At 71.0% G+C, this 53,736-nt stretch carries 42 protein-coding genes, 1 tRNA gene, 1 other RNA gene and 3 pseudogenes (1 of these 47 cut by a window edge); 37 read left to right on the plus strand and 10 right to left on the minus strand.

All coding sequences use genetic code 11. From position 1 onward, the window contains the following. On the minus strand, positions 1–1,277 hold the start of the coding sequence (locus ABZ624_RS30445) for an FtsK/SpoIIIE domain-containing protein (RefSeq protein ID WP_360096073.1). The gene continues 2,854 nt to the left of window position 1, outside the view; the window shows 1,277 of its 4,131 coding nt (coding positions 1–1,277); the start codon lies at positions 1,275–1,277; the stop codon falls past the left edge of the window. Between the two features lie 323 nt (positions 1,278–1,600). Between ABZ624_RS30445 and ABZ624_RS30450 the strand changes: the two genes are divergently transcribed. The 4 genes from ABZ624_RS30450 to ABZ624_RS30465 all read left to right on the plus strand — a co-directional run bounded on the left by ABZ624_RS30450 (position 1,601) and on the right by ABZ624_RS30465 (position 7,335). Continuing rightward, positions 1,601–3,304 carry a protein kinase gene (locus ABZ624_RS30450; protein WP_360095959.1) on the plus strand — a complete coding sequence of 568 codons (1,704 nt, stop codon included), beginning with the start codon at positions 1,601–1,603 and terminating at the stop codon, positions 3,302–3,304. Between the two features lie 111 nt (positions 3,305–3,415). Beyond that, a complete protein-coding gene (locus ABZ624_RS30455) occupies positions 3,416–4,639 on the plus strand; it encodes a serine/threonine-protein kinase (RefSeq protein ID WP_360095961.1) in 1,224 nt (407 codons plus the stop codon). Positions 4,640–4,954: 315 nt separating this feature from the next. Continuing rightward, positions 4,955–6,061: a peptide chain release factor 2 gene (prfB, locus tag ABZ624_RS30460; RefSeq protein ID WP_360095963.1), complete on the plus strand. Its 1,107-nt coding sequence runs from the start codon at positions 4,955–4,957 to the stop codon at positions 6,059–6,061. Positions 6,062–6,366: 305 nt separating this feature from the next. Then, a complete protein-coding gene (locus ABZ624_RS30465) occupies positions 6,367–7,335 on the plus strand; it encodes a hypothetical protein (protein ID WP_360095966.1) in 969 nt (322 codons plus the stop codon). Positions 7,336–7,464: 129 nt separating this feature from the next. Here the strand turns inward: ABZ624_RS30465 and ABZ624_RS30470 are convergent, their stop codons facing one another. Continuing rightward, positions 7,465–7,656 carry a hypothetical protein gene (locus ABZ624_RS30470; protein ID WP_360095969.1) on the minus strand — a complete coding sequence of 64 codons (192 nt, stop codon included), beginning with the start codon at positions 7,654–7,656 and terminating at the stop codon, positions 7,465–7,467. 237 nt (positions 7,657–7,893) lie between these two features. Between ABZ624_RS30470 and ftsE the strand changes: the two genes are divergently transcribed. From ftsE to ssrA, 5 genes are all read left to right on the plus strand, one after another. Next, on the plus strand, positions 7,894–8,583 hold the full coding sequence (gene ftsE / locus ABZ624_RS30475; protein WP_030348507.1) for a cell division ATP-binding protein FtsE: 690 nt from the start codon (positions 7,894–7,896) through the stop codon (positions 8,581–8,583). Positions 8,584–8,616: 33 nt separating this feature from the next. Further along, positions 8,617–9,537, plus strand: a complete 921-nt coding sequence (ftsX, locus tag ABZ624_RS30480) for a permease-like cell division protein FtsX (RefSeq protein WP_360095972.1) — start codon at positions 8,617–8,619, stop codon at positions 9,535–9,537. A 67-nt stretch (positions 9,538–9,604) separates the two neighbouring features. Further along, a complete protein-coding gene (locus tag ABZ624_RS30485) occupies positions 9,605–10,789 on the plus strand; it encodes a S41 family peptidase (protein WP_360095975.1) in 1,185 nt (394 codons plus the stop codon). 69 nt (positions 10,790–10,858) lie between these two features. Further along, a complete protein-coding gene (gene smpB, locus ABZ624_RS30490) occupies positions 10,859–11,401 on the plus strand; it encodes an SsrA-binding protein SmpB (protein WP_351249980.1) in 543 nt (180 codons plus the stop codon). Positions 11,402–11,514: 113 nt separating this feature from the next. Next, positions 11,515–11,883, plus strand: a transfer-messenger RNA (tmRNA) gene (gene ssrA / locus ABZ624_RS30495). Between the two features lie 63 nt (positions 11,884–11,946). Here the strand turns inward: ssrA and ABZ624_RS30500 are convergent. Then, positions 11,947–13,167: an MFS transporter gene (locus ABZ624_RS30500; protein WP_360095977.1), complete on the minus strand. Its 1,221-nt coding sequence runs from the start codon at positions 13,165–13,167 to the stop codon at positions 11,947–11,949. 84 nt (positions 13,168–13,251) lie between these two features. On the opposite strand from ABZ624_RS30500, the gene ABZ624_RS30505 reads away from it, so the two are divergent. From ABZ624_RS30505 to ABZ624_RS30515, 3 genes are all read left to right on the plus strand, one after another. After that, positions 13,252–14,211, plus strand: a complete 960-nt coding sequence (locus ABZ624_RS30505; RefSeq protein ID WP_360095980.1) for a LysR family transcriptional regulator — start codon at positions 13,252–13,254, stop codon at positions 14,209–14,211. Between the two features lie 154 nt (positions 14,212–14,365). Beyond that, a complete protein-coding gene (locus tag ABZ624_RS30510; RefSeq protein ID WP_360095983.1) occupies positions 14,366–15,757 on the plus strand; it encodes a nitrate/nitrite transporter in 1,392 nt (463 codons plus the stop codon). Positions 15,758–15,843: 86 nt separating this feature from the next. Beyond that, positions 15,844–17,004 (plus strand): uroporphyrinogen-III synthase, encoded by a 1,161-nt coding sequence (locus tag ABZ624_RS30515; protein ID WP_360095986.1) that lies wholly within the window; start codon positions 15,844–15,846, stop codon positions 17,002–17,004. Positions 17,005–17,019: 15 nt separating this feature from the next. Here ABZ624_RS30515 and ABZ624_RS30520 read toward each other — a convergent pair whose 3' ends face one another. Then, positions 17,020–17,550 (minus strand): GNAT family N-acetyltransferase, encoded by a 531-nt coding sequence (locus tag ABZ624_RS30520; RefSeq protein ID WP_360095989.1) that lies wholly within the window; start codon positions 17,548–17,550, stop codon positions 17,020–17,022. 124 nt (positions 17,551–17,674) lie between these two features. Here ABZ624_RS30520 and ABZ624_RS30525 point away from each other — a divergent pair, with 124 nt between their 5' ends. The 6 genes from ABZ624_RS30525 (at position 17,675) to ABZ624_RS30550 (ending at position 24,753) form a co-directional block, all read left to right on the plus strand. Beyond that, positions 17,675–18,277, plus strand: a complete 603-nt coding sequence (locus ABZ624_RS30525) for an ABATE domain-containing protein (RefSeq protein WP_360095992.1) — start codon at positions 17,675–17,677, stop codon at positions 18,275–18,277. Between the two features lie 218 nt (positions 18,278–18,495). Next, entirely contained in the window at positions 18,496–19,080 is a 585-nt protein-coding gene (locus ABZ624_RS30530) for a sigma-70 family RNA polymerase sigma factor (protein ID WP_030167252.1), read from the plus strand. A gap of 50 nt (positions 19,081–19,130) precedes the next feature. Continuing rightward, a complete protein-coding gene (locus ABZ624_RS30535; RefSeq protein WP_360095995.1) occupies positions 19,131–19,910 on the plus strand; it encodes a zf-HC2 domain-containing protein in 780 nt (259 codons plus the stop codon). 60 nt (positions 19,911–19,970) lie between these two features. After that, positions 19,971–22,334 (plus strand): UvrD-helicase domain-containing protein, encoded by a 2,364-nt coding sequence (locus ABZ624_RS30540; protein ID WP_360095998.1) that lies wholly within the window; start codon positions 19,971–19,973, stop codon positions 22,332–22,334. A gap of 389 nt (positions 22,335–22,723) precedes the next feature. Next, positions 22,724–24,139 (plus strand): NAD-dependent malic enzyme, encoded by a 1,416-nt coding sequence (locus tag ABZ624_RS30545; RefSeq protein ID WP_360096001.1) that lies wholly within the window; start codon positions 22,724–22,726, stop codon positions 24,137–24,139. Between the two features lie 332 nt (positions 24,140–24,471). Beyond that, entirely contained in the window at positions 24,472–24,753 is a 282-nt protein-coding gene (locus ABZ624_RS30550) for an HU family DNA-binding protein (RefSeq protein ID WP_023550134.1), read from the plus strand. A gap of 122 nt (positions 24,754–24,875) precedes the next feature. Here the strand turns inward: ABZ624_RS30550 and murA are convergent, their stop codons facing one another. Further along, positions 24,876–26,216 carry a UDP-N-acetylglucosamine 1-carboxyvinyltransferase gene (gene murA / locus ABZ624_RS30555; protein WP_360096004.1) on the minus strand — a complete coding sequence of 447 codons (1,341 nt, stop codon included), beginning with the start codon at positions 26,214–26,216 and terminating at the stop codon, positions 24,876–24,878. A 274-nt stretch (positions 26,217–26,490) separates the two neighbouring features. On the opposite strand from murA, the gene ABZ624_RS30560 reads away from it, so the two are divergent. The 8 genes from ABZ624_RS30560 (at position 26,491) to ABZ624_RS30595 (ending at position 36,316) form a co-directional block, all read left to right on the plus strand. Further along, a complete protein-coding gene (locus ABZ624_RS30560) occupies positions 26,491–27,063 on the plus strand; it encodes a YqgE/AlgH family protein (protein WP_360096007.1) in 573 nt (190 codons plus the stop codon). 29 nt (positions 27,064–27,092) lie between these two features. Then, positions 27,093–27,389, plus strand: a complete 297-nt coding sequence (locus ABZ624_RS30565) for a DUF3039 domain-containing protein (protein ID WP_360096010.1) — start codon at positions 27,093–27,095, stop codon at positions 27,387–27,389. A gap of 215 nt (positions 27,390–27,604) precedes the next feature. Further along, a complete protein-coding gene (locus tag ABZ624_RS30570; protein WP_360096013.1) occupies positions 27,605–29,275 on the plus strand; it encodes a beta-N-acetylhexosaminidase in 1,671 nt (556 codons plus the stop codon). A 257-nt stretch (positions 29,276–29,532) separates the two neighbouring features. Continuing rightward, positions 29,533–30,426 carry an FAD binding domain-containing protein gene (locus tag ABZ624_RS30575; RefSeq protein WP_360096016.1) on the plus strand — a complete coding sequence of 298 codons (894 nt, stop codon included), beginning with the start codon at positions 29,533–29,535 and terminating at the stop codon, positions 30,424–30,426. Continuing rightward, positions 30,423–32,585, plus strand: coding sequence for a 2Fe-2S iron-sulfur cluster-binding protein (locus ABZ624_RS30580; protein WP_360096019.1), 2,163 nt, complete (start codon positions 30,423–30,425; stop codon positions 32,583–32,585). The genes ABZ624_RS30575 and ABZ624_RS30580 overlap by 4 nt, the downstream gene beginning before the upstream one ends. Then, positions 32,582–34,891, plus strand: coding sequence for a molybdopterin cofactor-binding domain-containing protein (locus ABZ624_RS30585; RefSeq protein WP_360096022.1), 2,310 nt, complete (start codon positions 32,582–32,584; stop codon positions 34,889–34,891). Before ABZ624_RS30580 ends, ABZ624_RS30585 begins: the two co-directional genes overlap by 4 nt. Beyond that, positions 34,888–35,019 carry a hypothetical protein gene (locus ABZ624_RS30590; RefSeq protein ID WP_360096025.1) on the plus strand — a complete coding sequence of 44 codons (132 nt, stop codon included), beginning with the start codon at positions 34,888–34,890 and terminating at the stop codon, positions 35,017–35,019. Before ABZ624_RS30585 ends, ABZ624_RS30590 begins: the two co-directional genes overlap by 4 nt. A 136-nt stretch (positions 35,020–35,155) precedes the next feature. Beyond that, positions 35,156–36,316: an SUKH-4 family immunity protein gene (locus ABZ624_RS30595; protein ID WP_360096028.1), complete on the plus strand. Its 1,161-nt coding sequence runs from the start codon at positions 35,156–35,158 to the stop codon at positions 36,314–36,316. 380 nt (positions 36,317–36,696) lie between these two features. On the opposite strand, the pseudogene ABZ624_RS30600 reads toward ABZ624_RS30595, so the two are convergent. Beyond that, positions 36,697–36,867 (minus strand): annotated as a pseudogene (locus tag ABZ624_RS30600) (IS5/IS1182 family transposase); the annotation flags it as partial. A gap of 921 nt (positions 36,868–37,788) precedes the next feature. On the opposite strand from ABZ624_RS30600, the gene ABZ624_RS30605 reads away from it, so the two are divergent. Together ABZ624_RS30605 and ABZ624_RS30610 are read left to right on the plus strand one after the other, a co-directional pair. Next, on the plus strand, positions 37,789–38,538 hold the full coding sequence (locus ABZ624_RS30605; protein ID WP_360096031.1) for a transposase family protein: 750 nt from the start codon (positions 37,789–37,791) through the stop codon (positions 38,536–38,538). Between the two features lie 7 nt (positions 38,539–38,545). Beyond that, positions 38,546–39,578, plus strand: a pseudogene (locus ABZ624_RS30610) (site-specific integrase); the annotation flags it as partial. Positions 39,579–39,676: 98 nt separating this feature from the next. On the opposite strand, the gene ABZ624_RS30615 reads toward ABZ624_RS30610, so the two are convergent. Next, positions 39,677–40,825, minus strand: coding sequence for a hypothetical protein (locus ABZ624_RS30615; RefSeq protein ID WP_360096034.1), 1,149 nt, complete (start codon positions 40,823–40,825; stop codon positions 39,677–39,679). A 288-nt stretch (positions 40,826–41,113) separates the two neighbouring features. Beyond that, positions 41,114–41,185, minus strand: a tRNA-Cys gene (locus ABZ624_RS30620). 294 nt (positions 41,186–41,479) lie between these two features. Between ABZ624_RS30620 and ABZ624_RS30625 the strand changes: the two are divergent. From ABZ624_RS30625 to dapE, 5 genes and pseudogenes are all read left to right on the plus strand, one after another. Further along, a pseudogene (locus ABZ624_RS30625) lies at positions 41,480–41,569 on the plus strand (death-on-curing protein); the annotation flags it as partial. A gap of 180 nt (positions 41,570–41,749) precedes the next feature. Further along, complete coding sequence (locus ABZ624_RS30630; protein ID WP_360096037.1) at positions 41,750–43,549, plus strand: DEAD/DEAH box helicase; 1,800 nt, start codon at positions 41,750–41,752, stop codon at positions 43,547–43,549. Between the two features lie 345 nt (positions 43,550–43,894). Then, positions 43,895–44,536 (plus strand): helix-turn-helix domain-containing protein, encoded by a 642-nt coding sequence (locus tag ABZ624_RS30635; protein WP_360096040.1) that lies wholly within the window; start codon positions 43,895–43,897, stop codon positions 44,534–44,536. A 378-nt stretch (positions 44,537–44,914) separates the two neighbouring features. Beyond that, a complete protein-coding gene (locus ABZ624_RS30640; protein ID WP_360096076.1) occupies positions 44,915–46,357 on the plus strand; it encodes an amino acid permease in 1,443 nt (480 codons plus the stop codon). Further along, complete coding sequence (dapE, locus tag ABZ624_RS30645) at positions 46,354–47,409, plus strand: succinyl-diaminopimelate desuccinylase (protein WP_360096043.1); 1,056 nt, start codon at positions 46,354–46,356, stop codon at positions 47,407–47,409. The genes ABZ624_RS30640 and dapE overlap by 4 nt, the downstream gene beginning before the upstream one ends. Here dapE and ABZ624_RS30650 read toward each other — a convergent pair. Beyond that, a complete protein-coding gene (locus tag ABZ624_RS30650; protein WP_360096046.1) occupies positions 47,390–48,952 on the minus strand; it encodes a helix-turn-helix domain-containing protein in 1,563 nt (520 codons plus the stop codon). The two genes, dapE and ABZ624_RS30650, sit on opposite strands and share 20 nt — an antisense overlap. A gap of 100 nt (positions 48,953–49,052) precedes the next feature. On the opposite strand from ABZ624_RS30650, the gene ABZ624_RS30655 reads away from it, so the two are divergent. From ABZ624_RS30655 to ABZ624_RS30665, 3 genes are read left to right on the plus strand one after another with little or no spacing between them, the layout of a single operon-like run. Then, positions 49,053–49,808, plus strand: a complete 756-nt coding sequence (locus ABZ624_RS30655; protein ID WP_360096049.1) for a chorismate synthase — start codon at positions 49,053–49,055, stop codon at positions 49,806–49,808. Then, positions 49,805–50,914, plus strand: coding sequence for an o-succinylbenzoate synthase (gene menC / locus ABZ624_RS30660; RefSeq protein ID WP_360096052.1), 1,110 nt, complete (start codon positions 49,805–49,807; stop codon positions 50,912–50,914). Before ABZ624_RS30655 ends, menC begins: the two co-directional genes overlap by 4 nt. Before the next feature lie 33 nt (positions 50,915–50,947). Continuing rightward, positions 50,948–51,736: a S16 family serine protease gene (locus ABZ624_RS30665; protein ID WP_360096055.1), complete on the plus strand. Its 789-nt coding sequence runs from the start codon at positions 50,948–50,950 to the stop codon at positions 51,734–51,736. Between the two features lie 133 nt (positions 51,737–51,869). Here the strand turns inward: ABZ624_RS30665 and ABZ624_RS30670 are convergent, their stop codons facing one another. After that, entirely contained in the window at positions 51,870–52,355 is a 486-nt protein-coding gene (locus ABZ624_RS30670; RefSeq protein ID WP_360096079.1) for an Lrp/AsnC family transcriptional regulator, read from the minus strand. Between the two features lie 122 nt (positions 52,356–52,477). Here ABZ624_RS30670 and hppD point away from each other — a divergent pair, with 122 nt between their 5' ends. Next, positions 52,478–53,632, plus strand: coding sequence for a 4-hydroxyphenylpyruvate dioxygenase (gene hppD / locus ABZ624_RS30675; RefSeq protein ID WP_360096058.1), 1,155 nt, complete (start codon positions 52,478–52,480; stop codon positions 53,630–53,632). Positions 53,633–53,736 lie beyond the last annotated feature (104 nt).

Here is a 53,736-nt window from a genome sequence, read left to right on the forward strand (position 1 = left end):
CGCCGCGCACCCTGGGGCATGCCGGTGCCCCTGACGGGGGTGCCGCCACGGCCCTGTGCCCGCGGATCCTCGACGGGTTCCGGCTCACGGCCGGCGGGTCCGTGTCCCGCCGCACCGGCATACGGTTCTCCGGCCACGGGGCTCGATCCACCGACCCCGAAGCGCCCGGCGTGCGTGTCCCCGCCGTTCCCCTTCTCGATCCCCGGCGCCCCGCCCTGCCCCGGCACCACCCCCGACTCCCGCCACCGATGCCCAGGCCCCTCGCCCCCGGAGGCCCCCCACCCGACAGAGCCATAACCGTGCTGTGCGGACCCGACCGGACCCCCGGACGCCCCACCGACACCTGCGAACGCTCCACCGGCCCCACCGGCGCCTACGGATGCCCCACCGGCGCCTGTGCGCGGACCACCGGCATCGGCGGACGCCCCACCGGCGCCTGTGCGCGGAACACCGGCCCTCCCGGCACCTGCCGACGGCCCCCTGGTCCCGCCCGCAGCCGCCGGCGGCGCTTCCGCCCCGCCAGGGCCATCCGTACCCGACGACGAAAGCCGCACGTGAGGTGCGGGTGGGAAGCCGGACTCAGACCCCGCCCCCGACGCGCCCGCACCCGGCAACGCATCCCGAACGACCCGGACGCATCCCTCCCCGTCCGGCACGACGCGGACACCGCCTCCCCCGGACGGAGCAACCCGCAGCGCCGACTCCCCGATCCGCAGCAGGCCCCCGGCAGGGAACCGCACCGGACGCGAGTCCACTCGCACCCCGTCCAGCGCCGTACCGTTCGTGGAGCCGAGGTCGGCGACCGAGACGCGTCCGTCCGCGCCGACGGTGACCGCGCAGTGCAGCCGGGACACGTCGGGGTCGTCCAGCGGTACGTCCGCGTCGGCCGAGCGGCCCACGGTGATCCGGCCGCCGTGCAGCAGATGGACCCCGCCCGCGTCGGGGCCCGCAACGACATGCAGCTGGGTCGGCGCGTCGGCCGGCTCGGGATGCGGCTCGGCGACCGCCGGGGCGCCCAGGGACAGCACGGCGCCGTCGACCAGGGGAGGCTCGCCGAGGGTGCAGCGGCGCGGGTCGAGCCGTTCCGTACCGGCGTACAGCACGACCGTGGCGTTGGAGGCGTCGCGGCCCTCCCCGGTGACCGCCCCGGCCAGCGCCGAGGCGACCGCGGCCAGGTCCGTGCCCGTGGGCGCCGTGACCAGCACGTCGCGGCTCGCGGCGCGGCCCCGCTGCGGGGCCGCGCCCAGCGGGTCTACGACGGTCAGCCGGATCTGCATCCCCACCCCAACACGAGCACGTCGGCCAGTACTGGAAGGCATCCTCGCACCTGCCACTGACAGCCCGCCCGGCACCCGGTAACAAGTGATCTTGATTGGTCGGCTCTGCCCTCAAAAGTGCCTGACCAAGAGGGCGCAGGCGATCACTTGAGATCGGTCACGTCCGTTTCCGGCAACCAGTGGACCGGGACATGCGTCTTTCCGTCGAGCACCTGGCGCCCCCGAGGGCGGCACTACAGTGGGTCGGACAACCGGAATGACCACCGGAATGACAACCGGAATGCAGGCAAGCAAGCATCAGCAAGCAGCAGGGAGCGCGTGACGTGCGGCCAGTCGGCAGCAAGTACCTGCTTGAGGAGCCGCTCGGACGCGGCGCCACAGGCACCGTCTGGCGTGCCCGCCAGCGCGAGACCGCGGGCGCCGAGGCAGCCGTACCCGGGCAGCCCGGCGAGACGGTCGCGATCAAGGTCCTCAAGGAGGAGCTGGCGAGCGATCCGGACATCGTGATGCGCTTCCTGCGCGAGCGCTCCGTCCTGCTCCGCCTCACCCACCCGAACATCGTCCGGGTCCGCGACCTGGTCGTCGAGGGCGATCTGCTGGCGCTGGTCATGGACCTCGTCGACGGCCCCGACCTGCACCGCTACCTGCGCGAGAACGGCGCCCTCACCCCGGTCGCCGCCGCGCTGATGACCGCGCAGATCGCCGACGCGCTCGCCGCGAGCCACGCCGACGGCGTCGTCCACCGCGACCTGAAGCCCGCCAACGTCCTGCTCGAGCAGCACGAGGGCCGGATGCACCCGATGCTGACCGACTTCGGCATCGCCCGCCTCGCCGACTCCCCGGGCCTGACCCGCACCCAGGAATTCGTCGGCACGCCCGCGTACGTGGCGCCGGAGTCCGCCGAGGGCCGCCCGCAGACCTCCGCCGTGGACATCTACGGCGCCGGCATCCTGCTGTACGAGCTGGTCACCGGACGCCCGCCGTTCTCCGGCGGCACCGCCCTGGAGGTCCTGCACCAGCACCTGAGCGCCGAGCCGCGCCGCCCCTCCACCGTGCCGGACCCGCTGTGGGCGGTCATAGAGCGCTGCCTGCGCAAGAACCCGGACGAACGGCCGAGCGCCGAGAACCTCGCGCGCGGCCTCAGGGTCGTCGCCGAGGGCATCGGGGTGCACGCGAACGCCGCGCAGATCGCCGCGGCCGAGGGCGTCGGCGCGCTGCTCGCGCCGGACCCGGCCCCGACCGCCGTCCCGGGCGTGCCCGGCGCCGCCGACCCCACCCAGGTGCTGCCGAACACCGGCCCCCAGGGCGCGTACGACCCGAACGGGGCGACCAGCGTGCTGCCGCACACCGGTGGCCCGGCCGGCGCCGCCGATCCGACCGCCGTCCTGCCGAACACGGCCGCGGCGGATCCGACGGCGGTGCTGCCGAACACAGGACCGCAGGGGCAGCAGCCCGAGCAGCCGCACCCCTGGCAGAGCCAGCTGCGCGCCGCCCGCGACCGCAACGAGCAGACGCAGATCCAGTACCTGTCCCCGGAGGACGACCCGCTGCGCCACCGGCCCCAGCGGCAGGTCGCCCGGCCCCAGCAGCAGCCCCGCCAGGCGCCGCAGGCCCGCCCGCAGCAGCCGCAGCAGCGCGGCCGGCAGCAGCGGTACCAGCAGGGGCAGGGATACGGCTATGCGCCCCAGCAGCCGCAGCAGGCCCCGCAGCCTCAGCAGTACGCCCCGCCGCAGCAGCCGCAGCGGTACGCGCCCCCCGCTCCGGAGCCGCAGCGGCCCGCGCGCGAGCCCCGCGCGCCGCGGCAGCGCAGCGCCAACCCGATGAAGATCCCGGGGCTGGGCTGCCTGAAGGGCTGCCTGTTCACGATCGTCATCCTGGTCGTGGCGAGCTGGCTGATCTACGAGCTGACCCCGCTGCACACCTGGATCGGCCAGGGCAGGAGCTACTGGCACGAGGTGAGCCACTGGGCCGGCCGGGTGAGCCGCTGGGTCAAGGACCTGGGCGGCTCGTCCGGAAGCGGCAACTGATCACAGGCCTGTGGATTTGTCGACATCTGACGGGTGATTTCCGTCTCCGCGGTGAAGGTTGGCTCATCGGACGCGTAGTTTTAGCGACAACACGCGTCTGTAGGAGCAGTCTTGGCACGGAAGATCGGCAGCCGGTACACCGCGAACCAGATCCTGGGGCGGGGCAGCGCCGGCACGGTGTGGCTGGGCGAGGGGCCGGAGGGCCCCGTCGCCGTCAAGCTGCTGCGTGAGGACCTCGCCTCCGACCAGGAGCTCGTCGGACGCTTCGTCCACGAGCGCACCGCGCTGCTCGGTCTGGAGCACCCGCACATCGTCACCGTGCGCGACCTGGTGGTCGACGGCAACGACCTGGCCCTGGTCATGGACCTCGTGCGCGGCACCGACCTGCGCACCCGCCTGGAGCGCGAGCGACGGCTGGCCCCCGAGGCGGCCGTGGCGATCGTCGCCGACGTCGCCGACGCGCTGGCGGCGGCCCACGCGGCCGGGATCGTGCACCGGGACGTGAAGCCCGAGAACGTCCTGCTGGACATGCAGGGCCCGCTCGGCCCGGGCGGCGCCCACCCGGCGCTGCTCACCGACTTCGGCGTCGCCAAGCTGATCGACTCACCGAAGCGGACCCGCGCCACGAAGATCATCGGTACGCCGGACTACCTGGCCCCGGAGATCGTCGAGGGCCTGCCGCCGCGCGCGGCCGTGGACATCTACGCCCTCGCGACCGTCCTGTACGAGCTGCTGGCCGGGTTCACCCCCTTCGGCGGCGGTCACCCCGGCGCGGTGCTACGGCGCCATGTCACCGAGACCGTCGTCCCGCTGCCCGGCATCCCCGAAGAGCTGTGGCAGCTGATCGTGCAGTGCCTGGCCAAGGCGCCCGCGTCCCGGCTGCGTGCCTCGGAGCTGGCGGCGCGGCTGCGCGAGCAGCTGCCGACGCTGGCGGGGATGCCCCCGCTGGACGTGGACGAGCCGGATCTCTCCGAGGAGGCCGCCGAGGAGCCCCAGCCGTCGGCTCCGCCTGGTGAGCCGGTACGGCGGCGGGGGGCCGTGTCCCTCGTCCCCGGAGCCAGACCGGACTCCAACCGGGACACGCATACGTCGATGAGGGTGCCGGCACCGGACGAGCTGGCGGGGGGCGCGCACGGGACCGCTCGCGCCCCGCGGGCCACTGGTGCGCCTCGGCCCGGCTCGGCGCGGCACCGGGCGGCGGTGCGGCGGCGCAGGGTGACGCTGGGAGTGGCCGGAGTGGTCCTGGCGGCCCTCGTGGGCGTCGGCGCGTGGCTGGCGTCCGGCGACGGGGACGACCACCCGGCGCCGGCCACCCACAGCACGTCGGCCCCCTGACCCACCCAGGGCGCTCCGCCCCTGGACCCCCGTTTCCCCTTCACCCCCCGACTCGGTCGGCTGAGAAGTGCCCAGTCCCAGCCGCCTCCCGGTCGGCCGAGAAACGCCCCCGGCCGCCGGCCCCACCCCGCTCCGCCCCACCCCGGCCCGGTCCGGGCCAGGCGCTGCCCTCCCAGCCGGCCGAATAGGGCGGGCGGCTGGGAAAACGGGGGTCTGGGGACGGAGCCCCCGGCAAACGGCCGGGCGGGGCCGGGCACCCCGTCGGCTGGGACACACCCGACCCTCGGCGCCCGGCGGAGCCGTTACGCTGGATGCGTGGCAGTCGTCGATGTATCCGAAGAGCTGAAGTCCCTCTCCTCGACCATGGAGTCGATCGAGGCCGTCCTGGACCTCGACAGGCTGAGGGCAGACATCGCCGTGCTCGAGGAGCAGGCGGCCGCGCCGTCCCTCTGGGACAACCCGGACGAGGCGCAGAAGATCACCAGCAAGCTCTCCCACCTCCAGGCCGAGGTCAGGAAGGCGGAGGCGCTGCGCGGCCGGATCGACGATCTCGCCGTCCTCTTCGAGATGGCCGAGGAGGAGGACGACCCGGACACCCGCGCCGAGGCCGAGTCCGAGCTGGCCGCGGTGAAGAAGTCGCTGGACGAGATGGAGGTCCGTACCCTCCTGTCCGGCGAGTACGACGCCCGCGAGGCGCTCGTCAACATCCGCGCCGAGGCCGGTGGCGTCGACGCCGCCGACTTCGCCGAGAAGCTCCAGCGCATGTACCTGCGCTGGGCCGAGCAGCGCGGCTACAAGACCGAGCTCATCGAGACGTCGTACGCCGAAGAGGCCGGCATCAAGTCGACCACTTTCTCCGTCCAGGCGCCGTACGCCTACGGCACCCTCTCCGTCGAGCAGGGCACGCACCGCCTCGTGCGGATCTCGCCCTTCGACAACCAGGGCCGCCGGCAGACCTCCTTCGCGGGCGTCGAGGTGCTGCCCGTCGTCGAGCAGTCCGACCACGTCGAGATCGACGAGAGTGAACTCCGGATCGACGTGTACCGCTCCTCCGGGCCCGGCGGCCAGGGCGTGAACACCACCGACTCGGCGGTGCGCATCACCCACCTCCCCACCGGCATCGTCGTCTCCTGCCAGAACGAGCGCTCGCAGATCCAGAACAAGGCCACGGCGATGAACGTCCTCCAGGCCAAGCTGCTGGAGCGCCGCCGGCAGGAGGAGCAGGCCAAGATGGACGCCCTCAAGGGCGACGGCGGCAACTCCTGGGGCAACCAGATGCGCTCGTACGTGCTGCACCCGTACCAGATGGTCAAGGACCTGCGGACCGACCACGAAGTCGGCAACCCCGAGGCCGTGTTCAACGGTGAGATCGACGGCTTCCTGGAGGCCGGCATTCGCTGGCGCAAGCAGCAAGAGAAGTAACTTTGTCGACAAGACAACCAGCCTGAGAACTGCCGCCCACAAGGCGGCAGTTGTCTTTTGTCTGGGTTTTACATCACACTCACAGGCTTCAACCCGCCCCAAACGCCATCTCAACGGACATCAGGCCCGCAACGCCCTTGACGTTGCTTTGAAAAATCGCAAGGGTGAGGCGCGGCATGCGTACATCTGGGGCGCATGTGAACCGGGGGATAAAGACGCGTACTTCGTCGCCAGCTGCCTCCGTCGATCACGGCACGCCCCACGCGCCGCCTCATTGACGAACAGCTACTGGGGGTAGCAACCATATGACGAAGAAGACGCGGATCCGGGTCGCGCGGATAGCCGCGGGCGCCGTGATCGCGGCCGGTGCGTCCCTGACCGCAGCCGGCGCGGCATCCGCCCTGGACCTCGACGTCCAGGCGGGCCCCATCAGCCTGGGTGCGCACACGAACGCCGGGAGCGACGACGGCGGCACCGACGGCGGCACCACCGACGGCGGCTGCCCGATCGCCGTGTGCACCACGGACGGTGGCACGACCGACGGTGGCACCACTGACGGTGGCACGACCGACGGCGGTTCCACGGACGGTGGCACCACCGACGGTGGCACCACTGACGGTGGCACGACCAACGGCGGCACCACCGACGGCGGCACCGTCACCATCGGCGGCACCACCGACGGCGGTTCCACGGACGGTGGCACCACTGACGGCGGTTCCACGGACGGTGGCACGACCGACGGTGGCACCACCGACGGCGGCACCACCGATGGTGGCTCCACGACCAACGGCGGCACCACCAACGGCGGCACCACCACGGACGGCGGCTCCACCACCGGCGGCAGCAGCACGAACGGCGGCTCCACCACCGGCGGCTCCACCACGGACGGCGGCTCCACCACGGACGGCGGCTCCACCACCGGCGGCAGCAGCACGTCCGGAGGCTCCAGCAGCACCGGCGGTTCCAGCAGCACGGGCGGCTCCGGCAGCACGGGCGGCGGCCACGGTACCGGTGGCTCCTCCAGCACCGGTGGCAACCACGACACCCCGCAGGGCGGCAACAACAACGCCTCGCAGGAGGAGGGCTCCTCGGAGCTCACCGACACCGGCTCCGACACCCAGGCCCAGGGCAAGGGCAGCGGCAAGCAGCTCGCCGAAACCGGTGCCGGCCAGACCGCGTTCCTGGTCATCGGCGCCGCGACGATGATCGCCGGCGGCGTCGGCTTCCGCGTCCTGCCGCGTCTGGTGAACGGCCGCGGCGGCGCTGCGGCCTGACCGTAACCTCACGGTCACGCTGCGCACGCATCGCGCATGCTGAAGGGCCCGGAGCTTGGCGCTCCGGGCCCTGACGCGTTTCTCAGAGTTTTCTCACGCGTTTTTTCTCATGCGTCCTCACGCGCTCTCTCACGCGGTCTGGTGCGCCAGCAGCGCCACCGCGGCGATCAGCACCGCCAGCAGCGCGATCAGCGCCATCGGGTTTATCCCGCCCAGAAAGCTCTCTTGCTGCAGTCGCTCGCGGTTGGCACGGCACACCGGGCACCGGCCCTCGCTCACGGGCGCCGCGCAGTTCGCGCACACCAACCGGTCGTACGTCATGCGCTCGCCCTCCTTGCACCGGCCATCGCTCGTACAACGCTCACGGGAACCAGAACGTTCCCCCCTCCACTGTGCCAGGTTCACGGAGCGCGTGCGCGGGGCCTTGGGGAGCCGGGCAAGGACAGGGCCCGGTACAAAAACGTACAAGCCTTACCCAACCTCGTCCTGCGACTGCACTTGCACACCCGGTTCGCGTATGGTCACGCTCATCTACCCCCGGCGACCCGTGGTGCATCCGTGATCCGATTCGACAACGTCTCCAAGGTCTACCCCAAGCAGACCCGCCCCGCACTCAGGGATGTCTCCCTGGAGGTGGAGAAGGGCGAGTTCGTGTTCCTCGTGGGGTCCTCCGGCTCCGGAAAGTCCACCTTCCTGCGGCTCCTGCTCCGCGAGGAGCGGTGCAGCCACGGCCAGGTGCACGTCCTGGGCAAGGACCTCGCGCGCCTCTCCAACTGGAAGGTGCCGCAGATGCGCCGCCAGCTGGGGACGGTGTTCCAGGACTTCCGGCTCCTGCCGAACAAGACCGTCGCGGAGAACGTGGCCTTCGCCCAGGAGGTCATCGGCAAGTCCCGCGGCGAGATCCGCAAGTCCGTGCCGCAGGTGCTCGATCTCGTCGGCCTCGGCGGCAAGGAGGACCGGCGGCCGGGCGAGCTGTCCGGTGGTGAGCAGCAGCGCGTGGCCATCGCGCGGGCCTTCGTCAACCGGCCCAAGCTGCTGATCGCCGACGAGCCCACCGGCAACCTCGACCCGCAGACCTCCGTCGGCATCATGAAGCTGCTCGACCGCATCAACCGGACGGGCACCACGGTCATCATGGCGACACACGATCAGAACATCGTGGACCAGATGCGCAAGCGCGTCATCGAGCTGGAGAAGGGCCGCCTCGTCCGCGACCAGGCCCGCGGCGTCTACGGCTACCAGCACTAAGCAAGTTCACGACGAAAGGCTCGACCAGACGCCATGCGCGCCCAGTTCGTCCTGTCGGAGATCGGTGTCGGTCTCCGCCGCAACCTGACGATGACCTTCGCCGTCATCGTCTCCGTCGCCCTGTCCCTGTCTCTCTTCGGCGGCTCGCTGCTGATGAGCGACCAGGTGAGCACCATGAAGGGCTACTGGTACGACAAGGTCAACGTCTCGATCTTCCTGTGCAACAAGCACGACGCCGAATCGGACGTCAACTGCGCCAAGGGTGCGGTCACGGCGGACCAGAAGAAGCAGATCCTCGATGATCTGAACAAGATGTCGTCGGTCGTCGAGAAGGTCTCCTACGAGTCGCAGGACCAGGCGTACAAGCACTACAAGGAGCAGTTCGGCAACTCCCCGCTGGCCGGTTCGCTCACGCCGGACCAGATGCAGGAGTCGTACCGGATCAAGCTCAAGGACCCGCAGAAGTACCAGGTCATCGCGTCGGCCTTCAACGGGCGCGCCGGTGTGCAGTCCGTGCAGGACCAGAAGGGCATCCTGGACAACCTCTTCACGCTGCTGAACCTGATGAACCGGGGCGCGCTCGGTGTGATGGCGCTGATGCTGATCGTCGCGCTGCTGCTGATCGTCAACACCGTGCGTGTCTCGGCGTTCAGCCGCCGGCGTGAGACCGGGATCATGCGGCTGGTCGGCGCCTCGGGCTTCTACATCCAGGCGCCGTTCATCGCCGAGGCCGCGGTCGCGGGACTCATCGGCGGCGGGCTCGCCTGTGTGGCCCTGGTGGTCGGCCGGTACTTCACCATCGACCACGGCATGGCCCTGTCCCACAAGCTGCAGCTCATCAACTTCGTCGGCTGGGACGCGGTGTTGACCAAGCTGCCGCTGATCCTCGCCACGAGCGTGGTGATGCCGTCGCTGGCGGCGTTCTTCGCGTTGCGCAAGTACCTGAAGGTGTGACGCATGCCAAGAGGACCGTACGGACATCGGGCCGTACGGTCCTTCGCGTTGTCCTAGACTCACCGCCATGTCAGGCCGAGAGCTGTGCGGAGACCTGTTCAGTCCGCCCCGTCGCATCCGCCGCGGGGCCGCCCTGACATTGGTCTTCGCCGGCGTCCTGGTCGCCGGTGCCGCCACCGGCTCCTTCCCGGAGACCGGTACGCCCGCGCGCAGGGCCGCCTCCGGGCCCGTGCCCTCGGCCACCCGGCACGAGGACGTGCAGAAGGCCGCCGCCGAGGCGATGGCCGACGGCAAGTCCCCGATGGAGGCCGCCGAGCGGGCCGTCAGCCGCAGCGGGGACCGCTGGGGCGCCGTCTACTCCGAAGGCGAGTACCAGGAGTTCCAGGACGCCCTCGACGGCCGGTACACCGGCGTCGGACTGTGGGCGCGCAGCGACCGGGACGGCCGGATCGAGGTGACCAAGGTGCAGCCCGGCTCGCCCGCCGCCGAGGCGGGGGTCCGCACGGGCGACCGGCTGCGCAGCGTCGACGGCCGCAGGGTCGACGGACGGCCGGTCACCGAGGTGGTCTCGTTACTGCGCGGCGACGCCGACGACGCGGCCGCCGGTACGACCGTCACCCTGGGCCTCGAACGCGGCACGCGCGCGTGGACCGAGAAACTGCGCCGGGCCAGCCTGTCCACCCACTCCGTGACGGTGAGCAGACTGCCCGGCGGGGTCACCGTCATCAAGATCGCCGCGTTCACCAAGGGCACCGGGGACGCCGTCCACGCCGCGGTACGGCAGGTCCCGGCCGACGGCGGGATCGTCCTCGACCTGCGCGGCAACTCCGGCGGCCTGGTCACCGAGGCGGTGGAGACCTCCTCCGCCTTCCTCGACGGCGGCCTGGTCGCCACCTACGACGTCGACGGCGCCCCGCGCTCGCTGCACGCCGAGCCCGGCGGCGACACCGCCCGGCCGCTGGTCACCCTGGTCGACGGCGGCACGATGAGCGCGGCCGAGCTGCTCACCGGGGCCCTGCAGGACCGGGGCCGCGCGGTGGTGATCGGCTCGCGCACCTTCGGCAAGGGCTCCATCCAGATGCCGACGAAACTGCCCGACGGCTCGGTGGCCGAGCTGACCGTCGGCCACTACCGCACCCCCTCCGGTCACACCGTCGACGGCCAGGGCATCACCCCGGACCTGGAGGCGGCGCCGGCACAGTCCCTGCCGCGGGCGGAGACCGTGCTCACGGGCCTGGGCAACCCGTCGTAGCCTCGTGTTAATCGGCTGTACGCACGGCCCCTCCGTAGTGCGAAAATGGTCGGCACTATGAGCAAGGGAATGTACGTACCGAAGGAGTCCCAGCCCAAGCAGGGCGGCGGGGCCGCCAAGGCCAGGGACGGCGAGAAGGGCGGCAAGCGCAAGATCGTCGCCCAGAACAAGAAGGCCCGGCACGACTACGCGATCATCGACACCTACGAGGCCGGGCTCGTGCTCATGGGCACCGAGGTCAAGTCGCTGCGCGAGGGGCGGACCTCGCTGACCGACGGCTTCGTCCAGATCGACCGCGGTGAGGCGTGGCTGCACAACGCCCACATCCCCGAGTACCACCAGGGCAGCTGGACCAACCACTCCGCGCGGCGCAAGCGCAAGCTGCTCCTGCACCGCGAGGAGATCGACAAGCTGGAGTCGAAGTCCCAGGAGACGGGTCACACGATCGTGCCCCTCGCCATCTACTTCAAGGACGGCCGGGCGAAGGCCGAGATCGCCCTCGCACGGGGCAAGAAGGAGTACGACAAGCGGCAGACGCTGCGGGAGAAGCAGGACCGGCGGGAGTCGGACCGGGCCATCGCGGCGGCGAAGCGCAGGCAGCGCGGCCTCTAGCGGCCGACCGCCGGGGAATAGGCTGGCATCGTCGTGCGTTGGTCACGTACGATGGCGGTGCACTCGACAGAGGGTGCGTGGCCCCTCAATGCAGGGGATTGAAAAATCAACATGGGGATGATCGGTTTCGACAGCGGCTGTCGAAGCAGGGGAAGCGTGTCGAGGAAGCGGCAATGATCTCGTAAACCATATGTCGCAAAAAATAATCGCCAACACCAAGCGCGATTCCTTCGCCCTCGCTGCCTAAGTAGCGACTTGCGAAGTGTCAGCCCGGGGCTGTTCCCGACCCGGATCCTGGCATCAGCTAGGGAACTAAACCTTGATCCCGGTCACGGGGTGAAGAGGGAAATCAAACAGTGACTGAGCCCGTCGGAGACTTGTCCGCGTGATCTCCGGGGCCGAGAAAAGCGAAGCGGACTGCACACGGAGAAGCCCTGATTCCGCACCGTTGGACGCGGGTTCGATTCCCGCCATCTCCACGACACCCCTCCGGGGGTACCCCATGTGGGCAAGGCCCCGTCGCTTTCGAGCGGCGGGGCCTTCGCTTAGGGAACTGCGGTGCCGTCGGCTGCATCGCGCGGCACCCCGCCGGCGCGGGTGAGCGAAGCCAGGCCCAGGGCGAGAGAGGCGGCCACTGCCGGTACGGCGTACGCGGAAGCCGGCGTGCAGTGCTCCGCCGCCCAGCCGCCCGTCGCCGAGCCGCATGCGATCCCCGTGAGCAGGGCGGTCACCACCAGGCTCATGCCCTCGTTCAGGCGGTCGGACGGTGTCCGCTTCTGCACCAGCGTCATCGCCGTGACCATGGTCGGCGCCGTCGCCATCCCCGCCACCAGCAGCGCCCCCGCCAGCACCGCAAGGGACCCGGCGGTCGCGGCCGCCCAGGGAAGCGTCATCAGCACAGCCATGGCCCCCAGGCACCAGGAGAAGCGCACCCGCGCCGGCTTCAGCGCGCCGTACGCCAGACCCGCCGCGCACGAGCCCGCCGCCTGCAGGGCGAGGACCACGCCGGCCGCCGACCGGTGTCCCTGCGCGTCGGCGTAAGCGATCGTGACGACCTCCATCGAGCCGAACATCGCGCCGGTCGCGAGGAAGCAGGCCAGCAGGGCAGGAACGCCCGGGCTGCGCAGCGGTGAGGGTGCCTGCGTACGGGCCTGCGGCGGCGGCTCGGTGGCCCGCTGCGCGGTGAACAGGACCATGCCGGAGAGCAGCAGCACCGCGCCCGTGAGCGTGCCCGCCTCCGGGAAGAACGTGCCGGTGACGAAGGAGGCCAGCACCGGGCCGAGCATGAAGCACAGCTCGTCGGCGGCCTGTTCGAAGGAGTTGGCGGTGTGCAGCGCGCCGGGCTCGTCGCGCAGCAGGTGGGCCCAGCGGGCGCGGGAGAGGCCGCCGATGTTCGGCGTGGTCGCGGTGAGGGCGTAGGCGGCGAAGAGGGTCCAGTCCGGGGCGCCGTAGCGAACGCACAGCAGCAGCGCGAGGCTGCCGAGCACGGACGCGAGCGTGGCCGGTACGGCGATGCGGGCCTGCCCGTGCCGGTCGACGAGCCGGGCGACCCAGGGCCCGGCCAGCGCGGTCGCCGCGAGACCGGTGGCGGTGACGGCACCGGCGAGGGCGTACGAGCCCCGCGACCCGGCGATCATCACGACGGCGCTCACGCTGAACATGCCCATGGGCAGCCGGGCGAGGAGGTTGCCGATGGTGAAGGCGCGGGTGCCGGGGAGGCGGAAGAGGCGGCGGTAGCCGTGGGTGGTGGATATGACCGAGGGCATGTGAGCCACTCTGGCCCTGAGTGGATCAAGAGGTCCAACACCTTCTCCGTCCCGATTCACTCACCTGTGTTGTAAGTTCACGCCGTGGACCCCCGGCTTCTGCGTGCCTTCGTCGTCGTCGCGGAGGAGTTGCACTTCACCCGCGCCGCGGCCCGCCTGTACGTCGCCCAGCAGGCACTCAGCCGGGATGTGCGGCGGCTGGAGCGGGAGTTGGGGGCGGAGCTGTTCGTGCGGACGACCCGGCAGGTGACGCTGACCGCGGACGGCGCGCGGCTGCTGCCGCACGCCCGGCGGGTCCTCGCCGCCCAGGACGACCTGCTCGCCGCCTTCGCCCCCGGCCAGTCCCGCCCGCTGCTGGTGGACCTCAACTCGCCGGGCCTGGCCACCGGCCGCCGGGTGCTGCACCGGGCCCGTGAACTCGCCCCCGACTGCGAGCTGATGGCCCGCTACGAGAGCGGTCTGACCGGAGCTGCCGGCGAGCTGCTGGCCGGCCGGCTGGATGTCTCCTTCGGCCGTTTCGCCGGCCTGGACCCGGCGCTGCGGTCCGCGCTGGAGCAGCAGCCGGTGCGCTGCGAGCCGATGGCCGTCGTGCTGCCCGAGGACCATCCGCTGGCCGCGCTTGCCGAAGTGCCCCTGTCCGCGCTGGCCGGCGAGACGGTGTACGCCGGCGCCGGGAACCCCCGCACCCGGGAGTGGACCGACCTGGCGGGCCGGCTCTTCGAGGGGCGCGGCATCCGGCTCGCCCCACCCCTTCCGCCGGCTTTCGGGGACGAGGAGTTCGAGCGGATCATGGCCAAGACCCGCCACCCCGTGCTGGCGGTCGTGGACTTTCCGGTGATGCCCCGCACGGTGCGCCGGCCCCTCGTCGATCCCGTCCCGCTGTCGCCGGTCTCCCTGGTGTGGCGGAAGGGGCTGGTCCATCCCGGACTGGACGCGCTGCGCCGGGCGGCGGCCGAGCTGGCACGGGCGCAGGGGTGGCTGCGGCGGCCCGCCGGGGGATGGATACCGGCCGCCGATGCGGATGCCATGGGCACGGCGGGATGACCTCACGGGGCACAGGGGCGGTGAGTGAGAGCAAAGTTCCCTCGCGGTCACTCACAGCCACAGGCAGGAAACGCGCCCTCCCTACCTTCGGGCTGAGTCGGTCGATGGCAGGTCGACGGCAGACCGAGCAGCCGGAGCCCCCCGTGGAGGCGCGATGACAGCCCCAGCCCCAACACCAGCCCCCTCAGCCCCAACCCGTCGCAGTGGCCGCTGGATCGAGCGCTGGGATCCGGAGGACGAGGGGTTCTGGGAGGCGACCGGGGAACGGATCGCCAACCGGAACCTCTGGTTCTCCGTCCTCTCGGAGCACATCGGCTTCTCGGTCTGGACCCTGTGGTCGGTCCTCGTGCTCTTCATGGGCCCCGAGTACGGCCTGACCCCCGCCGACAAGTTCCTGCTGACCTCGATGGTCACGCTCGTCGGTGCCGTCGTCCGCGTCCCCTACACCTTCGCCGTGGCCGTCTTCGGCGGCCGCAACTGGACCGTCATCTCGGCGAGCCTGCTGCTCATCCCGACGGTCGCCGCGTTCGCGGTCATGAAGCCGGGCACGTCCTTCAGCACGTTCCTCCTGGTCGGCCTGCTGGCCGGCATAGGAGGCGGCAACTTCGCCTCCTCCATGACCAACATCAACGCCTTCTTCCCGCTGAGGAAGAAGGGCTGGGCGCTCGGCCTCAACGCGGGCGGCGGCAACATCGGCGTGCCGGTCATCCAGCTCGTCACCCTCGCCGTCATCGGCGCGAGCGGCGGCCCGCGCGTGCTGCTGGGCATCTACATCCCGCTGATCGTCGTGGCCGCCGTATGCGCCGCCTCCTTCATGGACAACCTGGCGACGGTCAGGAACGACACCGGCGCGGCCAAGGACGCCGCGAAGGACGCGCACACCTGGATCATGGCCTTCCTCTACATCGGCACCTTCGGCTCCTTCATCGGCTACAGCTTCGCCTTCGGGCAGGTCCTGACGATCCAGTTCGGCCGCACCCCGCTCCAGGCGGCCTACCTCACCTTCATCGGCCCACTGCTCGGCTCCCTGATCCGCCCCCTCGGCGGCCGGCTCGCCGACCGCTACGGCGGCGCCCGCATCACCCTGTGGAACTACGTCGGCATGGCCACCGCGACCGCCGTCCTGATCGTCGCGAGCACCCGGAAGTCACTGCCGCTGTTCGTGTCCGTCTTCGTCGTCCTGTTCGTGCTGAGCGGCCTCGGCAACGGCTCGACGTACAAGATGATCCCGGGCATCTTCCAGGCGAAGGCCCTGGCGAAGGGCCTGGAGGGGGAGGCCGCCGCGGCCCACGGCCGCCGCCTGTCCGGCGCCGCGATGGGCCTCATCGGCGCGGTCGGCGCGCTCGGCGGAGTCGGCATCAACCTCGCCTTCCGGCAGTCCTTCCTGTCCTACGGTTCCGGCACCGGCGCGTTCGTCGCCTTCCTCGCCTTCTACGGCGTCTGCTTCGCGGTGACGTGGGCCGTATACCTTCGCCGCTCGGCCGGGCAGTCTGTGACGGAGACGGCGGCGGACACAAAGCCGCAGCTCAGCTACGCGGAAGTGTGAAGTAACACCGGCGACATCAAGCCGAACCGAGCCTGTCACGCGCCGTTGACAGGCTCGTTCGGTGCGCCGGCCAGCTAGGAGAGCCCATGTACGACGAAGAGCAGCAATCCGGAGCTCCTGAGCACGGTCCGCTCGCGGGATTCACGGTGGGCGTCACCGCCGCGCGCCGGGCCGACGAGCTGGGGGCCCTGCTCCAGCGGCGCGGTGCCGCCGTCCTGCACGCCCCCGCCCTGCGCATCGTGCAGCTCGCCGACGACGGTGAACTCCTCGCCGCCACGAAGGAGATCATCGATCAGGTGCCGGACGTGGTCGTGGCCACCACGGCGATCGGTTTCCGGGGCTGGATCGAGGCCGCCGACGGCTGGGGCCTCGGTGAGCAGTTGCTCGGGCGGCTGCGCGGCGTGGAGCTGCTGGCCCGGGGCCCCAAGGTCAAGGGAGCGATCCGGGCGGCCGGCCTGACGGAGGAGTGGTCCCCCTGCTCGGAATCCCTGGCCGAGGTCCTGGACCGCCTCCTGGCGGAGGGTGTCGACGGCCGCCGTATAGCCGTACAGCTGCACGGGGAGCCGCTCCCGGGCTTCGTCGAGTCCCTGCGGGCCGGGGGAGCGGAGGTGGTCCCGGTCCCGGTGTACCGCTGGATGCCGCCGGAGGACATCACGCCGCTGGACCGTCTCCTGGACGCGGCCGTCTCCCGGTCCCTGGACGCACTGACCTTCACGAGCGCCCCCGCGGCGGCGTCCCTGCTGGAACGGGCGGAGGTCCGAGGCCTCCTGCCGGACCTGCTGTCGGCGCTCGCCCACGACGTCGTGCCGGCCTGTGTGGGCCCGGTGACCGCCCTCCCCCTCCAGACGCACGGCGTGGACACGATCCAGCCGGAACGCTTCCGCCTGGGCCCCCTCGTCCAGCTCCTCTGCCAGGAACTCCCGGGCCGTGCCCGCGCCCTGCCGGTCGCCGGCCACCGGGTGGAGATCCGCGGGCACGCGGTCCTGGTCGACGGCGCGCTCAAACCGGTCCCCCCGGCAGGCATGTCGCTGTTGCGGGCCCTGTCCCGTCGCCCGGGCTGGGTCGTCCCCCGGGCGGACCTCCTGCGCGCACTGCCGGGCGCGGGCCGCGACGAGCACGCCGTGGAGACGGCGATGGCCCGCCTCCGCACGGCCCTCGGCGCCCCGAAACTGATCCAGACGGTGGTGAAGCGGGGGTACCGGCTGGCGCTGGACCCGGCGACGGACGCGAAGTACGCGGACGCGTAGCGGCGGCGTACCTCGTCAGTTCCCCTCGAGTCGGCTTGCTCCTGTACGCGGCGGAAGCGACACGCTGAGCTGGTACCAAGTCCCCGGCCTGCCCCCGACGTCGGACGGGTCGGCCGGGCCGGCCGGGGTGAACCCCGCTTTCGTCAGCACCCTCCGGGACGCGGTGTTCTCCAGGGCCGTGGCCGCCCTGACCGTGTGCAGTCCATGGCGCTCCGCCGCCAGCCGGCACAGCTTCCGGACGGTCGCCGTCGCCACGCCGTGGCCGGCGGCATGCTCGGCGACCCGGTAGCCGAGTTCCGCGGTGCCGTCGGTGATGTCGACCAGGTTGAACCTGCCGAGCACGGAGCCGTCCCCGGCGACGAGCACGTAGAAGGCGCAGACGCCGGCCTCCTGTTCGGCCAGCAGGGCGTCGTACCGGTCGGTGAACTGCTCGAAGTACGCGTCGCCACGGTCGGAGACCGAGGCCGCGAAGTAGACGCGGTTCGCCAGCTCGAAGGCCAGGACCGCCGGGGCGTGGTCGGCGTGCAGCCGCTGCAGCTCGGGCATCACCCGAATGTACTCACGCCGGCACCGGTCCTCCCGACCCGAGCGCCGGGGGTTCCGGCCGGAGCCCAGGGCGGGCACTGTGAGGGGGAGACCCCACGCTTCCTGCCTAGGCGGTGACAGGCGCATGGCACTGGGTACGGCCACGTCCCCGTACGAACTGCGGTTCGACGCCGGACGGATCTGTCTCGATCTCCTCGCGACCACGCACCCGGCCGAACGGCTGGACAGCGCGGAGGCGTTGTGCGCGTGGATCGGCGGGGCCGGGCTGGTGCCGGAGGGTACGGAGCTCGGCCACGCCGACGCCTCCTGGCTCGTGGGGTTCCGCGAACTGCGGGCGCACCTCGGGCTGCTGGTGCGCAACTGCGGCAACTCCCGCGTGCCGGACACGTCCTCGTACGCCCGGGCGCTCGGGCGCGTCAACGAGGCCGCCCGTGCCGCGCCTCCGGCCCTGCGTGCCGTATGCGGTGAAGAAGGCGGACTTGTCCGGGAGTTGGCCGATCCGCCGACCTGCGCGGGACTGCTCGCGCTCGTCGCGCGGGACGCCGTGGAACTGCTCACCGATCCCGTCGCGCGGGCGGCCGTGCGGGAGTGCGAGGGGGACAGCTGTCCGCTCGTCTACCTGGACACCTCGCGGGGGCGGCGCCGCCGCTGGTGCTCCAGTGAGGTCTGCGGGAACCGGGAGCGGGTGGCCCGGCACCGACGGCGGGCCGCGCTCGCGCGAGCGTGATTTCCGTAACACCGGGGCTAGGTGCTGGATACACGGGGACCTTTCACCGACCCCCGGCGATGTGTCGGAAATGTAAAGATCACGCGGTGGGAATGTGCGTGCATGTCCCGCTCGTCACGTCACTTCGAAGAATTCTGTCACCTCCGTTTGAACACCGCGCCGCTCCCTTCCGTACGGGTGGGCGAGCGACCGACTGGGGGAACCCCCGGACACCGGAGGTGGGCGTGCGCAAGGATGCGGCCGTGGCCAATGAACGTGGATCGAGGGCCCGACATCGCATGTCCTCACAGCCCTCGGAACCTGACGAGGAGTTGATGCGTGCCCTGTATCGAGAGCACGCCGGACCCCTGCTCGCGTATGTCCTGCGCCTCGTCGCCGGTGACCGGCAGCGCGCCGAGGACGTCGTACAGGAAACGCTCATCCGTGCCTGGAAGAACGCCGGTCAGCTCAATCGGGCGACCGGTTCGGTACGCCCCTGGCTGGTGACGGTCGCGCGTCGCATCGTCATCGACGGCCACCGCAGCCGGCAGGCCCGGCCGCAGGAGGTCGATCCGTCGCCGCTGGAGGTCATCCCCGCGGAGGACGAGATCGACAAGGCGCTGTGGCTGATGACGCTGTCGGATGCGCTCGACGACCTGACCCCGGCCCACCGGGAGGTACTCGTCGAGACGTACTTCAAGGGGCGTACGGTCAATGAGGCGGCCGAGACGCTGGGCATTCCCAGCGGCACGGTGCGGTCTCGGGTGTTCTACGCCCTGCGATCGATGAAGCTGGCACTTGAGGAGCGGGGGGTGACGGCGTGATGAGCAGCGGATACGGGGGGATGCAGGGATTCGGGGCGGGTGGTCCGGGTATGTCTGGGCCCATGAGCCCCCCATCGGGATCTTCGGTGCCGAACGAGCACGAGACCGTCGGCGCCTACGCCCTCGGGATTCTCGACGACGCCGAGGCGACCGCTTTTGAAGCGCACCTCGCGGGCTGTGAATGGTGCGCCCAGCAGCTGGACGAGCTGGCCGGGATGGAGCCGATGCTGGCCGCGCTCGCGGACCTGCCGGGCTCCGGCAGTACCCCCGCGATCGGCGACTCGCTGTCCGCCAAGCCCAGTCCGCGGCTGGCGGAGAAGCTGGTCGACGAGGTCGCCGAGAAGCGCGCCCAGAAGCGCCGGCGCAGCTTCTACATGATCGCGGCCGCGGCCGCCCTGATCATCGCCGGCCCGCTGGCGGCGGTCGCGGTGAACAGCGGTTCGTCCGGCAGCGGCCAGGTCACCGCGTCCTCGGCGCAGACCACCTTCGAAGCCATGCCCGACAAGAAGTCGGCCACCGACCCGTCGTCCCGGATCAGCGCGACCGTCGGCATGGAGCAGAAGGACTGGGGCACCCAGGCGGTGCTGGAACTGAAGAACGCCAAGGGGCCGCTCAAGTGCTCCCTGGTGCTCGTCGCGAAGAACGGACAGCGCGTGACCATGTCGTCGTGGTCCGTGCCGAACTGGGGCTACGGCATCCCGGACGGGAAGACACCGGAGTCCAGGAAACCGCTCTACATCGGCGGCGCGGCGGCCTTCAAGCCGAACGAGATCGACCACTTCGAGGTCGTGACCTTCCAGGGCAAGAAGCTGGTGCAAGTGGACGCGTAGCTTCGACCGGCCCCCTTCGCGTACGGTTGACGGCTGCCCAGCACGTCAGAAGGGGGCCCGGTGGCCGCTCAGGTTCAGCAGTCCGCGGTCGGCTCGGTACAGGACGCACACGATTCCGTCCGTGACCGGGAGATCAGCGTCGAACAGGAACACCTGGACCGGGTGTACCGGCGGCTGGAAGAGAAGATCCACGAGGCCGAGTTCCTGATGAACGACGCGGCCAAGCGCGGCCAGGTCGGCACCCCGGGTGCGCTGGCCGAGCGGGACGCGCAGGTCTTCCGGGCCGGCGTCCACCTGAACCGGCTCAACAACGAGTTCGAGGACTTCCTCTTCGGGCGGGTCGACCTGCTGCTCGGGAAAGACGGGAAGAAGGGGCCCGACGGGGCGTACACCGCCGTCGAACCCGCCGAGGGCGCCGTGCGGGACGACAACACCGCCGACATCGCCGAGACCCTGCACATCGGGCGCATCGGCGTCCTCGACCAGGACTACGCGCCGCTGGTCATCGACTGGCGGGCGCCCGCCGCCGCGCCCTTCTACCGGGCCACGCCGGTGGAGCCGGGCCGGGTCGTACGGCGCCGGGTCATCCGCTCCAAGGGGCGCCGCGTCCTCGGTGTCGAGGACGACCTGATGCGCCCCGAGCTGACCGCCTACCTCGACGGCCGCGAACTGCCCGTCATCGGCGACGGTGCCCTCATGGCCGCCCTCGGCCAGGCCCGCAGCCACACCATGCGGGACATCGTCTCCTCCATCCAGGCCGAGCAGGACCTGGTGATCCGCGCCCCCGCCGCCTCCATCACCTACGTCGAGGGCGGTCCGGGCACCGGCAAGACCGCCGTCGCCCTGCACCGCGCCGCCTATCTGCTCTACCAGGACCGCAGACGCTACGCGGGCGGCATCCTGATCGTCTCGCCGACCCCGCTGCTCGTGGCCTACACCGAGGGCGTGCTGCCCTCGCTCGGCGAGGAGGGCCAGGTCGCGATCCGCGCGATCGGCTCACTCGCCGTGGACGCCGTCGGCGCCGAGGCCACCTTGTACGACTCCCCGTCCGTGGCCCGCGCCAAGGGCTCGTACCGCATGCTGAAGGTGCTGCGGAAGGCCGCCCGGGGCGCGCTGGAGCTCGGGTCCATCGCTCCGCCGCAGGACGAGGAGGACACCGAGCCGCGGACGGGCACCGGGTCACCGACGCGGCTCCGTGTCGTCGCCTTCGGGCGCCGTCTGGAGCTGGAGGCGCAGGAACTGGAACGTGTCCGCCGTACCGTGCTCGGCGGCACCGCGCCCGTCAACCTGCTCCGCCCGCGCGCCCGCAAGCTGCTCCTGGACGCCCTGTGGGCCAGGTCCGGGGCCGCCGCCCGGCACAGCGACCCGGAGCTGGCCGCCGAGCTGCGCTCCTCCTTCGACGAGGACGTCACGAGCGAGGACTCCTTCATCGCCTTCCTGAACGCCTGGTGGCCGGAGCTGACGCCGAAGGCGGTGCTCGCCGCCATGGCCGACGAGAAGCGGCTCGGCCGCTGGGCCCGCCGCATCCTCAACCCCGGCGAGATCCGCAAGGTGGCCCGGTCGCTCCAGCGGGACGGCCTCTCCGTGCACGACATCGCCCTGCTGGACGAGCTCCAGGCGATCCTCGGTGCCCCGGCCCGCCCCAGGAAGCGGCGCGAGCTGGACCCGCTGGACCAGCTCACCGGCCTGGAGGAGCTGATGCCGGTGCGCGAGGAGACCCAGCGGGAGCGGGCCGAGCGGCTCGCGCAGGAGCGCACCGAGTACGCGCACGTCATCGTGGACGAGGCGCAGGACCTCACGCCGATGCAGTGGCGCATGGTCGGCCGCCGCGGCCGGCACGCCACCTGGACGGTCGTCGGCGACCCGGCCCAGTCCTCCTGGTCCGACCCGGACGAGGCGGCCGAGGCCCGCGACGAGGCCCTCGGCTCCCGCCCGCGGCGCCGCTTCCAGCTCACCGTGAACTACCGCAACCCGGCCGAGATCGCCGAGCTGGCCGCCAAGGTGCTCGCGCTCGCCATGCCCGGCTCACAGGCGCCCAGGGCGGTGCGGTCCACCGGGGTCCAGCCGCGCTTCACGGTCGTGGGGGAGTCGCTGGGCGGCACCGTGCGCGCCGAGGCCGAGCGGCTGCTGGAGCTGGTGGACGGCACGGTCGGTGTGGTCGTCGCGATGAACCGGCGCGAGGAGGCCCGGCGCTGGCTGGCCGGGCTCGGCGACCGGGTGGTGGCGCTCGGCAGCCTGGAGGCCAAGGGCCTGGAGTACGACGCGACCGTGGTCGTCTCGCCGGCGGAGATCGCCGACGAGTCCCCGGCCGGCCTGCGCGTGCTGTACGTGGCGCTGACCCGGGCCACCCAGCAGCTGACGGTGGTCTCGGGGGAGCGGGACGAACCGGACGCGGCCGGGGTGCCGGATCTGCTGAGAGACTGAGATTTCTGTGAACTCCCCGCAAGGGGAATGGTCCCCGGCATCCGTTTGTTAGCCTGGGTACGGCACCGGCTCGATCCAAGCCCCCGGGCCCAACCTTTGTCCCTGCGAGGGACCACTTGCCGCGAGGCGAGCATGGCGGGTCGGTGTCGTAAGCGTGGGAGGTCCACGTCACGAATGTGACGTGGACCTCTTTCTTTGCCCCCGCATGACCCTTCCCCCACCTGATCATCTCTCGTATGGTGGAAGTGATTTTCCGAAACTGCGCGCCTGGCCGTGCGCCCGCTGTGAACAAAACGTCCGCAATGCCGGGCGACTATCACGTACTCACGGGTAGGTGCGACGATCGGACGGCACAACTCGCGACACGGTGAAAGCAGAGGAAGTCGGCCATGGCAACGGCGCCCAGCGTCTCCTACTCGATGACCATCCGGCTGGAGGTGCCCGCGAGCGGAACCGCCGTCTCGCAGCTCACCACCGCCGTGGAGTCCTCCGGAGGCTCGGTGACCGGCCTCGACGTCACCGCGTCCGGGCACGAGAAGCTCCGTATCGACGTCACCATCGCGGCCACCTCGACCGCGCATGCCGAGGAGATCGTCGGGAAGCTCCGCGGCATCGAGGGTGTCACGCTGGGCAAGGTCTCCGACCGTACGTTCCTGATGCACCTCGGCGGCAAGATCGAGATGGCGTCGAAACACCCCATCCGCAACCGTGACGACCTGTCCATGGTCTACACGCCGGGTGTGGCCCGCGTCTGCATGGCGATCGCCGAGAACCCCGAGGACGCCCGCCGCCTGACCATCAAGCGCAACTCCGTTGCGGTCGTGACGGACGGTTCCGCCGTGCTCGGCCTGGGCAACATCGGCCCCAAGGCGGCCCTGCCCGTCATGGAAGGCAAGGCGGCCCTGTTCAAGCGCTTCGCCGGGATCGACGCCTGGCCGATCTGCCTGGACACCCAGGACAGCGACGCGATCGTGGAGATCGTCAAGGCGATCGCCCCCGGGTTCGCCGGCATCAACCTGGAGGACATCTCCGCGCCCCGCTGCTTCGAGATCGAGGCCCGGCTGCGCGAGGCCCTGGACATCCCCGTCTTCCACGACGACCAGCACGGCACCGCCATCGTCGTCCTCGCCGCCCTGACCAACGCCCTGCGCGTCACGGACAAGGCGATCGAGAACATCCGGGTCGTCATGTCCGGCGCCGGCGCGGCCGGTACGGCCATCCTCAAGCTGCTCATCGCGGCGGGCGTGAAGAACGCCGTCGTCGCCGACATCCACGGCGTCGTGCACGCCGGCCGCGAGGACCTGGTGAACGCCCCCGCCGACTCGCCGCTGCGCTGGATCGCCGACAACACCAACCCCGAGGGCCTCACCGGCACCCTGAAGGAAGCCGTGCGCGGCGCCGACGTGTTCATCGGCGTCTCGGCTCCCAATGTGCTGGACGGCGACGACGTGGCCGCCATGGCAGACGGCGCGATCGTGTTCGCGCTCGCGAACCCCGACCCCGAGGTGGACCCCGCAATCGCCCGTCAGACGGCGGCCGTTGTGGCCACCGGGCGCTCCGACTTCCCGAACCAGATCAACAACGTGCTGGTCTTCCCGGGTGTCTTCCGCGGCCTGCTGGACGCCCAGTCCCGCACCGTCAACACCGAGATGATGCTCGCCGCCGCCAAGGCCCTGGCGGACGTGGTGACCGAGGACGAGCTGAACCCGAACTACATCATCCCCAGCGTCTTCAACGACAAGGTCGCGGGCGCGGTCGCCGGAGCCGTCCGCGAGGCCGCGAAGGCGGCCGGGGCGACGGCCTAGTCACCTGGTGAAGGGAAGGGGGCGGCCGGGCGTCGGCCAGGTGACGGCGTACCGTACTGTGCAAGGGCTGTGAGGATCACCACGGCGGCCCCCCGCACCGGCGCGTCGTGGAACCAGCTGATGCCGGGCGCGCTCTAGGGTGACGCCGAGCGGGCGCCTTTCGTGTGACTCCCCAGGGTGTTCTCACGACTCCTACGGGTGCCGGATTGGCTTTACCGCCGCAGGTAGGGGCAGGATGCGTCCCTGGGCGCGAGCGCATCGGCATCGCAGTGCCTCGGGCGGATCCGCCGCGTGGCACACCCCAACGGCAAGAAATACACGGGAGTAACAACATGAACCGCAGTGAGCTGGTGGCCGCGCTGGCCGACCGCGCCGAGGTGACCCGCAAGGACGCCGACGCCGTGCTGGCCGCGTTCGCCGAGACCGTCGGCGAGATCGTCGCCAAGGGCGACGAGAAGGTCACCATCCCGGGCTTCCTGACCTTCGAGCGCACCCACCGTGCCGCTCGCACCGCGCGCAACCCGCAGACCGGCGAGCCCATCAACATCCCCGCCGGCTACAGCGTGAAGGTCACCGCGGGCTCCAAGCTCAAGGAAGCGGCCAAGGGCAAGTAAGCGCTCCGCTCTGAGCGCCGTTCAAGCGCCGATGGGGCGGCTCCCGGATTTCCGGGAGCCGCCCCATCGTGGTTGCTGTCACAAACGGCCTCGAACGCCGGCCCGGCTGGAGCCGGCCGGACTCAGCCCAGTGCCTTGCCCGGCAACTCCACCTTCGCGCCCAGTTCCACGAGCTTCTCCATGAAGTTCTCGTAGCCGCGGTTGATGAGGTCGATGCCGTGGACGCGGGACGTGCCCTCGGCGGCCAGGGCCGCGATCAGGTAGGAGAAGCCGCCGCGCAGGTCGGGGATGACCAGGTCGGCACCCTGCAGCTTGGTGGGGCCGGAGACGACCGCGGAATGCAGGAAGTTGCGCTGGCCGAAGCGGCAGTCGGAGCCGCCCAGGCACTCGCGGTAGAGCTGGATGTGGGCGCCCATCTGGTTGAGGGCCGAGGTGAAGCCGAGGCGGGACTCGTAGACCGTCTCGTGGATGATGGACAGGCCCGTGGCCTGCGTGAGCGCCACGACCAGCGGCTGCTGCCAGTCGGTCTGGAAGCCGGGGTGCACGTCCGTCTCCAGCGCGATGGACTTCAACTGGCCGCCGGGGTGCCAGAAACGGATGCCCTCGTCGTCGATCTCGAAGGCACCGCCCACCTTCCGGTAGGTGTTCAGGAACGTCATCATCGAGCGCTGCTGGGCGCCGCGGACGTAGATGTTGCCGCTGGTCGCGAGGGCCGCGGACGCCCATGAGGCGGCCTCCAGGCGGTCCGACAGTGCGCGGTGGGTGTAGCCGCCGAGCTTGTCCACACCGGTGATGCGGATCGTGCGGTCGGTGTCCATCGCGATGATCGCGCCCATCTTCTGCAGCACGCAGATGAGGTCCTCGATCTCCGGCTCGACGGCCGCGTTGGACAACTCCGTCACGCCCTCGGCGAGTACGGCCGTCAGCAGCACCTGCTCGGTCGCGCCGACGGACGGGTACGGCAGCCGGATCTTGGTGCCGCGCAGCCGCTGCGGGGCCTCCAGGTACTGACCGTCCGCGCGCTTCTCGATGGTCGCGCCGAACTGCCGCAGCACGTCGAAGTGGAAGTCGATGGGCCGGCCGCCGATGTCGCAGCCGCCGAGGCCCGGGATGAACGCGTGGCCGAGACGGTGCAGGAGAGGGCCGCAGAACAGGATCGGGATACGGCTCGACCCCGCGTGGGCATCGATGTCAGCCACGTTGGCGCTCTCGACGTGCGTCGGGTCGAGCACCAGCTCGCCGGGCTCGTCGCCCGGACGGACCGTCACCCCGTGCAGCTGGAGCAGGCCGCGGACGACCCGCACGTCACGGATGTCGGGAACATTGCGCAGTCGGCTCGGCGCGCTGCCCAGCAGGGCGGCGACCATGGCCTTCGGTACGAGGTTCTTCGCACCGCGGACACGGATCTCGCCCTCCAGCGGGGTTCCGCCATGGACAAGCAGGACATCGTCGTTGACGGTCATGTATCTCGCGTTCCGATGAGTTGGGCAGGGGCCGGCCGATCACTGTGCGCAGGGGCCGGGAAGACAGGGTAATCGCCGATTACCCCCCGTCCGTAAGCCCGAGTACCACCCGGACACGTCATAGCTGTGTCACAACACGAACCGTTCCCTTTCGGGCACATGGGGTCACCGGCCGGGTGTGCGCCCGGGGTGCCTCCTTGCTCCCTGAGCTGCGTTCACTCCGGCACGCCGATTGGCTCCCCACCGAAGGGGAAGATGCGGGATCATGTCTGGCATGACCGAGGTGTCCTCGCTCACAGGGCGGCTGCTCGTGGCCACTCCCGCCCTGGCGGACCCGAACTTCGACCGCGCGGTGGTGCTCCTTCTCGACCACGACGAGGAGGGTTCCCTCGGCGTCGTCCTCAACCGCCCCACCCCGGTGGACGTGGGTGACATCCTGGAGGGCTGGGCCGACCTCGCCGGCGAGCCCGGTGTCGTCTTCCAGGGCGGCCCCGTCTCGCTCGACTCGGCGCTCGGCATCGCGGTCATCCCGGGCGGTGCGAACGGCGACCTCGCCCCGCTCGGCTGGCGCCGGGTGCACGGTGCGATCGGTCTGGTCGACCTGGAGGCCCCGCCCGAGCTGCTCGCCGCGGCCCTCGGGTCCTTGCGGATCTTCGCCGGATACTCCGGCTGGGGCCCGGGTCAGCTGGAGGACGAGCTGGTCGAGGGTGCCTGGTACGTGGTCGAGTCGGAACCCGGTGACGTCTCCTCGCCGGCCCCGGAAAGACTCTGGCGGGAGGTACTGCGCCGCCAGCGCAGCGAGCTGGCGATGGTGGCGACGTACCCGGACGACCCGTCGCTCAACTGATGCGCCTGCGCTTCAGTACCCTGGGGCTTATGAGCACTCTTGAGCCCGAGCGCGGGACTGGTACGGGGACCCTCGTAGAGCCGACGCCACAGGTGTCCCACGGCGACGGCGACCACGAGCGCTTCGCCCACTACGTCCAGAAGGACAAGATCATGGCGAGCGCGCTCGACGGCACTCCCGTCGTGGCGCTGTGCGGCAAGGTCTGGGTGCCGGGCCGCGACCCGAAGAAGTACCCCGTGTGCCCCATGTGCAAGGAGATCTACGAGTCCATGGGCAGCGGTGGCGAGGACAAGGGCGGCAAGGGCGGCAAGGGCGGCGACAAGTAAGGCCGTCCCGTCCGCGGTCGTGAGCCCCCGGCGCGTATGCGGCGCGCGCGCCGGGGGTCTTTGTGTCGTCTTTGCGTCCTCGGCGCGCGAGTGGTCCAGACCTCTTGTGGGCGTGGTGGCGGAGTCCGTAGCCTCACCGGTGTCATGCGCGTGACGAAACGGTCACGGGGCAGGATGCACTGCACGTTCTGGTGGCGCGGCAGAGGACTGACGACATGAGCGACACGCCCCTTTTCCCGGAGCCCGACGTGGCGCTGATCCCCGCGCCGAGCCGCGTGTCGGCCTCGCTGCCCGGCGGCGGCACCGGATACGTCATCGACGCGGACACCGAGATCGACGCCACCGGGGGCACCGAGCGGGTCGCGCGCTGGCTGCGGACGGCCGTGGGCGCGGCCACCGGGCTGCCGCTGGCCCCGCACCGCGACAGCGGCTCCCGCATCCTGCTGCGGATCCGGCCGTCGCTCGCGGACGAACTCGGCAGCCCTGAGGCCTATCAGCTGTGCGCCGACGGCTATCTCGTCTGCATCGACGGCGCGAGCGAGACCGGCCTGTTCTGGGGCGCCCAGACCTTCCGTCAACTGCTCGGCCCGGAGGCCTTCCGGCGCGCCCCGGTCACCGGCCGGACGGAATGGGAGATCCCGGCCGTCACCGTCCGCGACGCCCCCCGGTTCCGCTGGCGCGGTCTCCTCCTCGACGTGGCCCGGCACTTCATGCCCAAGGACGGCGTGCTGCGCTATCTGGACCTGATGGCCGCGCACAAACTCAACGTCTTCCACTTCCACCTGACGGACGATCAGGGCTGGCGGCTCGAGATCAAGCGCTACCCGAGGCTGACGGAGGTCGCCTCCTGGCGGGCCCGGACGAAATTCGGTCACCGGGCCTCGCCGCTGTGGGAGGAGAAACCGCACGGGGGTTACTACACCCAGGACGACATCCGGGAGATCGTCGCCTACGCCGCCGAGCGGCATATCACCGTCGTCCCGGAAATCGACGTACCGGGCCACTCGCAGGCCGCCGTCGCCGCGTACCCGGAACTCGGCAACACCGACGTCATCGACACCACCGCCCTCTCCGTGTGGGACACCTGGGGAATCTCCTCCAACGTACTGGCCCCCACCGACAACACCCTGCGCTTCTACGAGGGAGTGTTCGAGGAGGTCCTGGAACTGTTCCCTTCGCAGTTCGTCCACGTCGGCGGGGACGAGTGCCGAAAGGAGCAGTGGAGCGGGTCGGTGGCGGCCAAGACCCGGATCGCGGACCTCGCACTCGCCGACGAGGACGCACTGCAGGCGTGGTTCATCGGGCACTTCGACACGTGGCTGTCCGCGCGCGGGCGCCGGCTCATCGGCTGGGACGAGATCCTGGAGGGCGGGCTCGCCAAGGGGGCCGCGGTGTCGTCCTGGCGTGGGTACGGCGGCGGGATCGCGGCCGCGCGGGCCGGCCACGACGTCGTCATGTGCCCGGAGCAGTACGTGTATCTGGACCATCGTCAGGCCCCGGGCGACGACGAGCCGGTGCCGATCGGGTTCGTGCGCACGCTGGAGGACGTCTACCGGTTCGAACCCGTTCCGCCCGGCCTCACCGAGGAGGAGGCCCGGCATGTGCTGGGCACTCAGGCCAACGTTTGGACCGAGGTGATGGAGGACGTCGCGCGCGTGGACTACCAGACGTTTCCCCGGCTGGCCGCCTTCGCCGAGGTGGCCTGGAGCCGGCTGCCCGCCCCCGCGGAACGGGACTTCGCCGGCTTCGAACGCCGTATGGCCGCCCACTACGCGCGACTCGACGCCCTCGGGGTCGCATATCGGCCGCCCGCCGGACCCCGGCCGTGGCAGAAACGCCCCGGCGTCCCGGGTCGCCCGAAAGAGGGCCCGCCGCCGAACAAGTGACCACCCCGAACACGTGACCGTTCCGAACAAGGAATGGAAAACCGCGTCAAGGGTCACCGAAGAGTGTCAATCGGTGCGCACCGGTGATGCCGTGCGAAAACGGACCATCTCCGTGGTGAGGTGGGCGAATGCCTCCTAGCGGACCCCCGCGTTCGGCCGTTGCGAAGATGTGCCAGAGTTGCCACGTCCGCCCTGTGAGCACGTACGGTACGGCCACACAGGTGGGACCAGTGGGGCAGCGGGAAGGGGCAGCCGGTTTGACCACGCACGCACCGCAGGCGGCGCAGGCCGTCACGCTGCCCACGACGCTGGACGAGGCGGTGGCGGCCCTCGCCGAGACGCCCACCGCGGTCCCCGTCGCGGGCGGCACCGATCTGATGGCCGCCGTCAACTCCGGTCAGCTCAGGCCCGCCGCCCTGGTGGGTCTCGGGCGGATCAGCGAGATCCGCGGCTGGCAGTACCAGGACGGCCACGCGCTGCTCGGCGCGGGCCTCACACACGCGCGCATGGGCCGCCCCGACTTCGCGGCCCTGATCCCGGCGCTCGCCGCCGCCGCGCGCGCCGCGGGCCCGCCGCACATCCGCAACGCGGGCACCCTCGGCGGCAACATCGCCTCGGCCGCCCCCACCGGGGACGCGCTGCCGGTGCTGGCCGCGCTGGAGGCGACGCTGATCATCGCGGGCCCGGGCGGGGCCCGCCGGGAGATCCCGGTGTCGCACCTGCTGGCCGGCATGGAGATGCTGCGCGGCGGCGAACTCATCGGCTACGTGCGCGTGCCGCTGCTGCACGCCCCGCAGGTCTTCCTGAAGGCGACCGGACGCACCGGCCCGGGCCGCGCGCTGGCCTCCGTGGCCCTCGTCCTCGACCCTGCCCGGCGCGGAGTGCGGTGCGCCGTCGGTGCCATAGCGCCGATGCCGCTCAGGCCTCTGGAGGCCGAGCAGTGGGTCGCCCAGCTGATCGACTGGGACAACGACCGTGCGCTCGTGCCGGAGGCCCTGAACGCCTTCGGCGAGTACGTCGCCGCGGCCTGCATCCCGGACCCGGCACCGGAGCCCGACGGCTCGGTCGCCCCGCTTCCGCCCGCCGTACTGCACCTGCGGCGCGCCGTCGCCGCACTGGCCCGACGAGCACTGGGGAGGGCACTGTCGTGACCGACGACCAGCACGGAGAGGGCACGCCCCAGGGCGGCGGACGCTGGAATCCGCTGCCCCACGGCGACTACGACGACGGCGCCACCGCCTTCGTCAAGCTCCCCGAGGGCGGCATCGACGCCCTGCTGTCCGGCGACAGCCCGCTGGCCGCACCGGGGCACGGCTATGTGCCGCCGCAGATAACGGTTGCCCCCGGCACCGGGGACCCCGCCGCCACCGGCACCTGGGCCGCGCCCGCGGGCGGCGCCGAGTGGCCCGACCCGAACGCCACGCCCCAGGTGCCCACCGCGGACGACCGGTTCACCTACCAGCCCGGCGCGACCCAGCACTGGACCTTCGACGAGCCCGCGGCCCCGGCCGCGCCCGGGCACGACGTCACCGGACAGTGGTCCATCCCGGTCGCCGGCGGTGATCTTCCGGACGAGTCGGGCGAGTTCACCACGTCCTCCCTGGTCGAGCAGTGGGGCGGCACCCCGCCGGCCACGCTGCCCGGCGGCGCGCCCGCGCCATGGGCGACCCAGGACACGGGCCGCCCCTGGGGCCGGCCCGCGGACACCGGCCACACCGCCCTGCCCGACCACACCGACGCACACCCGGCGGGCGCTCCGGCCGCACCGGCGCCGGGCTACGCACCCGCACCGGACGAGCGGTACCGGCAGGCCCCGGCCGATCACGCCACGGCCCCTCACGAGGAGACCGGGGCAGGAGAAACCGCTCACGGGGACGCCGGGCACGCACCGGCCGGTCACGAAGACACCGGCCACCAGCCGGCCGCTCACAGGGACGCCGGGCACCCGCCGGTCGGTCATGGGGACGCCGGGCACGCACCGGCCAGTCACGAAGACACCGGCCACCCGCCGGCCGCCCGCGGGGACGGTCGGCGGGCCGAGGGCGCCGAGGCGCAGGCCGATGCGCAGGCCGATGCGCGCGGCGTCGAGGCCGGCCGCCCCGGCGCGTTCGGTGAGTCCGCCGAGCCTGTCCGGCCTGCCCAGTCCGGGGAGTTCCGGGAGTTCGGCGAGTCCGCCGAGCCCGAGCAGCCCGGCGTGCCGACCGCGTTCCCGGAGCAGCGGGCCGACTCGGCGGCCGGACCAGGACCAGGACCGGGCACCGACGGCCACGGCCCCGCGGAGCCCGCTGAGCGCCCCGCTGACGGCCCGACAGGTCACGAAGGCCCCGAGGCCCCTGCCGGGGTCCCGCAGGCGGCCACAGCGCCCACGACGCCCGCCGGCCCCGCCACGGCCGACGCGGCGGCGGCCGACCACTCGGCACCGCGGACCCCGGCCTCCGCAGCCGTACCGGAGAACGCCGCCGACGCGCCCGGGACCGCCGTGGCGGCCGAACCCGGGGCGGACGACGCGCCCGAGGGCGCAGCCGAGGAACACGCGGAGCACGCCGCCCCCCTCCCGCCGAACGACGACCACCCGCTCGCCTCCTACGTCCTGCGCGTCAACGGCGCCGACCGCCCCGTCACCGATGCCTGGATCGGCGAGTCGCTGCTGTACGTCCTGCGGGAGCGGCTCGGTCTCGCGGGCGCCAAGGACGGCTGTTCGCAGGGCGAGTGCGGGGCCTGCAACGTGCAGGTCGACGGCCGGCTCGTGGCCTCCTGCCTGGTCCCGGCGGTCACCGCGGCCGGCAGCGAGGTGCGGACGGTCGAGGGCCTGGCCGTCGACGGACAGCCCTCCGACGTACAGCGCGCGCTCGCCCGGTGCGGCGCCGTGCAGTGCGGCTTCTGCGTGCCCGGCATGGCGATGACCCTGCACGACCTGCTGGAGGGCAACCCCGCGCCGACCGAGCTGGAGACCCGGCAGGCGCTGTGCGGAAACCTGTGCCGCTGCTCCGGCTACCGGGGCGTCCTCCAGGCCGTCCAGGAGGTCGTCGCCGAACGCGAGGCGTCGCACGCCGCCGACGCCGAGACGGACGCGGGCGAGGCCCGTATTCCCCATCAGGCGGGCCCCGGCGCCGGCGGTGTCAATCCGTCGGCGTTCGAGGCGCCGGGCGCGTTCGACACGCCGCGGGCCGCTCCCGGCGGCTACGGCGACGCACCGGATCCGTACGGCCCGCCCGACCCGTACGGCACCCCGCCGCACGGCACCCCGGGACCGCACGACCAGCACGGCCCGCACGACCCGCACTACGGCCAGGACGGAGGCCAGGCGTGAGCAACGAAGCCGCCGCGGCGACCACCGCCGCGGAAGCGGCCCCCGAGGCCGAGGCGTGGCCGCACGGCATCGGCGCCTCCCTGCCGCACGCCGACGCCCGCGCCAAGACCGAGGGCACGTTCCCGTACGCGGCCGACCTGTGGGCCGAGGGCCTGCTGTGGGCGGCCGTCCTGCGCTCCCCGCACGCGCACGCGCGCATCGTCTCCATCGACACCAGCCACGCGCGCGAGATGCCCGGCGTACGGGCCGTCGTCACCCACGAGGACGTGCCCGGCACCCCCCGGCACGGCCGGGGCACGCCCGACCGGCCGGTGTTCGCCTCCGAGGTCGTACGCCACCACGGCGAACCCATCGCGGCCGTGGCCGCCGACCACCCGGACACCGCGCGGATGGCCGCCGCGGCCGTCATCGTCGAGTACGAGGTACTCGACCCGGTCACCGACCCCGAGCACGCCTTCGAGGCCGAGCCGCTGCACCCCGACGGCAATCTGATCCGGCACATCCCGCTGCACCACGGCGACCCGTCGGCGGTCGGCGAGGTCGTCGTGGAGGGCCAGTACCGCATAGGGCGCCAGGACCCGGCCCCGATCGGCGCCGAGGCCGGCCTCGCCGTGCCGCGCCCCGACGGCGGCGTGGAGCTGTACCTGGCCTCCACCGACCCGCACGCCGACCGCAACACGGCCGCGGCCTGCTATGGCCTGTCCCCCGATCGGGTGAAGATCGTCGTCACCGGGGTGCCGGGCGCCACCGCCGACCGCGAGGACCAGGGCTTTCAGCTGCCGCTCGGCCTGCTCGCCCTGAAGACCGGCTGCCCGGTGAAGCTCACGGCGACCCGCGAGGAGTCCTTCCTCGGCCATACCCACCGCCATCCGACGCTGCTCCGGTACCGCCACCACGCGGACGCCGAGGGCAAGCTGGTGAAGGTGGAGGCGCAGATCCTGCTGGACGCCGGCGCGTACGCCGACACCTCCTCCGACGCGCTGGCCGCCGCCGTCTCCTTCGCGTGCGGCCCGTACGTCGTCCCGAACGCCTTCATCGAGGGCTGGGCCGTGCGCACCAACAACCCGCCCTCCGGCCATGTGCGCGGCGAGGGCGCGATGCAGGTCTGCGCCGCCTACGAGGCGCAGATGGACAAGCTGGCGAAGAAGCTGGGCCTGGACCCGGCCGAGGTGCGCCTGCGCAACGTCCTGGCGACGGGGGACGTCCTCCCGATCGGCCAGACGGTGACCTGCCCCGCCCCGGTGGCCGAACTCCTGCAGGCGGTCCGGGACTTCCCGCTGCCCACCCTGCCCAAGGACAGCCCCGAGGAGGAGTGGCTGCTGCCCGGCGGACCCGAGGGCGCGGGCGAACCGGGCGCGGTGCGCCGGGGTGTCGGCTACGGCCTGGGCATGGTGCACATGCTCGGCGCGGAGGGCGCCGACGAGGTGTCCACGGCGACGGTCAAGGTCCACGACGGCGTGGCGACCGTCCTCTGCGCCGCCGTCGAGACCGGCCAGGGCTTCACCACGCTCGCCCGGCAGATCGTCCAGGAGACCCTCGGCATCGAGGAGGTCCACGTGGCGCCGGTCGACACCGACCAGCCGCCGGCCGGCGCGGGCTGCCGGGGCCGGCACACCTGGGTGTCCGGCGGCGCGGTGGAGCGGGCGGCGAAGATGGTCCGCACACAGCTGCTGCAGCCCCTGGCGCACAAGTTCGGCATGTCCACCGAGCTGCTGCAGATCACCGACGGCAAGATCACCTCGTACGACGGTGTGCTCTCGACGACCGTCACCGAGGCGCTGGACGGCAAGGAGCTGTGGGCCACCGCCCAGTGCCGCCCGCACCCCACCGAGCCGCTGAACGCCTCCGGGCAGGGCGACGCCTTCGTGGGCCTCGCGTTCTGCGCGATCCGCGCGGTGGTGGACGTCGACATCGAGCTGGGCTCGGTACGGGTGGTGGAGCTGGCGGTCGCCCAGGACGTGGGCCGGATCCTCAACCCGACCCAGCTGGCCGCCCGGATCGAGGCGGGCGTCACCCAGGGCGTGGGCATCGCCCTGACGGAGAACCTCCGTACGCCCCGCGGCCTGATCCGCCACCCGGACCTGACGGGCTACGCCCTTCCGACGGCCCTCGACGCCCCGGACATCCGGATCGTCAGACTGGTCGAGGAGCGGGACGTGGTCGCGCCCTTCGGCGCCAAGTCCGTCAGCGCGGTCCCGGTCGTGACGGCACCGGCCGCGATCGCCTCCGCCGTCCGCGCGGCCACCGGCCGCCCGGTCAACCGCCTCCCGATCCGCCCGCAGGCAGCAGTGGTGATGCCCCAATGAGCACTCCCGAACCCTCCGACGAACCCCGTTACGAACCCCCGCCGAGCGTCGGCAAGTTGTTCCTGTGGATCCTGCTGTTCCTCGTCGCGGCGCTGGCCGTGGTCCTGGGCGGTATCTACTTCACGTGACGCGACGGACCCGGGTCGCCTGACGTCTTTCCTGGTGAGGGCCGTTGTCAGTGGGGCGGCGTAGTGTGCTGAGCGGTGGGGGCAGCGGCACTCACGGACTCACGGTGCACCGTACGGGGAAGATCGCGGGGGAGCGATGGGCACGACCGACGCCGGGATCACGGCGATCACGCTGACCGAGGCGGAGCTTGACCGCCATGTCACGCACGCGCCGACGCGCGGCCTGCTCAGCGGCACCGGTGTGCCCGCGGCCACCGACCTGCTGACCTTCTCCCCGCTGCGCACGCACGGCCTGCGCACGCTCGCCGACGCCGTGGGGGGCCCGTTCCGCGTGGCGGACGAGCTGCGGGACCGGCTGGTGATAGGCGAACTGCTCAGCCCGGCGGGCATGGAGCGCGAGTCGATCCTGCTCGACGGCGGCACCGGCGAGCTGACGACGGCGTACCTCTTCGCCCCCTCCGACACTCGCCCCTTCGCGCGCTCCCTGGACACCCTGCTGCGCTTCGCCGCGGTCACGGAGGAGCTGGCGGGCCTGCGCGGCCGTTTCGCCTCCCTGGCGGGCCGGTACGGCCCCGGGACGGCGGCCGAGGCGACCCGCCGGCTGCTCACCCTCTTCCAGGAGGGCGCGGGCGGCGAGGTCCCGCCGTACTGGAAGGCGGCGGCCCTGATCCGCCCGCTCGCCCTCGCCGCGGGTCCCGGCACCGCCTCCGGGCTCTCCCTGGACGTTCCCGCCCGCCTGCTGGACCAGGAGTTCGGGCACGGCCGGGTGGTGCGCTTCGAGGAGGTCGACTTCCCCGCGACGCTCACGCACGAGCCGACCCGGCGCTTCCTGCGCGAGACCGGGCTGCCGGAGGAGGCGGTGCTCTTCCACGCCGACACGGACGTCCCGCTGCAGACGCTCCGGGAGTACGTCACCGAGGAGTACACGGGCGACTGTCTCCCGGACGAACTCCCGGCCCACGCCGACCACCTGATCCGCCTCGGCCGCCTGGCCGGGGACCACGGCCTGGTGGTCGACGGCAGAACGGGCGCGGTCCTGACCCACAGCGGGCCGGATGCGGCGCTCCACCCGCTCAACACTGACGTCTCCACCCTCGCCTTCACGCTCTGGCTCCTGCACCACGAGCGCACCATCGACGAGCACCTCGGCAACGAACTGACGACCCGCGCCTACGACCACCTGGCCGCGGCCATGCTCCACACCCTGACCGCCCTCGACCCCGCGGCCACCCTCCCGGACACGACCTGGCACTACTGGACAGACGCGTTCCGGGACGAGGCGGGCGGCGCCCTCTGACCCGGCCCGCCCGCCCTCACCCCGTCACCGCTCACGCCACGATCGGGCTTGGAGGCCGTGGCGGGAATTGAACCCACGTAACTCGCTTTGCAGGTTTGTCCGGGCTGGTTGGAGTCTGATCCAGACGGGTGCGCGTGCGTTCACTGCCGTACGGACGCTGTGCTCGTTGAGGCAGCGCGAACGGGTCCGGACGACGGCGGGCGACTACGAACGAGACGGAAACTGAGACGGAGCCAGAGCCGCTACCAACCACTCTGACAGCCTCGGACGTGCTACGCGCTGCACTGAGGTCTTTCAGCGTTGCCGCTCCAGGGTGAGGACAGCTGCGGCGATTGACGTCATTCGATTCGGGCGGTGTAGTCACCCACGCGCCGGCACCGGTTCACCCCGTGCCGACGGTGCTTGGCCGAGTAGCCGGCCCGGCCCTCGCCGAGGCGGTCGCACTCGGCCAGGGTGCCGTCCAGCAGGACGAAATCGGGGTCAGCTTCGCGCAGAGCACGCAACAGACCCGGGGCACGGGCGGCCAGCAGCTCGATGACCGCGCTGGTATAACAACGGCACGGGAGCCTTGCGCGTTGCGGCCAAGGTCGCTGTCATCCGATCGTGCCCTCGCTGAAAGACCTCACTGAGCGAGCGTCCAACAGTTCGCCCGTGGCCCCCATCAGCATCGCCTCGGTCAACTATTCCTTCGCCGGGCGAGTGCAGGCTTCCCTCGCTCGTCGACTTGAATGGCGTAGTCACGAAAGAAGTCCGCAGAGGGCGTTGCTGAATACAGCTCAGCGGGAACCTCTACCTCATGCAGCACTTCACCTTCCGCCAGAGCAACACTAATCTCAGACGGGCCTTCGTGTTGCTCGTAGGGCCAGAAGACACTGACGATTTCACCAGACCCTTCGGCCCGGACGAGTAGGCTGCGGGCCCTTTTAGGCTCAGACATCAAACTACACCTCCCCCAGTAAGGTCGTAACTTACCCACTCTGACGAACTGGCATTCGATATCACCAGCCAGTAAACCGAATCCCCGCTGATGTGCAGGCATTCGGTTCCCGCGTTCGACGTCACAAGACTTCCTCCACCGTTATTGGCCCGCGGAAGAATGAATTGTGGACCCACCCAACTCGGATTCGTCCAAGTGAATTGTCGCCTCTCGGAGGCGCCGGGGCGAAGCCATACCAGCCCAGCATTCCACGACATGGTCCAAGTCCCCTCGGTTGCGATGGAATCCATCCGACACCTACATCGTCCCACAACAACGAAAGCCTCGCGATTCGACAGATGTAAGGCTGTTTCATCTCACTGACAGAGGTTCGTCGGCGCGTAGATGAGGAACGCTGCCACGCGATCTCTCTCTTTCAGTGAGGTCTTTCAGCGAGGGCACGATCGGATGACAGCGACCTTGGCCGCAACGCACAAGGCTCCCGTGCCGTTGAGGGAGGTGTTCGAAGTCTCAACCCATCGGCGCAGGAGCCTTGTTGGTCCCTCATCCTGCCGCACTCGACCTGCCCCATGCGCTCATCGAGTGGGTCACCATGCTCATCGTCACCCGCGAGGGTGACCGCCGCTGCAAGTTCCCGCCGCACCAGCGTGCCCTGGTCGCTCTGGTGTACCTGCGCAAGCACGAGTCCCTCGCACAGATCGCCGCCGGGTTCGGCATCTCGGTCGGCACCGCGCACGCCTATACCAGCGCGGTCATCGAGCTGCTGGCCGCCCGTGCCCCGGGTCTGTTGCGTGCTCTGCGCGAAGCTGACCCCGATTTCGTCCTGCTGGACGGCACCCTGGCCGAGTGCGACCGCCTCGGCGAGGGCCGGGCCGACTACTCGGCCAAGCACCGTCGGCACGGGGTGAACGAGCAGGTGGTCACCGACCTCCATGGCGAGGTGCTGTGGCTGTCTCCGGCCCTGCCGGGGCGCTGCCACGACCTCACCGCGGCCCGCGCCCACCGGATCATCAGGATCTGCGAGCGCCAAGGAGTGCCGATCCTGGCCGATCGCGCCTACATCGGTGCCGGCGCGTGGGTGACTACACCGGCGAGACGGCCTGCGGGAGGTGAACTGACGCCCACCCAACAGGCCGTCAACCGGGCGCTGTCGAAGGCATGGGGCCCGGTCGAGCGTGGAATCGCCCGTCTGAAGTCCTGGCGGATCTTCCGCAGATCCCGGTGCAGCCCGAATCGAATGACGTCAATCGCCGCAGCTGTCCTCACCCTGGAGCGGCAACGCTGAAAGACTTCACTGGATCGAGAACGTCGAACCCCTCGCCGTCAACGACAACACGATGGTCGGGTACGGGGTCGCCGTGCGGAAGCACCTCATCCCCGGCTTGGGCGCTCACCGTCTCGACAGGCTCAAGCCTGAGCACATCGAGGCGTTCTACGCGAAGATGCAGGCCAACGGCAGCAAGCCCGCGACTGCTCACCAGGTGCACCGCACCCTCCGCACCGCCCTCAACGAGGCCGTACGGCGCGGGCATCTCGGCAAAAACCCCGTTCAGTTGGCCAAGGCCCCGAAGACGGGGCAGTACGAGGTGGAGCCCTACACCGTCCAAGAAGTACAGCGGTTGCTGAAGGCCGCTGACCAGCACCGCAATTCCGCACGCTGGGCCGTCGCCCTCGCCCTCGGACTCCGTCAGGGGGAAGTACTGGCCCTCAAGTGGGAGGACGTGGACCTTGACGGTGGGTTCCTTGTTGTCCGCCGAAGTCGCCACCGGCCGCAGTACAGCCACGGGTGCGCGGAGCCCTGTGGACGCATGGCCGCTGGATACTGCCCGCAGAGGCGACGTACCAACCCGGAGATCTCTACCACCAAGTCGCGTGCCGGCCGCCGTGCGGTCGGTGTCCCCGAACAGCTCGTTGACCTACTTCGTGCCCACCTCAAGGCGCAGGAAGAGGACCGGGAGGCGGCGGGCAAGCGATGGGAGGAGAACAGCTTGGTGTTCCCGGATGAGCACGGCCGCAGCCCGTCCCACCGCCGGGATTGGGCGGAGTGGAAGTCCCTTCTGGCAGAGGCCAGCGTCCGTGACGGGCGTCTGCACGACGCGCGCCACACGGCCGCGACAGTCCTGCTGATCCTCGGTGTCCCCGAGCGGGCCGTCATGGGTCTCATTGGGGTGGTCGACCACAGCTATGGCCGCTCGGTATCAGCACATGGTCGACGCGGTGCGCGCTGACATCGCGAGGCAGGTCGATGGCCTGATCTGGAAGACTGAGACGGACCGGCCGGATGATGACGGCGGTGTGGCTAGCGTGCGCGAACCAGTTAGATGAGACTACGCAAAGAGGGCAGGTGGCAGCCCCTCCGGTTGCCACCTGCACCATGCGTCATGCGACACGAGTCCACCCATTCATCGCTATGCGGTGTTCTGTCAGATCATTTCGGGCCGAAGATTGTTGCGCTGAAGCCAAGTTTTCACGATGGGTACACCTGTCAACCCATAGAATCGGTCAGGGAGTGCCTGCTTTAGCGCGTGCATATCGGCCACGACTTGTTCGCGCACATGACTAGGAGATTCCCCCTCGCTCGGCGAGTCCAGATTAATTAGACAGAGCGCACGATTAAATTCATACAGTGGCCAACCTTTTTCCATCACCGGGCCACGTCGCTCGATGGCTAGGGACAATTCGGAAAGGGCGGACTGCCAATCGGGGACTGCCTGATCCTTTAGTGCATAGCCGAGCTGTCCATGAGCTTGATGGAATTCTCCGGAGGTATCCGTCTTTATTATGGCGTGAAAAATTGGAATAGTCCGCGCCATTCCCGCCTTATCATCTTTCCAGGTGGAGCGCCGACGCTCGCGGACCTTGTCGAAAATTTGCAGCCTAGCCTCGGGGGTAGCTTTAGCGATGACTTCGTCGATTTGCTCCTGTGGTTTTGTCGGCGTCCCTGGTGGGGGGTCCAGTACTTCCTGGACGACGAGATGTGCCAAGGCGTCCAAATGCGCTTGGTCCTGCAGATCCTGCCTGATCGTGTCGGACACGTCAGATACTAGCTTCCGATAGGTGTTGCGAAAGTAGTCGGTTACGGACGTATACACCCATAGATAGGATTTAATGAATCCGAATACGGCAAAGACGATTAATAGTGATCCGCCCGCGATCCTTGCTGATGCAGTACCTCCCAATCCATTACCCACTGTGTGTATTAGTCTGGCTGATGTCGCCGTCGCGGTTCCAAGCTGGACTAGCCCAACCCCTACGATGATCTTGGTGAGCCAGTCGGATACGTCTTCGAGATTCGTGCTGGGTCTGTAGCCTCTGTCGTCCTCAGAATTCGGATCACCGATGGCGACTTGCTGCCTTCCGCGAATGCTCCTGGGTATTCCGAAGAGGAATCCAAGAAGTGCTCCTGTCAAGCCCGAAGCGATGGCTATGAGTGCGCCAGTGCCGAGCGTGCCCCAGAAAAACTTCGCACCCAGGCTTCCACAGTAAAACGCGAACGCTATAAGTGCCGCAGCCGGGAATATGTCCCAGATGTCGAGGATTTTACGGCTGCTGGCCTTGTCGGGGTCAGGCATAATTCCACCACAGGTCACTGTTGGGGACTCGTAACCCATCAGGGATTGAACGGCGAGCAGCGGTTGGCGTCACCTCTCGTGACCGGGAAACCTCTTTCAGTATGAGCCAGAGTTACCTGCCCTGCCACTCAAGCAGTAGCCGTCGAACGGCCGTGGCTGCCTAGCCGGCTAGCCTCCCTAGCAGGAGCCCAGCGGGGCCAACTGAGACGGCAACTGAGACGGACGGACCCAAAAAGCGGCACCCCTCCATGGGTGCCGCCCTTTCGTTTTGCCTGGTCAAGGCGCTAGAGGCCGTGGCGGGATTCGAACCCGCGTAACTCGCTTTGCAGGCGAGCCCCTCAACCACTCGGGCACACGGCCGTGTTCGTGGAAATGACGGTATGGGGACGCGGCCTGGGGGTTCAAGGGACGGCGTGGGGGCGCAACGGGACTGCCATACGCCGTTCATGAAAGGGGGGGCGTAGGACCGAGGGCGAGCGTCGGGCCCGACCATCGACAGGGGTCAAACCCGGTTGTGGGCCTTGCTCTGGCGGGCATGGCCGCCCTTGAGCCCCCTGACGCCGCCGTCATGGACCCCGTCGGGCAAGGCGGCGGCTGAGGGGCGCAGTATGCAGGCCTTCGCGCACGACGCCGTAATCGCAGGAACAGGAAGAGGTGCGCGACGACGGGCTCCTGGGCTCGGCGCCGGCGCGACCCCGGTCGGGCCTCTTCGGTCAGGACGCGTACCCGGACGTATGGCAAAGGCCGCGGCGCTGATCGGCAAAATCGCGGCCCGGCTGCAGCGCTTCGCACGCTGACTGTGACCTCGGTCCCACCCACGGGCGACCCGGGCTCGTCCGGGCGTGGGCGGGAGGGCGGCGCCGGTAAGGTGGCCCGGTTGTCATACGTAGCCGAGCCGCCCGACCCGCAAGACATACGGAGACCGTGACTACCACCGCCGCTTCCTCCGCTCACTCCCACCACCTGTCGCCCGCCTTCCCGGGCCGCGCGCCCTGGGGTACCGCCAGCAAGCTGCGTGCCTGGCAGCAGGGGGCGATGGAGAAGTACATCCAGGAGCAGCCGCGTGACTTCCTCGCCGTCGCCACGCCCGGCGCCGGCAAGACCACCTTCGCGCTGACGCTCGCCTCCTGGCTGCTGCACCACCACGTCGTGCAGCAGGTGACCGTGGTCGCGCCGACCGAGCACCTGAAGAAGCAGTGGGCCGAGGCGGCGGGCCGGATAGGGATCAAGCTCGACCCCGAGTACAGCGCGGGCCCGCTCGGCAAGGACTACGACGGCGTCGCGGTCACCTACGCCGGTGTCGGCGTACGGCCCATGCTGCACCGCAACCGGGTCGAGCAGCGCAAGACGCTCGTCATCCTCGACGAGATCCACCACGCCGGTGACTCCAAGTCCTGGGGCGAGGCCTGCCTGGAGGCGTTCGAGCCCGCCACGCGCCGGCTCGCGCTGACCGGTACGCCGTTCCGCTCGGACACCAACCCCATCCCGTTCGTGACGTACGAGGAGGACAACGCCGGCATCCGGCGGTCCGCCGCCGACTACACGTACGGGTACGGCAACGCCCTCGCCGACCACGTCGTCCGGCCGGTCATCTTCCTCTCCTACAGCGGCAACATGCGCTGGCGCACCAAGGCCGGTGACGAGGTCGCGGCCCGGCTCGGCGAGCCGATGACCAAGGACGCGGTCAGCCAGGCCTGGCGTACGGCGCTGGACCCGCGCGGCGAGTGGATGCCCAGTGTGCTGCGCGCCGCCGATCAGCGGCTGACCGAGGTCCGCAAGGCCATCCCGGACGCGGGGGCGCTGGTCATCGCCTCCGACCAGGACTCCGCCCGCGCCTACGCCAAGCTCATCCGTGAGATCACGGGGACGAAGGCGACGCTCGTGCTGTCCGACGACGCCGGCGCCTCGAAGAGGATCGACGAGTTCAGCGAGAGCGACGACCGGTGGATGGTCGCGGTGCGCATGGTGTCCGAGGGCGTCGACGTCCCCCGGCTCGCGGTGGGCGTGTACGCGACGACGATCTCGACGCCTCTCTTCTTCGCGCAGGCCGTCGGGCGTTTCGTACGGTCCCGGCGGCGCGGCGAGACCGCGTCCGTGTTCCTGCCGACCGTGCCCGACCTGCTGACCTTCGCCAACGAGATGGAGAAGGAACGGGACCACGCCCTCGACAAGCCCAAGAAGGAGGGCGAGGAGGACCCGTACGCCGAATCCGAGAAGGAGATGGAGGAGGCGAACAAGCAGCAGGACGAGGACACCGGCGAGCAGGACATGCTGCCCTTCGAGGCGCTGGAGTCCGACGCCGTCTTCGACCGGGTGCTGTACGACGGCGCCGAGTTCGGCATGCAGGCCCACCCGGGGAGCGAGGAGGAGCAGGACTACCTCGGTATCCCGGGGCTCCTGGAACCCGAGCAGGTGCAGTTGCTGCTGCAGAAGCGGCAGGCCCGGCAGATCGCGCACAGCCGGAAGAAGCCGGACACCGAGGCCGACCTGCTGGAGCTGCCCGCCGAGCGCCGGCCGGTGGTCACGCACAAGGAGATGATGGAGCTGCGCAAGCAGCTGAACACGATGGTCAGCGCGTATGTGCACCAGAGCGGGAAGCCGCATGGCGTGATCCACACCGAGCTGCGGCGGGTGTGCGGGGGGCCGCCCAGCGCCGAGGCCACGGCGGGGCAGCTGCGGCAGCGGATCGCGAAGGTGCAGGAGTGGGCGACCCGGATGAAGTGACGTGCCCGCCCGACTCGGTCGGCGGATGGGCAGGGGCACCCCCAGGGATTGGCGCGTGTCAGTTCCTGGGGCCTGTGCGATTCCGGACGAATGGCAGCAGGCCGGATCTGGGCTTGACCGGATTGTGGACTGAGACTTCCGCTGAGCGAACCTGCTTCGCTACTGTCCCGCTACGCACACGCCCCGTGGCAGCGCCGCCGCGGAGCGCAGCCGTGAAGCGACATGACCCGGAGCCGCCGGGCCGTTCTGCCGATCGGCGGCCTCTGAGGCGCGTCGCCGACGGGACTCGGTGACGCATCCGCCGCCCAGGGGGCCGCCGGCCTCACCACCAAAGGAGTGGGCGTCGTGACCGCGGAGACCTCCCAGACGCTCGACCGGGGACTGCGCGTCCTCAAGCTGCTGGCCGACACCGACCACGGGCTGACCGTCACCGAGCTGTCCACGAAACTGGGCGTGAACCGTACCGTGGTGTACCGGTTGCTCGCCACGCTGGAACAACACGCGCTGGTACGGCGTGACTTGGGCGGTCGGGCCCGGGTGGGCCTCGGGGTGCTGCGGCTCGGCCGGCAGGTGCATCCGCTGGTGCGGGAGGCCGCGCTGCCCGCGCTGCGGGCGCTGGCGGAGGACATAGGTGCGACGGCGCACCTGACCCTGGTGGACGGGACGGAGGCGCTGGCCGTCGCCGTGGTCGAACCGACGTGGACCGACTATCACGTGGCGTACCGGGCCGGGTTCCGGCATCCGCTGGACCGGGGGGCGGCGGGCAGGGCGATCCTGTCGGCTCGGCAGTCGCCGTCCGTGGATCCCGGGTACACCCTCACCCATGGTGAGCTGGAGGCCGGGGCGAGCGGGGCTGCGGCGCCGCTGGTCGGGGTCACGGGGGTCGAGGGCAGTGTGGGCGTCGTGATGCTGGCGGACTCCGTGCCGGAGCGGGTGGGGCCCAGGGTGGTGGAAGCGGCGCGGGAAGTCGCCGAGGCGTTGCGCTGACGCCGGATGCGCTGAGCGGCACGTCCGGTTGCCCTGCGCCGATCAGCTGCCCTGCGCCGATCAGCTGGCCTGTGCTGGTGCCGGCCGGGGGTGGGTTTCGCTTGCCCGCGCTCGCGGTGTGCCGCTGCGCCCACCCGTGCCGCCCTGGGGGTACCTGCCAGGCCCTTGAGGCACTGGGGGAGGCACGACTGTCCGCAGCGGCGGCGGTGTCGGCCCACCCCGACCGCCACCGGCACAAGACTCTCGCCACCCCTTTGCCCATCCGGCCAATCGACACCCCGGACCTTTGGTCGATCGGCACACCCCACCACCCCGTCCCCCTCCGCATCATCGAGGCCCATACAGCCCCGAGGCGGAGGGAACAGCGCGGTGGACACAGTGGACACCCGGCCGGAGGCCACAGCACCAAGAACGAGCACACACAGCCTCACCCGGCGCCGGCCGGTGCAACGCCTCCTCGGCGATGCCGCCGGCAGCCCGCTCAGGCGGACCATGGGCGTGGCTCAGCTGACGTTGCTCAGCGTGGGAGCCACCCTCGGCACGGGGATCTTCGTGGTGCTGGGCCAGGCCGTCCCCGAGGCCGGACCCGCCATCGTCGTCTCCTTCGTCGTCGCCGGCGTCACCGCCCTGTTCTCCGCGCTGTCGTACGCCGAGCTGGCCGGCATGATCCCCGGCTCGGGGTCCTCCTACAGCTACGCCTACGCCACCCTCGGCGAGCTGGTCGCCTGGGTGTGCGGATGGTGTCTGATCCTGGAGTACGGGGTCTCCGTGGCGGCCGTCGCCGTGGGATGGGGCCAGTACGTCAACGAGCTGCTGGAGCTCACCTTCGGCGTCTCCCTCCCCGACTCGCTCAGTGCGCCGCCCGGAGCCGGTGGCACCCTCAACATCCCCGCCGCCCTCATCGTCGTACTCGCCATGGTCGTCCTGCTGCGCGGCGCCAAGGAGAGCGCCGTCGCCAACACCGTCATGGTCGGGATCAAGATCGCGGCCCTCGTGCTGTTCTGCGCCGTCGCCTTCACCGCCTTCCGCGCCGGGAACTTCCACCCCCTCTTCCCGCTCGGTGCCGCCGGCATGAGCGCCGGAGCGGCCTCGCTCTTCTTCTCCTACATCGGCTTCGACGCCGCCTCCACCGCAGGTGAGGAGGCACGCAACCCGCAGAAGGACCTGCCGCGGGCCATCATCCTGTCCCTCGCCCTGGTCACCGTCCTGTACGTCCTCGTCGCGGTCGCCGCGCTCGGCGCCATGCCGTGGAAGCAGTTCGCCGGGACCGAGGCCACGCTCAGCGAGGTGCTCGTGCGGGCCGTCGGCGGCGGGAACCTGTGGCCGGTCCTGCTGTCCGTCGGCGCGGTCGTCGCCACCACCAGTGTGGTGCTCACCGTGCAGTACGGGCAGATCCGCATTCTGTTCGCCATGGCCCGGGACGGGCTGCTGCCGCCCTTGTTCGCCAAGGTGCACCCCCGTACCGGAGTGCCCCGCGCCAACACCGTGATCGTCTCGGGGTTCATCGCCGTCCTCGCCGCCCTCGTCCCGCTCGGCAGCCTCGCCGACGCCACCAGCATCGGCACCCTCTTCGCGTTCATGCTGGTCAACCTGGCGGTGGTGCTGCTGCGCCGGCGCAGCCCCGACCTCCCGCGCTCCTTCCGGGTGCCGTTCTCCCCGGTCACCCCGCTCCTGGGGGTCGGCTTCTGTGTCTACATGCTGGGCAGCCTGGGCGCCGACACCTGGATCGCCTTCGGGGCGTGGATGGCGGCCGGGCTCGTCGTCTACGGCCTCTACGGCATCCGCCACTCCCGGCTGAACCAGCCCCAGGACCTCGGATGAGCACGCTCGACCTCACCGCCGACGTCGTCACCCTCACCCGTGCCCTCGTCGACCTGCCCTCCGAGAGCGGACGGGAGGCCGTCATCGCCGACGCCGTCCACGCCGCCCTGCGCGGCCTGCCCCACCTCACCGTCGACCGGGTCGGCAACTCCGTCGTCGCCCGCACCGGCCTCGGCCGCCCCGAACGCGCCGTGATCGCCGGGCACCTGGACACCGTCCCGGCCGCCGGGAACCTGCCCTCCCGGCTCGCGGACGGCCGTGTGCACGGGCTCGGTGCCTGCGACATGAAGGGCGGGGTGGCGGTCGCCCTGCGGCTGGCCGCCACCCTTCCCGCCCCCGTCCGCGATCTCACCTTCGTCTTCTACGAGTGCGAGGAGGTCGAAGGCGAGCGCAACGGGCTCGCCCGCATCGGTGCCGAGCGGCCGGAGCTGCTCGCCGACGCCGGCCTGGCGATCCTCATGGAGCCCTCCGACGCGGGCGTCGAGGCCGGCTGTCAGGGGATCCTCACCGCCGACATCGTGGTCAAGGGTGCCCGCGCCCACACCGCCCGCGCCTGGCGGGGCGTCAATGCCGCGCACAAGGCCGGCGAGGTCCTCCGGCGCCTCGATGCGCACCGGCCGCAGCGGATCGTGATCGATGGGCTGGAGTACCGGGAGGGGCTCGGCGCCGTCGCCGTACGGGCCGGGGTCGCCGGGAACGTCGTACCCGACGCGTGTGTCGTCACCGTCAACTGCCGTTTTGCACCCAGCCGTTCGCCGGAGGAGGCCGAGGCGCACGTGCGCTCGCTCTTCCCGGAGTACGAGGTGCAGGTCACCGAGGTCGTCGCGGGCGCCCTGCCGCATCTGGACCGGGTCGGCGCTCTCGTCGCCGCGCTCGGTGCCGAGCCGAGGCCCAAGCTCGGCTGGACGGACGTCGCCCGGTTCGCCGCGCTGGGCGTGCCCGCGCTCAACTACGGCCCCGGGGACCCGTCCCTCGCCCACACGCCGGGGGAGTACGTCCCCGTCGAGCACCTGCACACCTGCGAGGACCGGCTCAGGGCGTGGCTGAGCTGAGCCCGGCCAGCGCCCGCAACTGCAGCCACAGCACCAGCCGTTCGTCGGGGTCGTCCAGATCGACCCCGGCGTGCTGCTGGAGCTGTCTGAGGCGGTAGCGGCAGGTGTTGGGGTGCACGGCGAGGAGCTTCGCCGCGCCCGCCATGTCGCAGCCCGCGTCGAACCAGCACACCAGCGTGCGCGCGTACTCGGTGCCGTGCCCGGCGTCGTACGCCAGTACCCGCCGCCACGCGCCCGCGCTCAACTCGCGCCGCCCGGCCATCACTTCGGCCAGCCGCAGCAGCGTCACCCGGGCCCGTACCTCGTCCACCGTGGCCACCGGCAGCTGTGCGTCCAGCACCCGCAGCACCAGATCCGCGTCCGCCCGCGAGTGGGCGAGCCCCTCCGCGTCCGCTGCGACCTCGCCGAGCGCCGCCCGCACCGGCACCCGCAGCGCCTGCCCGGCCCGCGCCACGATGTCCTCGGCGAGCCGCTTGTGCCGCTCGCCGGGACCGGGCAGCACCGCGTAGACGACCCCGTCCACCAGCACACCCGCGTGCCGCCCGTAGCGCGCCTCGCACTGCAGCCGTACGACGTCCAGCAGGCGGGACGCCGTGCGCTCGGTGTCCGGGACGCTCCCGGCGGAGTCCAGCGCCAGGACGAAGGCCGCCACCCTGGCCGGGCCGGCGACGCCCAGCCGTTCGGCGGCCGTCGTCGCGTCCGCCGCCGTACCGTCCAGCAGCCGGCGCAGCAGCTCGCCGCCCCGGTGCCGGGCCAGCTCCCGGGCCGCGCGCGCCCGCAGCAGGAGCAGGGCGGCCGTCGAGGCGCCCTGGGTGAGGGTCTCCTCGGCGTCCGGGGCGAGAGCGCCGCCGTCGACCACCCACACCGAGCCGAGCGTCTCCCCGCCGGCCCGCACCGGCACCGCCAGCCGGGGCAGGTCGCCGTCGGTCAGCGCGGGCAGCCGCAGGGGGCGGTCGGCGGCGAACAGCCGGCGGTACTGCTCGGTGTTCTCCGTGCCGGTCGTCGGCACCTGACGGCCGAGGATGCCCTGCCGGCGGTCCTCGTCGATCGGCTGGCCGGGGACAGTGGAGTAGGCGAGGATCCGCTGCCTGGGGTCCTCGACGGCGGTGGCCCCGCCGGTCGCCGTCGCGATCGCGTCGGCCAGCGCGAACAGGTCGCCGAGCCCGCTGTCCGGGGCGACGGCGGTGGGCCGGGCGGCGATGGCCGAGGCCAGCAGCAGATGCACGTGATGCCAGGCGGCGTCCTCGGCGACGGACAGCAGCGCCACGCCGTGCGCCTCGGCCTCCGCGACCGGCCCGTGCGCGCCGCGCACCACCACGCCGGTCAGCCCGGCCTCCGCCGCCGCCCGCAGCAGCGGCCCCGCCCGGTCCGCCGGCACGCCGACCGCCAGCAGCAGCGCGCCGGGCAGCCGGGGGAGCGGGGTGCGGCCGTCGTAGAGCACCGCCTCGGTGACCGGTACGGCCCGACCGGCGGGCGCGGTGTGCAGGCGCAGGGCGGGGCCGCCGACGACGTCCAGGAGATCGCCGAGGGTGCAGACGTCCATGAGGGTCCCAGCAGGCTGTTGGCGGATGGTGAAACGAACGTACGCATCCCTTGGCCGCTCGCACAACACATGCGCAGCCGGCTCCTTCGAGACTCGTGCCATGACAGCAGGACTCACCATCCGTACCGTCCACGACGTCGCCCGCCTCGCGGCCGTGGCCGGTTACTTCAGCGACGTCTGGCAGACACCCCGGGCCGCCCCGCCCTATCCGGCCGAGGTCCTGCACAGCCTGGTGCACGCCGGCGGCGCCGTCCACGCCGCCTACGACGGGCAGCGGCTCGCCGGGGCGTCCGTCGCCGTCCTCGGCCCCGAGCACAGCACGTACTCACTGGTGGCCGCCGCCGACCGGGGGCTCGGGCACGCCGTCAAGCTGGCCCAGCGCGACTGGGCGGCCGGGCTCGGCGCCCGCACCATGCGCTGGACCTTCGACCCGCTGGTCGGCCGCAACGCCCGCTTCAACCTGGTCAAGCTGGGCGCCGTCGGCACCGAGTACCTGGTCGACTTCTACGGCCCCATGAGCGACGGCGTGAACGACGGCGACGAGAGCGACCGGCTGACGGTGACCTGGGACCTGACGGTGCCCAGTGCCTCGTACGAGGTGACGGCCCACGGTCCCGTCATCCGGCGGGCCCCCGACGGCGACCCCCTCGCCCGCCGCGACCCCGCCGGCCGGTACGTCTGGTGCCGGGTGCCGGAGGACATCGTGAAACTGCGCGCCGCCGACCCGGCGCTGGCGCTGCGCTGGCGGCACGCGGTGCGTGACGTGTTCCTGGACGCCTTCACGGAGGGGTTCCGGGCCACCGGCATGTCCCGTGACGGCTGGTACACCCTCACCCGGGAAGGGGCGGGCGCATGAAGCTGGAACGCGTCGAGATCGTGCACGTGGCGATCCCGCTGGTCACGCCCTTCCGTACGTCCTTCGGGACGATGACGGCGAAGGACACCTTCCTCCTGCGGGCCGTCACGGACACCGCCGAGGGCTGGTCCGAGTTCGCCGCCGACCCCGAACCGCTGTACTGCCCGGAGTTCGTCGCCGGCGCCGAGATCGTGCTGCGCGACTTCCTGATCCCGCGCGTGGCCGCCCTCCCGCACCTCACCACGGCCGCGCTCGCTCCCGCCCTGGCGAAGATCAAGGGCCACGAGCTGGCGAAGGCCGCCCTGGAGACGGCGCTCCTGGACGCCGAGCTGCGGTCGTACGGCATGCCGCTCGCCACCTACCTCGGCGCGGTACGGGACCGGGTGCCCGCCGGGGTGTCGGTCGGCATCAAGAACTCGGTCCCGGAGCTGCTGGACGACGTCGAGCGCTACCTCGCCGAGGGGTACGTCCGCATCAAGCTGAAGATAGAGCCCGGCTGGGACGTGGAGCCGGTCCGTGCGGTCCGCGGCCGCTTCGGCGAGGCCCTCCCCCTGCAGGTCGACGCGAACACGGCGTACACCCTCGCGGACGCCGAGCATCTGCGGCGGCTGGACGAGTTCGGGCTGCTGCTGATCGAGGAGCCGCTGGAGGAGAACAACCTGCACGCCCACGCCCGGCTGCAGCAGCGCCTGCGGACGCCGGTCTGCCTGGACGAGTCCCTGCACGGCGCGCGCGACACCGCCTCGGCGATCGCGCTGGACGCCTGCCGGGTGGTGAACGTCAAGCCCGCCCGGGTCGGCGGCTACCTGGAGGCCCGCCGGGTCCACGACGTGGCGCACGCGCACGGGGTCCCGGTGTGGTGCGGCGGCATGCTGGAGACGGGCATCGGCCGGGCCCCGAACCTGGCCCTGGCCGCCCTGCCGGGCTTCACCCTCCCCGGGGACACCTCCGCCTCCTCCCGGTACTTCGCCGAGGACATCACCGAGCCGTTCGTCCTGGAGGACGGCCACCTCCCGGTCCCGGCCACCCCCGGTATCGGCACCGCGCCCCTGCCGGACGCCCTGCGCCGGTTCACCGTGCAGCGACGGGACCTGTACGCGGCATGAGGACACAGCCGGTGGTCGCGTTAGATTGATCCTGTGTTCTCTCGTCTCACGCGTCCCCAGGCCGTAGCCGTCTGCGCGCTGCCCCTCGTGGCCCTGCTGGCCACGGCGGTGTTCGCGCCGCTGCCGTTCTCGGTGGCGCAGCCCGGTCCGACGGCGAACGTGCTCGGTTCGAGCAAGGGCGCCGAGGTGATCACCGTCTCCGGCGCGCCGGTCCGCAGGAGCAGCGGGCAGCTGCGGATGGTCACGATCGTGGCGACCGGCCCGGACACCAAGGTCACCCTCGGCGAAGTGGTCGGCAACTGGTTCCGCACCGACCGGGCCGTGATGCCGCACGACGCCGTCTACAGCGGGGACACGGTCAAGGAGATCGAGAAGCACAACGTGGCGCAGATGCGGCAGTCCCAGGACGCCGCGACCCAGGCGGCGCTGAAGTACCTCGGGCTGAGCTCCGACAAGGTCAAGATCTCGTTGAAGCTCGCCGGCGTGGGCGGGCCCAGCGCGGGCCTGCTGTTCACGCTGGGGATCATCGACAAGCTGGACGGCGACGGCAGCGGCGGCGACCTCACGGGCGGCCGCACCATCGCCGGTACGGGCACGATCGACGCCGCCGGCAAGGTCGGCGCGGTCGGCGGGGTGGCCCTGAAGCTGCAGGCCGCCCGGCGGGACGGGGCGACCGTCTTCCTGGTGCCGAAGGACGAATGCGCCGACGCCAAGGGGGAACTGCCCGAGGGTCTCAGGCTGGTCCCGGTCACCACGCTGAAGGGCGCGGTGAACTCCCTGGTGGCCCTGGAGAAGGGCAAGGACTCGGTCCCGACCTGCTAGGCCCTGTCGTCAGAATCCTGCCTGCCCCGCGACGCCTGCCTCGCGACGCCTGCCCCGCACTCCTTCACGCTCGGCTCGCTCGGTTTCGTCGCGCGGGCACCTGCTCGCCGCCGGCGGGCCGGATCCCTGCGTCTCACGAACCCCTCTCGGCGGCGTCCAGGGCCGCCTGTTCCACCAGCGGGATGATCCGCAGCGGAACGGGGTTCTCCATGACGATCGTGGTGGAGGCGCGGACGATGCCGTCGAAGCCGACGACCCGGTCGATCACCCGTTGCAGATCGGCGTTCGAGCGGGCCACCAGCCGGCAGAGCATGTCCCCGCTGCCGGTGGTCGTCAGCAGCTCCAGCACCTCCGGCACGGTCGCCAGGTGGGCCCGGACATCGGCGCCCTGGCCCTGCCGGATCTGCAGCGTGGCGAACGCGGTGACCGGGTAGCCGAGGGCCGCCGGGTCCACCTGCGGGCCGAATCCGCGGATCACGCCGTTCGACTGGAGCCGGTCCAGGCGGGCCTGCACGGTCCCGCGCGCGACCCCGAGCCGCCGGGACATCTCCAGCACACCGATGCGCGGCTCCTGGGCCAGCAGCACGATGATGCGCCCGTCCAGATGATCGATCGCCACGGCACCCCCAGGAATAGTCATACTGCACAGAAAGCCCGCCGAGGCGGCCGTAGTGCTGAGCAGATTGCACAGCGAATACGCCAACTATTGCGCAGCTTGCAGAGCAGGGCCACCCTTCCCGCATGGCAGCGATTTCTGCGAACACACACCTCACTCCCGACACCGCACGGCAGGCCGACCCCTTCCCGGTCAAGGGAATGGACGCGGTCGTCTTCGCCGTGGGCAACGCCAAGCAGGCCGCGCACTACTACTCCACCGCCTTCGGCATGAAGCTGGTCGCGTACTGCGGACCGGAGAACGGCAGCCGCGAGACCGCCAGTTACGTCCTGGAGAACGGCTCCGCCCGCTTCGTGCTCACCTCGGTGGTCAAGCCGAGCACCGACTGGGGCCGCTTCCTCGCCCGGCACGTGGCCGAGCACGGCGACGGTGTCGTCGACCTGGCCATCGAGGTCCCGGACGCCCGCGCCGCGTACGCCTACGCCATCGAGCACGGCGCGAAGAGCGTCGCCGAGCCGTACGAGGTGAAGGACGAGCACGGCACCGTCGTCCTCGCCGCCATCGCCACCTACGGCGAGACCCGCCACACCCTGGTCGACCGCAGCGGCTACGACGGCCCCTACCTGCCCGGTTACGTCGCTGCCGAGCCGATGGTCCAACCGCCCGCCCAGCGCACCTTCCAGGCCATCGACCACTGCGTCGGCAACGTCGAACTCGGCCGGATGAACGAGTGGGTCGGGTTCTACAACAAGGTCATGGGCTTCACGAACATGAAGGAGTTCGTGGGCGACGACATCGCCACCGAGTACAGCGCGCTGATGTCGAAGGTCGTCGCGGACGGCACCCTCAAGGTGAAGTTCCCGATCAACGAGCCCGCGATCGCCAAGAAGAAGTCGCAGATCGACGAGTACCTGGAGTTCTACGGCGGCGCCGGTGTCCAGCACATCGCGCTGAACACCAACGACATCGTGCAGACGGTCCGCACCATGCGCGCGGCCGGGGTCGAGTTCCTCGACACTCCCGACTCCTACTACGACACTCTCGGCGAGTGGGTCGGCGACACCCGGGTGCCCATCGAGACGCTGCGCGAGCTGAAGATCCTCGCCGACCGCGACGAGGACGGGTATCTGCTGCAGATCTTCACCAAGCCGGTCCAGGACCGGCCGACCGTGTTCTTCGAGATCATCGAGCGGCACGGCTCGATGGGCTTCGGCAAGGGCAACTTCAAGGCCCTGTTCGAGGCGATCGAACGCGAGCAGGCCAAGCGGGGCAACCTGTAACGGCAGTGCCTAGGTGTATTGATCACGAGCGTTGTTAACGTGGGCCGGTCTTGATCGTGGCGAAGGCCCCCGTGTGTGGTGGAGGTGTCGAATCTTCACCGCAC

The organism is Streptomyces sp. NPDC007205, from assembly GCF_040634095.1.
Lineage (GTDB): Bacteria > Actinomycetota > Actinomycetes > Streptomycetales > Streptomycetaceae > Streptomyces.

What these genes read in the sequence shown, in the direction of transcription:
- ABZ624_RS30465 (WP_360095966.1), top strand. Translation starts at nt 6,367, where the DNA reads ATGACGAAGAAGACGCGGATCCGGGTCGCGCGGATAGCCGCGGGCGCC.
- ABZ624_RS30470 (WP_360095969.1), bottom strand. Translation starts at nt 7,656, where the DNA reads ATGACGTACGACCGGTTGGTGTGCGCGAACTGCGCGGCGCCCGTGAGC.
- ftsX (WP_360095972.1), top strand. Translation starts at nt 8,617, where the DNA reads ATGCGCGCCCAGTTCGTCCTGTCGGAGATCGGTGTCGGTCTCCGCCGC.
- ABZ624_RS30485 (WP_360095975.1), top strand. Translation starts at nt 9,605, where the DNA reads ATGTCAGGCCGAGAGCTGTGCGGAGACCTGTTCAGTCCGCCCCGTCGC.
- smpB (WP_351249980.1), top strand. Translation starts at nt 10,859, where the DNA reads ATGTACGTACCGAAGGAGTCCCAGCCCAAGCAGGGCGGCGGGGCCGCC.
- ABZ624_RS30500 (WP_360095977.1), bottom strand. Translation starts at nt 13,167, where the DNA reads ATGCCCTCGGTCATATCCACCACCCACGGCTACCGCCGCCTCTTCCGC.
- ABZ624_RS30510 (WP_360095983.1), top strand. Translation starts at nt 14,366, where the DNA reads ATGACAGCCCCAGCCCCAACACCAGCCCCCTCAGCCCCAACCCGTCGC.
- ABZ624_RS30515 (WP_360095986.1), top strand. Translation starts at nt 15,844, where the DNA reads ATGTACGACGAAGAGCAGCAATCCGGAGCTCCTGAGCACGGTCCGCTC.
- ABZ624_RS30520 (WP_360095989.1), bottom strand. Translation starts at nt 17,550, where the DNA reads ATGCCCGAGCTGCAGCGGCTGCACGCCGACCACGCCCCGGCGGTCCTG.
- ABZ624_RS30525 (WP_360095992.1), top strand. Translation starts at nt 17,675, where the DNA reads ATGGCACTGGGTACGGCCACGTCCCCGTACGAACTGCGGTTCGACGCC.
- ABZ624_RS30535 (WP_360095995.1), top strand. Translation starts at nt 19,131, where the DNA reads ATGTCTGGGCCCATGAGCCCCCCATCGGGATCTTCGGTGCCGAACGAG.
- ABZ624_RS30545 (WP_360096001.1), top strand. Translation starts at nt 22,724, where the DNA reads ATGGCAACGGCGCCCAGCGTCTCCTACTCGATGACCATCCGGCTGGAG.
- ABZ624_RS30550 (WP_023550134.1), top strand. Translation starts at nt 24,472, where the DNA reads ATGAACCGCAGTGAGCTGGTGGCCGCGCTGGCCGACCGCGCCGAGGTG.
- murA (WP_360096004.1), bottom strand. Translation starts at nt 26,216, where the DNA reads ATGACCGTCAACGACGATGTCCTGCTTGTCCATGGCGGAACCCCGCTG.
- ABZ624_RS30560 (WP_360096007.1), top strand. Translation starts at nt 26,491, where the DNA reads ATGACCGAGGTGTCCTCGCTCACAGGGCGGCTGCTCGTGGCCACTCCC.
- ABZ624_RS30565 (WP_360096010.1), top strand. Translation starts at nt 27,093, where the DNA reads ATGAGCACTCTTGAGCCCGAGCGCGGGACTGGTACGGGGACCCTCGTA.
- ABZ624_RS30570 (WP_360096013.1), top strand. Translation starts at nt 27,605, where the DNA reads ATGAGCGACACGCCCCTTTTCCCGGAGCCCGACGTGGCGCTGATCCCC.
- ABZ624_RS30590 (WP_360096025.1), top strand. Translation starts at nt 34,888, where the DNA reads ATGAGCACTCCCGAACCCTCCGACGAACCCCGTTACGAACCCCCGCCG.
- ABZ624_RS30595 (WP_360096028.1), top strand. Translation starts at nt 35,156, where the DNA reads ATGGGCACGACCGACGCCGGGATCACGGCGATCACGCTGACCGAGGCG.
- ABZ624_RS30615 (WP_360096034.1), bottom strand. Translation starts at nt 40,825, where the DNA reads ATGCCTGACCCCGACAAGGCCAGCAGCCGTAAAATCCTCGACATCTGG.
- dapE (WP_360096043.1), top strand. Translation starts at nt 46,354, where the DNA reads ATGAGCACGCTCGACCTCACCGCCGACGTCGTCACCCTCACCCGTGCC.
- ABZ624_RS30650 (WP_360096046.1), bottom strand. Translation starts at nt 48,952, where the DNA reads ATGGACGTCTGCACCCTCGGCGATCTCCTGGACGTCGTCGGCGGCCCC.
- ABZ624_RS30655 (WP_360096049.1), top strand. Translation starts at nt 49,053, where the DNA reads ATGACAGCAGGACTCACCATCCGTACCGTCCACGACGTCGCCCGCCTC.
- menC (WP_360096052.1), top strand. Translation starts at nt 49,805, where the DNA reads ATGAAGCTGGAACGCGTCGAGATCGTGCACGTGGCGATCCCGCTGGTC.
- hppD (WP_360096058.1), top strand. Translation starts at nt 52,478, where the DNA reads ATGGCAGCGATTTCTGCGAACACACACCTCACTCCCGACACCGCACGG.